Source organism: uncultured Allofournierella sp., from assembly GCA_944382705.1.
Taxonomy (GTDB): domain Bacteria; phylum Bacillota; class Clostridia; order Oscillospirales; family Ruminococcaceae; genus Allofournierella.
Map to the genome: position 1 here is coordinate 1 of CALWNE010000048.1, position 57,671 is coordinate 57,671.

At 57.2% G+C, this 57,671-nt stretch carries 43 protein-coding genes and 3 tRNA genes (1 of these 46 running past the window's edge); 21 read left to right on the forward strand and 25 right to left on the reverse strand.

Annotation, left to right across the window (positions count from 1 at the left end; translation table 11 throughout):
- Nucleotides 1-50 precede the first annotated feature (50 nt).
- The 4 genes from ACH2EM_RS07210 to ACH2EM_RS07225 form a co-directional block, all read right to left on the reverse strand.
- A tRNA-Val gene (locus ACH2EM_RS07210) sits at nucleotides 51-126 on the reverse strand.
- A 10-nt stretch (nucleotides 127-136) separates the two neighbouring features.
- Nucleotides 137-212 (reverse strand) — tRNA-Gly (locus tag ACH2EM_RS07215).
- A gap of 9 nt (nucleotides 213-221) precedes the next feature.
- Nucleotides 222-297 (reverse strand) — tRNA-Pro (locus ACH2EM_RS07220).
- Nucleotides 298-462: 165 nt separating this feature from the next.
- Nucleotides 463-795 carry a DUF1622 domain-containing protein gene (locus ACH2EM_RS07225; protein ID WP_395151462.1) on the reverse strand — a complete coding sequence of 111 codons (333 nt, stop codon included), beginning with the start codon at nucleotides 793-795 and terminating at the stop codon, nucleotides 463-465.
- 211 nt (nucleotides 796-1,006) lie between these two features.
- On the opposite strand from ACH2EM_RS07225, the gene ACH2EM_RS07230 reads away from it, so the two are divergent.
- Together ACH2EM_RS07230 and trxB are read left to right on the forward strand one after the other, a co-directional pair.
- Nucleotides 1,007-1,327, forward strand: coding sequence for a thioredoxin family protein (locus ACH2EM_RS07230; RefSeq protein WP_395151463.1), 321 nt, complete (start codon nucleotides 1,007-1,009; stop codon nucleotides 1,325-1,327).
- Between the two features lie 2 nt (nucleotides 1,328-1,329).
- Nucleotides 1,330-2,259: a thioredoxin-disulfide reductase gene (gene trxB, locus ACH2EM_RS07235; RefSeq protein WP_395151464.1), complete on the forward strand. Its 930-nt coding sequence runs from the start codon at nucleotides 1,330-1,332 to the stop codon at nucleotides 2,257-2,259.
- 101 nt (nucleotides 2,260-2,360) lie between these two features.
- Here the strand turns inward: trxB and ACH2EM_RS07240 are convergent, their stop codons facing one another.
- Nucleotides 2,361-2,822: a spore coat protein gene (locus ACH2EM_RS07240; RefSeq protein WP_395151465.1), complete on the reverse strand. Its 462-nt coding sequence runs from the start codon at nucleotides 2,820-2,822 to the stop codon at nucleotides 2,361-2,363.
- A gap of 216 nt (nucleotides 2,823-3,038) precedes the next feature.
- On the opposite strand from ACH2EM_RS07240, the gene ACH2EM_RS07245 reads away from it, so the two are divergent.
- Entirely contained in the window at nucleotides 3,039-3,695 is a 657-nt protein-coding gene (locus ACH2EM_RS07245) for an HD domain-containing protein (RefSeq protein ID WP_395151466.1), read from the forward strand.
- Between the two features lie 103 nt (nucleotides 3,696-3,798).
- Here ACH2EM_RS07245 and ACH2EM_RS07250 read toward each other — a convergent pair whose 3' ends face one another.
- Nucleotides 3,799-7,500 (reverse strand): FtsX-like permease family protein, encoded by a 3,702-nt coding sequence (locus ACH2EM_RS07250; protein WP_395151467.1) that lies wholly within the window; start codon nucleotides 7,498-7,500, stop codon nucleotides 3,799-3,801.
- A gap of 3 nt (nucleotides 7,501-7,503) precedes the next feature.
- Entirely contained in the window at nucleotides 7,504-8,211 is a 708-nt protein-coding gene (locus tag ACH2EM_RS07255; RefSeq protein WP_395151468.1) for an ABC transporter ATP-binding protein, read from the reverse strand.
- A gap of 196 nt (nucleotides 8,212-8,407) precedes the next feature.
- On the opposite strand from ACH2EM_RS07255, the gene ACH2EM_RS07260 reads away from it, so the two are divergent.
- A complete protein-coding gene (locus tag ACH2EM_RS07260) occupies nucleotides 8,408-8,989 on the forward strand; it encodes a TetR/AcrR family transcriptional regulator (protein WP_395151469.1) in 582 nt (193 codons plus the stop codon).
- 148 nt (nucleotides 8,990-9,137) lie between these two features.
- On the opposite strand, the gene purB is transcribed toward ACH2EM_RS07260, so the two are convergent.
- From purB to ybaK, 10 genes are all read right to left on the reverse strand, one after another.
- Nucleotides 9,138-10,571, reverse strand: a complete 1,434-nt coding sequence (purB, locus tag ACH2EM_RS07265) for an adenylosuccinate lyase (protein WP_395151470.1) — start codon at nucleotides 10,569-10,571, stop codon at nucleotides 9,138-9,140.
- A gap of 71 nt (nucleotides 10,572-10,642) precedes the next feature.
- Nucleotides 10,643-14,332 carry a phosphoribosylformylglycinamidine synthase gene (locus ACH2EM_RS07270; protein ID WP_395151471.1) on the reverse strand — a complete coding sequence of 1,230 codons (3,690 nt, stop codon included), beginning with the start codon at nucleotides 14,330-14,332 and terminating at the stop codon, nucleotides 10,643-10,645.
- A gap of 2 nt (nucleotides 14,333-14,334) precedes the next feature.
- A complete protein-coding gene (gene purD / locus ACH2EM_RS07275) occupies nucleotides 14,335-15,624 on the reverse strand; it encodes a phosphoribosylamine--glycine ligase (RefSeq protein WP_395151472.1) in 1,290 nt (429 codons plus the stop codon).
- 187 nt (nucleotides 15,625-15,811) lie between these two features.
- A complete protein-coding gene (locus ACH2EM_RS07280) occupies nucleotides 15,812-16,984 on the reverse strand; it encodes a phosphoribosylaminoimidazolecarboxamide formyltransferase (RefSeq protein ID WP_395151473.1) in 1,173 nt (390 codons plus the stop codon).
- A 17-nt stretch (nucleotides 16,985-17,001) separates the two neighbouring features.
- Nucleotides 17,002-17,730, reverse strand: a complete 729-nt coding sequence (locus ACH2EM_RS07285; protein WP_395151474.1) for an IMP cyclohydrolase — start codon at nucleotides 17,728-17,730, stop codon at nucleotides 17,002-17,004.
- 18 nt (nucleotides 17,731-17,748) lie between these two features.
- Nucleotides 17,749-18,348, reverse strand: coding sequence for a phosphoribosylglycinamide formyltransferase (gene purN / locus ACH2EM_RS07290; RefSeq protein WP_395151475.1), 600 nt, complete (start codon nucleotides 18,346-18,348; stop codon nucleotides 17,749-17,751).
- Nucleotides 18,342-19,382, reverse strand: coding sequence for a phosphoribosylformylglycinamidine cyclo-ligase (purM, locus tag ACH2EM_RS07295; RefSeq protein WP_395151476.1), 1,041 nt, complete (start codon nucleotides 19,380-19,382; stop codon nucleotides 18,342-18,344). Before purM ends, purN begins: the two co-directional genes overlap by 7 nt.
- A gap of 49 nt (nucleotides 19,383-19,431) precedes the next feature.
- A complete protein-coding gene (gene purC, locus ACH2EM_RS07300) occupies nucleotides 19,432-20,142 on the reverse strand; it encodes a phosphoribosylaminoimidazolesuccinocarboxamide synthase (protein WP_395151477.1) in 711 nt (236 codons plus the stop codon).
- Nucleotides 20,143-20,206: 64 nt separating this feature from the next.
- Nucleotides 20,207-20,710 (reverse strand): 5-(carboxyamino)imidazole ribonucleotide mutase, encoded by a 504-nt coding sequence (purE, locus tag ACH2EM_RS07305; protein WP_395151478.1) that lies wholly within the window; start codon nucleotides 20,708-20,710, stop codon nucleotides 20,207-20,209.
- Nucleotides 20,711-21,102: 392 nt separating this feature from the next.
- Nucleotides 21,103-21,591: a Cys-tRNA(Pro) deacylase gene (ybaK, locus tag ACH2EM_RS07310; protein ID WP_395151479.1), complete on the reverse strand. Its 489-nt coding sequence runs from the start codon at nucleotides 21,589-21,591 to the stop codon at nucleotides 21,103-21,105.
- Nucleotides 21,592-21,949: 358 nt separating this feature from the next.
- Between ybaK and aroF the strand changes: the two genes are divergently transcribed.
- From aroF to ACH2EM_RS07335, 5 genes are all read left to right on the forward strand, one after another.
- Nucleotides 21,950-22,963, forward strand: a complete 1,014-nt coding sequence (gene aroF, locus ACH2EM_RS07315) for a 3-deoxy-7-phosphoheptulonate synthase (protein WP_395151480.1) — start codon at nucleotides 21,950-21,952, stop codon at nucleotides 22,961-22,963.
- A 284-nt stretch (nucleotides 22,964-23,247) separates the two neighbouring features.
- Nucleotides 23,248-23,691 (forward strand): DUF3783 domain-containing protein, encoded by a 444-nt coding sequence (locus tag ACH2EM_RS07320; protein ID WP_395151481.1) that lies wholly within the window; start codon nucleotides 23,248-23,250, stop codon nucleotides 23,689-23,691.
- 271 nt (nucleotides 23,692-23,962) lie between these two features.
- Nucleotides 23,963-25,018 (forward strand): hypothetical protein, encoded by a 1,056-nt coding sequence (locus tag ACH2EM_RS07325; protein WP_395151482.1) that lies wholly within the window; start codon nucleotides 23,963-23,965, stop codon nucleotides 25,016-25,018.
- Between the two features lie 119 nt (nucleotides 25,019-25,137).
- Nucleotides 25,138-26,577: a hypothetical protein gene (locus ACH2EM_RS07330; RefSeq protein WP_395151483.1), complete on the forward strand. Its 1,440-nt coding sequence runs from the start codon at nucleotides 25,138-25,140 to the stop codon at nucleotides 26,575-26,577.
- Between the two features lie 26 nt (nucleotides 26,578-26,603).
- On the forward strand, nucleotides 26,604-27,716 hold the full coding sequence (locus ACH2EM_RS07335) for an FAD:protein FMN transferase (RefSeq protein WP_395151484.1): 1,113 nt from the start codon (nucleotides 26,604-26,606) through the stop codon (nucleotides 27,714-27,716).
- A 68-nt stretch (nucleotides 27,717-27,784) separates the two neighbouring features.
- Here the strand turns inward: ACH2EM_RS07335 and ACH2EM_RS07340 are convergent, their stop codons facing one another.
- From ACH2EM_RS07340 to ACH2EM_RS07350, 3 genes are read right to left on the reverse strand one after another with little or no spacing between them, the layout of a single operon-like run.
- Entirely contained in the window at nucleotides 27,785-28,576 is a 792-nt protein-coding gene (locus ACH2EM_RS07340; protein ID WP_395151485.1) for an ABC transporter ATP-binding protein, read from the reverse strand.
- On the reverse strand, nucleotides 28,570-29,478 hold the full coding sequence (locus ACH2EM_RS07345; protein ID WP_395151486.1) for an ABC transporter permease: 909 nt from the start codon (nucleotides 29,476-29,478) through the stop codon (nucleotides 28,570-28,572). Before ACH2EM_RS07345 ends, ACH2EM_RS07340 begins: the two co-directional genes overlap by 7 nt.
- 23 nt (nucleotides 29,479-29,501) lie before the next feature.
- Nucleotides 29,502-30,506, reverse strand: coding sequence for an ABC transporter substrate-binding protein (locus ACH2EM_RS07350; protein ID WP_395151487.1), 1,005 nt, complete (start codon nucleotides 30,504-30,506; stop codon nucleotides 29,502-29,504).
- Between the two features lie 674 nt (nucleotides 30,507-31,180).
- Here ACH2EM_RS07350 and ACH2EM_RS07355 point away from each other — a divergent pair.
- Together ACH2EM_RS07355 and glmS are read left to right on the forward strand one after the other, a co-directional pair.
- Nucleotides 31,181-32,338 carry an FKBP-type peptidyl-prolyl cis-trans isomerase gene (locus tag ACH2EM_RS07355; RefSeq protein ID WP_395151488.1) on the forward strand — a complete coding sequence of 386 codons (1,158 nt, stop codon included), beginning with the start codon at nucleotides 31,181-31,183 and terminating at the stop codon, nucleotides 32,336-32,338.
- Between the two features lie 244 nt (nucleotides 32,339-32,582).
- Nucleotides 32,583-34,403, forward strand: coding sequence for a glutamine--fructose-6-phosphate transaminase (isomerizing) (glmS, locus tag ACH2EM_RS07360; RefSeq protein ID WP_395151489.1), 1,821 nt, complete (start codon nucleotides 32,583-32,585; stop codon nucleotides 34,401-34,403).
- Nucleotides 34,404-34,640: 237 nt separating this feature from the next.
- Here the strand turns inward: glmS and metA are convergent, their stop codons facing one another.
- The 4 genes from metA to ACH2EM_RS07380 all read right to left on the reverse strand — a co-directional run bounded on the left by metA (nucleotide 34,641) and on the right by ACH2EM_RS07380 (nucleotide 40,442).
- Nucleotides 34,641-35,564: a homoserine O-succinyltransferase gene (gene metA / locus ACH2EM_RS07365; RefSeq protein WP_395151490.1), complete on the reverse strand. Its 924-nt coding sequence runs from the start codon at nucleotides 35,562-35,564 to the stop codon at nucleotides 34,641-34,643.
- Between the two features lie 34 nt (nucleotides 35,565-35,598).
- Complete coding sequence (locus tag ACH2EM_RS07370; RefSeq protein ID WP_395151491.1) at nucleotides 35,599-36,879, reverse strand: O-acetylhomoserine aminocarboxypropyltransferase/cysteine synthase family protein; 1,281 nt, start codon at nucleotides 36,877-36,879, stop codon at nucleotides 35,599-35,601.
- A 141-nt stretch (nucleotides 36,880-37,020) separates the two neighbouring features.
- Complete coding sequence (locus ACH2EM_RS07375) at nucleotides 37,021-38,979, reverse strand: FUSC family protein (RefSeq protein WP_395151492.1); 1,959 nt, start codon at nucleotides 38,977-38,979, stop codon at nucleotides 37,021-37,023.
- 65 nt (nucleotides 38,980-39,044) lie between these two features.
- Nucleotides 39,045-40,442, reverse strand: coding sequence for an aldehyde dehydrogenase (locus ACH2EM_RS07380; protein WP_395151493.1), 1,398 nt, complete (start codon nucleotides 40,440-40,442; stop codon nucleotides 39,045-39,047).
- A gap of 288 nt (nucleotides 40,443-40,730) precedes the next feature.
- On the opposite strand from ACH2EM_RS07380, the gene clpB reads away from it, so the two are divergent.
- Together clpB and ACH2EM_RS07390 are read left to right on the forward strand one after the other, a co-directional pair.
- Complete coding sequence (gene clpB, locus ACH2EM_RS07385) at nucleotides 40,731-43,331, forward strand: ATP-dependent chaperone ClpB (RefSeq protein WP_395151494.1); 2,601 nt, start codon at nucleotides 40,731-40,733, stop codon at nucleotides 43,329-43,331.
- A 302-nt stretch (nucleotides 43,332-43,633) separates the two neighbouring features.
- The gene (locus ACH2EM_RS07390; protein ID WP_395151495.1) at nucleotides 43,634-44,983 is read left to right on the forward strand and encodes an MATE family efflux transporter; all 1,350 of its coding nucleotides are present in this window, start codon (nucleotides 43,634-43,636) and stop codon (nucleotides 44,981-44,983) included.
- 81 nt (nucleotides 44,984-45,064) lie between these two features.
- On the opposite strand, the gene ACH2EM_RS07395 is transcribed toward ACH2EM_RS07390, so the two are convergent.
- The gene (locus tag ACH2EM_RS07395; RefSeq protein WP_395151496.1) at nucleotides 45,065-45,391 is read right to left on the reverse strand and encodes a hypothetical protein; all 327 of its coding nucleotides are present in this window, start codon (nucleotides 45,389-45,391) and stop codon (nucleotides 45,065-45,067) included.
- Nucleotides 45,392-45,756: 365 nt separating this feature from the next.
- Between ACH2EM_RS07395 and ACH2EM_RS07400 the strand changes: the two genes are divergently transcribed.
- The 8 genes from ACH2EM_RS07400 to xdh form a co-directional block, all read left to right on the forward strand.
- Nucleotides 45,757-46,146 carry a winged helix-turn-helix domain-containing protein gene (locus tag ACH2EM_RS07400; RefSeq protein WP_395151497.1) on the forward strand — a complete coding sequence of 130 codons (390 nt, stop codon included), beginning with the start codon at nucleotides 45,757-45,759 and terminating at the stop codon, nucleotides 46,144-46,146.
- Entirely contained in the window at nucleotides 46,143-46,760 is a 618-nt protein-coding gene (locus ACH2EM_RS07405) for an NTP transferase domain-containing protein (protein WP_395151498.1), read from the forward strand. The genes ACH2EM_RS07400 and ACH2EM_RS07405 overlap by 4 nt, the downstream gene beginning before the upstream one ends.
- Before the next feature lie 34 nt (nucleotides 46,761-46,794).
- Nucleotides 46,795-47,511, forward strand: a complete 717-nt coding sequence (locus ACH2EM_RS07410; protein WP_395151499.1) for a LytR/AlgR family response regulator transcription factor — start codon at nucleotides 46,795-46,797, stop codon at nucleotides 47,509-47,511.
- A complete protein-coding gene (locus ACH2EM_RS07415; protein ID WP_395151500.1) occupies nucleotides 47,508-48,815 on the forward strand; it encodes a sensor histidine kinase in 1,308 nt (435 codons plus the stop codon). The genes ACH2EM_RS07410 and ACH2EM_RS07415 overlap by 4 nt, the downstream gene beginning before the upstream one ends.
- An 891-nt stretch (nucleotides 48,816-49,706) precedes the next feature.
- A complete protein-coding gene (ssnA, locus tag ACH2EM_RS07420) occupies nucleotides 49,707-51,044 on the forward strand; it encodes a putative aminohydrolase SsnA (RefSeq protein ID WP_395151501.1) in 1,338 nt (445 codons plus the stop codon).
- A gap of 148 nt (nucleotides 51,045-51,192) precedes the next feature.
- On the forward strand, nucleotides 51,193-54,168 hold the full coding sequence (ygfK, locus tag ACH2EM_RS07425; protein WP_395151502.1) for a putative selenate reductase subunit YgfK: 2,976 nt from the start codon (nucleotides 51,193-51,195) through the stop codon (nucleotides 54,166-54,168).
- Between the two features lie 33 nt (nucleotides 54,169-54,201).
- Entirely contained in the window at nucleotides 54,202-55,560 is a 1,359-nt protein-coding gene (gene hydA / locus ACH2EM_RS07430; RefSeq protein WP_395151503.1) for a dihydropyrimidinase, read from the forward strand.
- A gap of 15 nt (nucleotides 55,561-55,575) precedes the next feature.
- A protein-coding gene (xdh, locus tag ACH2EM_RS07435; RefSeq protein WP_395151504.1) for a selenium-dependent xanthine dehydrogenase crosses the window boundary here: on the forward strand, nucleotides 55,576-57,671 show its 5' portion. Its footprint extends 478 nt past the window's final position; 2,096 of the gene's 2,574 nt are visible here — the first part of the coding sequence; it begins with the start codon at nucleotides 55,576-55,578; its stop codon lies off the right edge, out of view.

Below are 57,671 nucleotides of genomic sequence, written 5' to 3' on the forward strand. Positions count from 1 at the left end.
CGGGGATTTTCAGTCCCCTGCTCTACCAACTGAGCTACAGAGGCGTTTTTTGGTGGAAGTTACAGGGCTCGAACCTGTGACCCTCTGCTTGTAAGGCAGATGCTCTCCCAGCTGAGCTAAACTTCCAAGCAAAAAATGGAGCGGCTTACGAGGATCGAACTCGCTACCTCCACCTTGGCAAGGTGGCGCTCTACCAGATGAGCTAAAGCCGCGTATTAAATTGGTCGGAGTGGCGGGATTCGAACCCACGGCATCCTGCTCCCAAAGCAGGCGCGCTACCAGCTGCGCTACACCCCGTCGTTAGGGCCCCTGTCGTTGGTGCTTGTTTAGTATACTTGATTTTTGGCCAACTGTCAACAGGTTTTTTAAAAAAATTTCAAAAAAAGTTTTTGAACCCCTGATTTTTGGCTTTGCAAAGCCATTTTTTAGAGGTGCAAATTTTAAAATTCATCAGTGTTTGGGCTATTCCTGGCTGATTTCTGCCCCTGCTTCCTCATTTTTGATTTCCCAATGAATCAAAAATGTAAGGGCTGCCCGCAACGCAATGATGGCCGCCACAATCAGAATTTCGCTCAGCTCCCGCACCACCACGGTACGCAGAATTTCGCTGCCCAGCTTAAATTCCAGGCCCATCGCCATGCCCTTTGCCAGCCGCAGCCGTGTAAGGGCGTCTCGCCGCAGATAATTGTAGATACCCCGTACACCGGCAGCAATGATTACCGCCACCCCCATAAACTCAAACAGCAGGATAGCCGCTTCCACAATGGTTTCCAGCATCGTATGCAGCAACTCCAAGCCAGACCGCCTCCTTTTTATATAAAGTATTTATATTGTAACACAAAAGTTTTCCCTGGCAACAGCAGTTTTGCCTGGCTGGCCACTTCCATGACTTTGTTACAGACATACCCACCCCTTTTGGTATATTGTAACCATAGCAAGCAAATACTGTTTCAAATTCCCCCGGCGTTATATTCCTTTGCCGGGCAGCAACGAGGAGGAACCCATTATGGCAATGTTTACGCTCACCACCGCTTCCTTTGAGGAGCAGGTTATTCAAGCCGCCAATCCTGTTCTGGTGGAGTTCACCGCTCCCTGGTGCGGCTACTGCCGCCGCCTGGCCCCGGTGCTGGACCGGATGAAGGACGAGGCCGGTATGCCTGACATCGGCACCATTGATATTGACCAGGAGCCCGCTTTGGCCGAACGCTACCACATCGACACCATTCCCACCCTGCTTTTGTTCCGCAACGGCGTACCCGGCCCGGCTCTGGTAGCCCCCGGCACCGCTGCCCAGATTAAAAGCTGGCTGGCCAACCAGGAGGTGTAACCATGGAACAGAAACTCTGGGACACGGTCATCATTGGCGGCGGCCCGGCAGGCTACTCTGCCGCACTGTACTGCGTGCGGGCCGGTTTTTCCACCCTGGTGGTGGAGATGCTCAGCGCAGGCGGCCAGATGGCCACCACCACTGCCATCGAAAACTACCCCGGCTTTGTGGAAAGTGTGGACGGCTTTGAGCTGGCCATGACCATGCAGCAGCAGGCAGAAAAGCACGGCAGCCAGACCCTGTACGCCCAGGTAACTGCCGTGCAGCTGGAAGGCCCCGAAAAGCTGCTGGAAACTACCGAGGGCCCCGTGCGGGCCAAAACCGTGATTCTGGCCACCGGTGCGGACCCCCGTATGCTGGGGCTGGAGCAGGAAGCCCAGCTTCGCGGCCGGGGCGTGGCCTACTGCGCCACCTGCGACGGCGGCTTTTACCGGGGCAAAACGGTAGCGGTGGCAGGTGGCGGCAACTCTGCTGCCGAGGACGCCCTCACCCTGTCCAAACTGTGCAGCAAGGTGTACCTTGTGCACCGGCGGGACCAGCTTAGTGCCACCCGCAGCTATCTGGAGCCCTTGCAGCGGGCCAACAACATTGAGTTTGTGTTCAACAAGCAGATTACCGCACTGGAGCAGGACCAAAAGCTCACCGGCCTGCGCCTGAAGGACACCCAGACCGGTGAGGAAAGCCTGCTGGAGGTGGACGGTCTGTTTGTGGCCATTGGCCGGGTACCCAACACCTGGCTGGTGAAAGACCAGCTGGAACTGGATGCCCAGGGCTACATCCTTGCGGACGAAACCACCCGCACCAGCCTGCCGGGCGTGTTCGCCATTGGTGATGTGCGCACCAAACCCCTGCGTCAGGTGGTTACCGCCGTGGCAGACGGCGCTGTGGCCAGCAAGTTTGTGGAAGAATACCTGGCACTGGAAAGCCACTAATCCTATTAAAAACGGTTTTAAAACAAGGAACACCCGGATGAACCAAGGGTTCATCCGGGTGTTCCTTTGCGTAAAGCTGCCCTGTAAAGGTTTGCAGGGGATTAGCAGTACAGGCCGTTTGCCTGCATATACTCGGAAATGCGCTTGCCGTGCTGCTGTTCCTGCTGCTGGATGGCGGCCAGGGTCTGGCGGGCCTGGGGATCAGAAAATTCAAACACGGCAGTGTTGTACACGCCGGATACGAATTTTTCGGTGGAAAGCAGGTCGCTGAGCAGATAGCCGTCACTCTTTTTCTCGGCACGGCTGGCCTGGGACTTCAAATCCTCCGGCTGCTGGGGCTTTGCCTTTTTTTCGGACTGGGGTTTCATGGCAGGGACGGTGCCGCTGAGCATCTGGGTTACAGTATCGTAGTGATTGCGTTCTGCCTGTTCCAGCTCGGTAAAAATCTGGCGGAGCTTGGGGTCACAGGCGGCCTCCGCTGCCTTCTGATATTTCTCGGCGCAGAGTTTTTCCTCGTTTTGCAGGTCCTTGAGCAGACTCTGCTCTTTTTTGGTCAGGGTCATAGCGGTATCCTCCTTCGGGCATGGATTTGCCGTAGGCCGTGAATCGATGGCCTGGCAGAGATAGTATCCCCCCGGCATTCTTTTAATATACCCTTTGCCATTCAGCCAACTTCTTACAAAGGCTTAACAGTTTTATGCTTTTTCCGGCGGGGATGTTACGGTATAATAAATTTCGTAAAGAACAAGAGCCAGTAACCAGCATGGAAGGAGAACGCCATGATTACCCCCCATACCATTAAAGACAATAAGCAGATTTTGACCTATATCCGCCGGGCAGACGAAACCCTGGGCGCCATGGGCTTTACCGAACACAGCACCGCCCATGTGTGCCGTGTGGCCCATTTTGCGGAAAAAATCCTCACCACCCTCCATTACCCCCAGCGCACCTGCCAGCTGGCCTGGATTGCAGGGTATATGCACGACATTGGCAATGTAATCAACCGCATCGATCACGCCCAGTCCGGTGCTATTATGGCCTTCCGTATTCTGGACAATCTGGGTATGGAGGCGGACGAAATCGCCACCATTTGCTCCGCCATCGGCAACCACGATGAGCACACTGCCTACCCGGTAAACCCGGTGGCCGCCGCCCTGATTCTGGCCGACAAAACCGATGTGCGCCGCAGCCGTGTGCGCACCAAGGACCCCAGCCAGTTCGACATCCACGACCGGGTAAACTATGCGGTGGAAAAAGCCTGCACCACCCTCACCGAGGACGGTGCCCTGCTGCTGGATTTGACCATTGACACCAGCATTTCCCCGGTGCTGGATTACTTTGAAATTTTTATGGAACGAATGGTGCTCTGCCGCAAGGCCGCCGCCAAACTGAACCTGACCTTCCGCCTGGTCATCAACGGCCAGTCGGTGCTGTAACTTCCCTTTTCCTCACATACAAAGGCATCCCCCTGCCCGGCAGCTGCTGCCAGGCAGGGGGATGCTGTTTTTTATGGGTTGAGGAGCAGGTGGCAGCCGCCGGTTATTCCGGTGCCTTCATGCTTTCCACCATATCGATGTTCTTCAGCTTGTGGTGCATCACCAGGTTCACCAAAAAGCTGAACAGCAGGGTGAGCAGTGCACTGTACACATAGCTCATGGCCTTAACCGCCCGGCCAAACATGACCTCATCCACCTCCACCGAGTGGATGATAAACTGATGCAGCACAATGCCCAGCAGCAAGCCTGCCAGGGTGCCAATCACCGACAGCACCAGGGATTCACGGTAGACATAGGCGGAAACCTCGTTGTCAAAAAAGCCCAGCACCTTAATGGTGGCAATTTCCTTGGTGCGCTCGCTGATGTTGATGTTGGTGAGGTTGTACAGCACCACAAAGGCCAGCAAACCTGCACACACAATGAGCACCACCACAATCACATCAATTTTTTCCAGCATGGACACAAAGCTTACCTTCACATCCTCCACAAAGCTCACGCCGGACACGCCGTCCAGTTCCAGCAGGCGGCTGGCTAAATCCTCCCGGATTTCCTGCTGGCTGCGCTCCTCACCCTGGGGCAGATGCACCAAAAGGGTGGTAAACTCAGGGGCGTGACCAAACTGGCTTTCGTAGGTATCGGCACTGAGGTAAACATAGTTTTCCAGGTAGTTTTCCGCAATGCCATCCACCCGGAAACTGCCTTCGTTGCCGTCCCGGTCTTGGATGGTGAGGGTATCACCCACCGAAAGCCCCGCCCGTTCGCTGAACTTTTCGGTAATGACCACCCCATCCAGCGAGAAATCCACCTTGTTGCCGGTGGTGCGCTCCCGCAGGGTTACAAAGCGGCTCATCTGGCCCTCATTCTCCGGCACAAACAGATAGGCGGAAAGTTCCTTTCCGTCACCCAAATCCACCGTGCCTTTTTGCTGGCTCACTGCCATCCAGTCCTGCACCAGGCTGCCGTCAGTAAGAACCTGCTGTACCGCTGCATCCTCCACATCCTCTGGGTCGGATACACCGATGATGCCATCGTAGCTGAAAATACTGCCGTACTGGGTGTACACAATGTCGCTGATGGAGTCGTGCAGGCCAAAGCCAGACACCAGCAGACCGGTACAGCCTGCAATGCCGATTACCGTCATAAAGAACCGCTTTTTGTAGCGGAACAGGTTGCGGGCTGTTACCTTGTGGGTAAACTTCATCCGTTTCCATACCGGAGTAATCCGCTCCAGCAGAATGCGCTTGCCTGCCTTGGGGGCTTTGGGCAGCATGAGGGCTGCCGGCACCTCCATCAAGCTGCCCCAGCAGGCACTGAGGGTGGCAAACAGGGTGCACGCAATGGCTGCGCCTGCCGCAATGGCCGACACAACAGGATTAAACAAACAGTACATCTTTGGCAGATAGTACATACTGGAATAAGCATTCCAGATAACGCTGGGGAACAAATTCAGGCCCACCAGCAAACCTACCACACAGCCAGCCAGGGTTGCGCTCATGGCATAAGCCACATACTTGGCCGCAATGGCCGGGCGGCTGTAACCCAATGCTGCCATGGTGCCAATTTGCAGGCGTTCCTCCTCCACCATGCGGGTCATGGTGGTTAAAGCCACCAGCGCCGCCACTGCAAAAAAGAAGGTGGGGAACACGCCGGCCACCGCCTCCACCTTTTCCACATTGGCTTTCAGGGAGGCAACGCTCACATTCTGGTCCCGGGTGAGTACATACCATTCCGGTTCCTTCATTTCATCAATCTGCTTTTGGGCGTCCTCCAGCTGCTGGCGGGCGTCCTCCAACTGGGCCAGAGCATCCTCCTTTTGGGTGGCATACTCCTGCTCGCCCTTTTGCAGTTCCTGTTCTGCATCCGCCAGCTCCTGCTGGCCCTGGGTCAGCTGCTGCTGGCCATCCTCCAGTTTTTGCTGGGCCAAATCCAGCTGGAGTTTTGCCAGCTCCGGCGCCAGGGAAAGCTGGGTTTTACCTTCGGCAAGCTGTTTTTCGCCTTCTACAATCTGCTTGCGGGCTTCCTCCAGCTGCGCCTTGGCCTGGTCCAGCTGTTTTTGGCCTTCTTCCAGCTTGGGCTCGTTTTCTGCAATCTGGGCCTTGGCCTGGTCCAGCTGCTGGCGGGTTTGTTCAATTTGCAGCTTGGTCTGCTGAACCTGCTCCTGGGCAGCGTCCGCCTGCTGCCGGGCCTGATTGGCTGACCGGCGGCTGGTCTCGGCGGCAGACTGGGCAGCTACTGCCTGGGCATCCAGCTGGTTAAGGCGGCTTTCCTCCGCTTGCACCGCTGCCTTGGCAGCGTCACGGGCTGCAATCAGCGCAGGGGCCGCCGGGTCGGACTGGGCCCATTCCTCCTCGGTCTTTTCGCCCCGGGCGGCATCGATGGCGGCCTGCGCCTGGTTGTACTGCTCCTGCAACTGGGGCAGCTGGGAGTTCTGCCGCTCCTGCTGGGCCGTTTGCTGGGCCTGCTGGGCCAGCTCCTCCATAGACTGGGCCGTCTCCTCTGCTGCCAGGGCCGTTTCTTCCTGGGTCTGGGCAGTCTGCTCCAGGCGGGGCAGCGTCTGTTCGGCTGCTTGCAGTACAGGCTCCAGCACCTGCACCAGCTGCTTGGCCTGCTCCAGCTGCTGACGGCCTTCGTCCAGGGCCTCCTGCTGGGCCTCCACCTCTTTTACCCCTGCCTCATACTGGGAGCGGGCCTCAATCAGCTGTGCTTCGCCCTGGCTTACCTTATTTTGGGCATCGGTAAGGGTTTGGGGCAGCTGCTCTTTCTGGCGGTCCAGTTCTTTCTGGCCGCTTTCCAGCTTGCTTTCCGCCTGCTCCAGCTCTTTTTTGCCATCCTCCAGCTGCTGGCGGCCATCCTCCAGCTGCTGCTGGGCATCCTCCAGCTTTTCGTCCGCTTCCTTCTTTGCGTCCTCGTACTCCTTGCGGGCATCGGCCAGCTGGGTCTGCGCCTCTTCCTTTACCTGCGCAAAACGGATGGGCGCCCGTTCATCTCCAATGTCCTCCACCTGCTGGGCAATATCCTCCACCAGGTCCTGGTAGGCTTGCTCCATGCTGTTGTAGCTTTGGGCATCCTTAATGCGCACAAACAAATCCGTCCACACCGGCAGGTCAAAGTTTTCCTCCCCGGTGTAGAGCACCAAATCCAGGGTTCCATCCCCCACGGTGGCACTATCCCGCTCCATGGCAAAGTAGGCACTGCTCTGCACAATGCCCACCACCTTCATTTCGGTGGAGTGGAAGCTGCTGCCTCCCTGGTCCGGGTCGGGGAAGATGATGGTGTCCCCCACCTCCACCGGGTTGCTGTAAAGGCTGCTGCCCCGGTCCAGCACGCATTCATCGGCTTTTACCGGCAGGCGGCCTTCCAGCACCGTCAGCCGGTTGATGTATTGTTCCGGCTCCTTTTCCTCCATGCGCTGGGTGGGAATGCTTTGAATGCGGGCTACCAGCACATCGCCGCCGTGTGTTTGAACCAGGGCTTCGGCGGTGTAGGCCGGCATAACTTCCTCCACCTGGTCCAGGGCCTGCACCGCCTGAATGTCCTCATCGGTCAGGCCCATGGTTCCCACAATGCGCAGGTCAAACAGATGGGTTTCGTCAAAAAAACGGTCCGCAGAATAGCGCATATCCGGAGTGGCGGAAAGCAAGCCCGCCAAAAAGCCAACGCCCAATGCCACAATGGCAAAGATGGCCATAAACCGGCTTGCGCTTTGGCGCACGGTGCGCCAGATACTTTTGCGATAGCTTTTCATGCCTTACCACTCAATCCTTTCCACCGGTACCGGATTCTCGTTTACTTCCATGGCGGCTACCTGACCGTTGCGGATGTGAATTACCCGGTCGGCCATGGCCGTAAGGGCAGAGTTGTGGGTAATTACAATCACCGTGCGGCCGGTTTTGCGGCAGGTATCCTGCAATAGCTTGAGCACCTGCTTGCCGGTGTTGTAGTCCAGTGCGCCGGTGGGTTCGTCGCACAGCAGGATTTTGGGGTTTTTGGCCAGGGCACGGGCAATGGAAACACGCTGCTGCTCGCCGCCGGACATCTGGGCCGGAAAGTTGTTGATACGGTGGCCCAGGCCCACCAGCTCCAGGGTTTTATCCGCAGGCAGGGGGTCCTTACTGATTTCGTTGGCAAGCTCCACATTTTCCAGCGCGGTGAGGTTTTGCACCAGGTTGTAAAACTGGAACACAAAGCCCACATCATACCGCCGGTATTGGGTAAGCTGGCGGGCGTTGTAGGCACTGATTTCCTGCCCATCCAAAAAGATTTTGCCTTCGTCGCAGCTGTCCATGCCGCCCAGCATATTCAGCACTGTGGTTTTGCCTGCGCCGGAGGGGCCCACGATGATGCAGAACTCCCCTTTTTCGATGGCAAAATTAATATGATTGGCAGCCGCAATGCGGTTTTCACCCATCTGGTAATACTTGCACACATCCCGAAACTCCACAAAATGTTCGCTCATAGGTTTGCTCCTTTATATATGCCGGGCCAAAGAAGTCCGGCGGTGTGTTACATTTGTTACTGTTACACTTGTAACATCTTTTCTAATGTGATATTATAACAACAACTTTTAAGGAACACAACCCTGCCTTAAAAAGTTAGACAAACACCTGTTTTTTGTTGCATAGCCGTAAATTTTTAATGGAGGTGTGTGCGTTATGCCCCAATCCCAGGTTAAAACATCTCTTCGCTCCAAAAGGTTGTTGGCCCAGGGGCTTTTGCAGCTGATGGAGCAGCAGCCCTACGAACAAATCACCATTACCCAAATCTGCCAGCAGGCCCAGCTGGTACGCCAGACCTTTTACCGTAATTTTGCCAGCAAAGAGGAAGTTTTGCTGTTTTACTGCCAGGATTTATTTGAGGGCTTTTGTTCTCTGTTTCCCAAAGGGGTGGCCGTACCCAGCCCGGATATGTACCAGTTTGTATACAGCAGTCTGGAGTACATCACAGCCCGCCGTCAGGTGCTGGTGCTGCTGGAGCGCAATGGGCTGCTGGGCTTGCTGCAATCCTTTTTGGGGCAGGCACTGGACCAGCTGATTCCTTTGGATGAACTCTGCCGCCAGTTTCAGCTAGAGGTACCGGTGCGCTATCTGCGCAGCTACATTCCTTCGGTGTTCTGCTGCCTGCTTCAGGAGTGGGTGCGGGGCGGCTTTGCCGAGGACCTGCATACCCTCACCCGGCTCATCTGCCGCTGCTTTGCAGGCTTCCAAATTCCGGAATGCACTCCGGAAGGCCAGTAGCCTGCCTGCGGCAATTAAACGGATAAAGCCGCCCGGCTTCTGGGGATTTTCCCAGGGCCGGGCGGCTTTTTCGTTTCTTTTTAAAAGAGGCTGGGTTTTCCACAAACAGAGGGTGTTCCTGTGGAAAACCTCGCTTCATGGCTGTGGATTACACGCTCAGTTCTGCGTGCTGGCCGGCGTACTCCGGGTGGGCTTTCAGTACGGGGATGATAACCTCCTCCAGGAACTCATCCACCTGCTGGGCACTGCGGCCGGTAAACAGCTCCGGCACCAGCACCTGTTCCAGTTCCTCCAGGCTCAGGCCAAAGCTCTCGTCGGCGGCCACACGCTGGAGCAGGTCGTTGGGGTTGCCTTCCTCCTTTACCTGGGCAGCAGCGGCCAGGGCGTGCAGGCGCAGCTTTTCGTGCAGCTCCTGACGGTCGCCGCCCTTCTTAACGGCGCTCATCATGATGTTTTCCGAAGCCATGAAAGGCAGTTCTGCCATTACACGGCTGCGAATTACCTTGGGGTATACCACCAGACCGTCGCAGACATTCAGCAGGATGTTCAGGATGGCATCCGCCGCCAAAAAGGCTTCGGCCACTGCAATGCGCTTGTTTGCGGAATCGTCCAGAGTGCGCTCAAACCACTGGGTGCCAGCGGTGAAGGCGGGGTTCAGCACATCCACCATCAGGTAGCGGGCCAGGGCGCATACACGCTCGCTGCGCATGGGGTTGCGCTTGTAGGGCATGGCAGAGGAACCAATCTGCTGCTTTTCAAAGGGTTCCTCCATCTCCTTGAAGTTTGCCAGAATCCGCAAATCGGTGCACATCTTCATGGCACTCTGGGCCAGGCCGCTGAGAGCACTCAGCACCTGGAAATCCACCTTGCGGCTGTAAGTCTGGCCGGAAACAGGCACCACCTTGCTAAAGCCCATCTCCGCTGCAATGGAAGCCTCCACCGCCTTAATGCGGGCACTGTCCCCCTCAAACAGCTCCACAAAGCTGGCCTGGGTACCGGTGGTTCCCTTGCTGCCCAGCAGAGCCAGACCCTCCATCCGGGCGGTAATTTCCTGGTAGTCCATGTACAGCTCGTTCATCCACAGGGTGGCACGCTTGCCCACGGTGGTAAGCTGGGCGGGCTGCAGGTGGGTGTAGGCCAGGCAGGGCATCTCCTTGTACTGCTGGGCAAACTGGGCCAGCAGACCCAGCACACCCACCAGCTTTTTCTGTACCAGGGCAAGGCCCTCCTTCATTACCAGCACATCGGTGTTGTCGCCCACATAGCAGCTGGTTGCACCCAGGTGGATGATGCCCTTTGCATCGGGGCATTGCAGACCGTAGGCGTACACATGACTCATGACATCGTGACGACACTCCTTCTCCCGGCGGATGGCATCCTCGTAGTTGATGTCATCTTTATGGGCCTCCAACTGAGCAATCTGTGCATCGGTAATGGCCAGACCTGCCGCCTGCTCGGCCTTGGCCAGGGCAATCCACAAACGCCGCCAGGTGCGGAACTTGTTATCCTCCGAAAAGATATACTGCATTTCCTTGGAGGCATAGCGGGTTTCAAAGGGAGAGATGTATTTATCGTGAGACATGGAAAGAATCCACCTTTCTAGAGGTTTGAGTTGCCGGCGGCAGCGCTTGGCTGCCCTGCCGCCGGGTTGCATTACAGTTTAAAGTAATCCACGCCGCCTTCAAACAGGGGCTGGTATTTGTTGCCGGGTACATTCTTGTAAAGGTTCTGGCCGCTGCGCTCGGTGTGGCCCATCTTGCCCAGCACACGGCCATCCGGGCTGGTGATGCCCTCAATGGCCAGCAGGCTGCCGTTGGGGTTGCAGCAAAGGTCCATGGTGGGGTTGCCCTCGTGGTCCACATACTGGGTAGCCACCTGACCGGCTGCAATCAGCTGGGCTGCCAGCTGGGGACTGGCCACAAAACGGCCTTCGCCATGGCTGATGGCAATGGTGTGCACCTCGTCCACCTGGCAGCGGGACAGCCAGGGGCTCAGGTTGGAGGCAATGCGCGTGTCCACCAACATACTCTGGTGGCGGCCCACCGTATTGAAGGTAAGGGTGGGACAGTCCGGGGTGATGGGACGAATCTCGCCGTAGGGCACAAGACCCAGCTTAATGAGCGCCTGGAAGCCGTTGCAGATGCCCAGCATCAGGCCATCCCGCTGGTGCAGCAAGCGATGCACGGCGTCGGTTACGGCGGGGTTGCGCAGGAATGCCGCAATGAACTTTGCGCTGCCGTCCGGCTCGTCGCCGCCGGAGAAGCCACCGGGCAGCATCACAATCTGGCTCTCCTCAATGGCCTGCTCCAGCGCCTTGCAGCTTTCTGCAATGGAGGCAGGGGTCAGGTTGTTGATAACCAGAATCCGGGGGTCGGCACCGGCACGGGCAAAGGCCCTTGCCGTATCGTACTCGCAGTTGGTGCCGGGGAACACCGGAATAATCACCCGGGGCTTGGCAATGCCCACCGCAGGGGCCTTGCGCTGGGTGCATTCAAAACGGATAGGCTCCACGGTGGGGCCTTGCTTGCGGTAGGGGAACACCGGCTCCAGCTTGCCCTCCCAGGCCTGCTGTAAATCGGCCAGTTCCAGCCGCTCGCCGCCCATTTCCAGCGTATACTCCTGGGATACATAGCCCAGCAGCTCCCCTTCCTGCACGGTTTCATCCACCTCCAGCAAAAAGCTGCCGTAGGCAGGCCGGAACAGGCTTTCGGGGTTCACCTGGCTGTCCAGACGCAGGCCCAGCCGGTTGCCCAGGGTCATCTTGAACAAACCCTCCGCAGCACAGCCATAGCCGGGGGTCCAGGCGGCCCGTACCAGCCCCTGGTCCATCAGCTCCTGCACCTTGCGGAACACCTGTTTCAGGCTGGCGGCGGTGGGCCGCAGGTCGGTGTAGTCCGGCTTGAGCCAGATTACCTTGCTGCCTGCCTGCTTGAATTCCGGGCTCACCACTCGCTTGGCACTGCCGATGGCAGTGGCAAAGCTCACCAGCGTGGGGGGCACATCCAGCTGTTCAAAACTGCCGGACATACTGTCCTTACCGCCAATGGCCCCAATGCCCAGGTCGGTCTGTGCCATGAGAGCACCCAGCAGGGCCGCAAAGGGCTTGCCCCAGCGCTGGGGGTCGGTGCCCAGCCGCTCAAAATATTCCTGGAAGGTCAGGTAGGCGTCCTCAAAGCAAAAGCCGCTGGCCACCAGTTTGGCCACACTTTCCACCACTGCCAAGTAAGCACCGCTGTACTGCTTTTTTTCCATAAGATAGGGGTTAAAGCCCCAGGCCATGCCGCTGCAGGTATCGGTTTCGCCCTCCACCGGCAGCTTGGCTGCCATGGCCTGTGCAGGGGTCAGCTGACAGCGGCCGCCAAAGGGCATGAGCACGGTGGCCGCACCAATGGTGGAGTCAAACCGCTCGGCCAGGCCCTTTTTGCCGCACACATTCAGGTCGGTGACCAGTGCCTGCATCCGCTGGGCCCAGGTGTCGCCTGCCCAGCTTACATTGTAGTCCTGGCAGTCGTACACCAGCACCTTGGTGTGCTTTTCGGCACCGTTGGAATTCAAAAATTCCCGGCTCACATCCACAATGGTATCCCCCCGCCAGGTCATGGTAAGGCGAGGCTCCTGGGTTACATGGGCCACCACGGCTGCTTCCAGATTTTCTTCCCAGGCCAGCTGGAAGAACTGCTCCACATCCTGGGGAGCCAGCACCACCGCCATCCGCTCCTGGCTTTCGCTGATGGCCAGCTCGGTGCCGTCCAGACCCTCATATTTTTTAGGCACCCGGTCCAGGTCGATGGCCAGTCCATCGGCCAGCTCGCCAATGGCAACGGATACGCCGCCCGCCCCAAAGTCATTGCATCGTTTAATGAGCCGGGCGGCTTCGGGGCGGCGGAACAACCGCTGGAGCTTGCGCTCCACCGGTGCGTTGCCCTTTTGCACCTCTGCGCCGCAGGTTTCCAGGCTTTCCACCTTGTGGGCCTTGGAGGAACCGGTGGCGCCGCCGCAGCCGTCACGGCCGGTGGCACCGCCCAGCAGCACCACCACATCGCCGGGCAGGGGTGTTTCCCTCCGCACATTGGCGGCAGGGGCAGCACCCACCACAGCGCCGATTTCCATCCGCTTGGCCACATAGCCAGGGTGATACAGCTCGTCCACCTGGCCGGTGGCCAGGCCAATCTGGTTGCCATAGCTGGAGTAGCCTGCCGCCGCCGTGGTTACCAGCTTGCGCTGGGGCAGCTTGCCGGGCAGGGTCTGGCTCACAGGGGTCAAGGGGTCGGCAGCGCCGGTTACACGCATGGCTTGGTACACATAGCTTCGGCCGCTCAGGGGGTCCCGGATGGCACCGCCAATGCAGGTGGCCGCACCGCCAAAGGGCTCAATCTCGGTGGGGTGGTTGTGGGTTTCGTTTTTGAACAGGTAAAGCCAGTCCTGCTGTTGGCCGTCCACATCACATTTGATTTTTACGGTGCAGGCGTTGATTTCCTCGGATTCATCCAGATTTTTCAGCTTGCCGATGCTTTTAAGGTACTTGGCGCCGATGGTGGCCAGGTCCATAAGACACATCTTCTTTTTATCCCGGTCTGCATACACCACCTTGCGCATGGCCAGATAGTGATCAAAGGCTTTCTGCACCTGCACATCCTGAATCTGCACCTCGTCCAGAATGGTGCCAAAGGTGGTGTGGCGGCAATGGTCCGACCAATAGGTGTCAATCATCCGCAGTTCGGTGATGGTGGGGTCCCGCTCCTCGGTGCAAAAATACTGCTGGCAGAACCGAATGTCTGCCAGATCCATGGCCAGGCCCTTGCAGGCAATCAGCTGGGCAAGGCTCTCCTCATCCAGTTCCCGAAAGCCCTCCAGCACCTCCACCGGCTGGGGTTCGGGGTAGTCCATGTGGAGGGTCTCCTTCCGGTCCAGCTGGGCCAGCCGGGCTTCCACCGGGTTGATAACATAGCTTTGGATGCGGGCCACCTGCTCCTGGGTCAGCTGGCCTTCCAGCAGGTAGACCCGGGCGCTGCGCACGGTGGGCCGCTCTCCCTGGCTGATGAGCTGGATGCACTCCTGGGCACTGGCAGCCCGCTGGTCAAACTGGCCGGGCAGGTATTCCACTGCAAAGCGCACCGCACCCTGGGGGCAGTGGTCATAGGTATCGTCCACCGGGGGTTCGCTGAATACGGTGGTGCGGCAGGCATCAAACAGCTGCTGGGACACCCCTTCCACATCGTAGCGGTTCAGCAGCCGCAGGCCGGTGAGCTGCTCCATGCCCAGCAGGGTGCGCAGCTCGGCCAGCAGGGCGGTTGCCTCTTGCTGAAACCCAGGCTTTTTTTCCACATAAATACGGTATACCATGGTCATTCTCCTTTGCAGGCCGCCAGGGCACGGCGGCCAATGTCGGTGCGTTTGTGCATCCCTTCAAATGCAATGGCCTCGCTGGCCTGGTAGGCCGCCTTTACAGCCTGTTCCAGGGTGTTGCCGGTGGCAGTTACCCCCAGCACACGGCCGCCGCTGGTTACCAGCTGGCCCTCCTGCTGGGCGGTGCCTGCATGGTAGACGGATGCACCGGTGCCGGGCAGCTGGCCCTGCTGGAGCCCGGTAATCACCTTGCCCTTACCATAGCTTTGGGGATAGCCGCCGCTGGCCAGGATGACACAGGCGGCGTGCTGGGGGCGAAAGTGCACCGGCACCTGGTCCAAAGTGCCATTGGTGCAGGCCAGCATAATTTCCAAAAGATCCCCTTCCAGCAGGGGCAGCACCACCTGGGTTTCGGGGTCGCCAAAACGGCAGTTGTATTCAATGACCTTGGGGCCGCTGGGCGTGAGCATCAGCCCAAAGTACAGGCAGCCCCGGAAGGGGCAGCCCTCTACTTCCATAGCCCGCAGGGTGGGCATAAAGATAGTTTCCATGCACTGGTCGGCAATTTCCTGGGTGTAGTAGGGGTTGGGCGCAATGGTGCCCATGCCGCCGGTGTTCAGGCCCTGATCTCCGTCCAGAGCACGCTTGTGGTCCATGCTGGAGACCATGGGTTTCAGGGTTTTGCCGTCGGCGAAGGCAAGCACGCTCACCTCCGGGCCGGTGAGGAATTCCTCCACCACCACCTGGCTGCCAGAGGCACCAAACACCTTGTCCTCCAGCATCTGGTGCAATGCCTGCCGGGCTTCCTCCTCGCTGTTGCAGATGAGTACGCCCTTGCCCAGAGCCAGCCCGTCCGCCTTAATCACCACTGGGTAGCGGCCCTGGCTGCGGATGTACTCCAGTGCAGGAGCACTTTCGGTGAACACCTGATACCGGGCGGTGGGGATGCCGTACTTGTGCATCAGGTCCTTGCTGAACGCCTTGCTGGCCTCGATGCGGGCGGCCGCTGCGTTTGGCCCAAAGGCAGGGATGCCTGCCTGGGCCAGACGGTCCACCAGTCCCATGGCCAGGGGGTCGTCCGGAGCCACCACCACATAGTCAAAGCCCTCCTTGCAGGCAAACTCCACCTGACCTTCCAGGTCGGTGGCCGCAATGGGGGCACAGGGTGCATCCAGAGCAATACCGCCATTGCCAGGAGCTGCCCACAGCTCGGTGCAAAGGGGGCTTTCTTTCAATTTGCGCACAATGGCGTGCTCACGGCCGCCACCGCCTACCACTAATACTTTCATTGTTGTTACTCCCTTGTTCTGGTACATTCCCTCAGAACGGCCGAAAAAAGGAGGCTGCCGCAATGCAAGAACCGGCCCATTGCCCTGCCGGTTCGGGGCAGCCTGCCTGTTTGAGGGGATTGTTTGGCTGCGCTTTTATCATTATACCAAACTTTTGCAGGGCCAAAAACCCCGCCGCTGGTTTTTATCAGTGATGGAACAGCCGGATGCCGCAGAAGGCCATGGCAATGCCGTACCGGTTGCAGGTATCAATCACTTGCTGGTCACGGATGGAGCCGCCGGGCTGCACAATGGCACACACGCCGCTGCGGTGGGCCCGCTGGATGTTGTCGCCAAAGGGGAAGAAGGCATCGCTGCCCAGCACTACCCCCTGCACACCGGCCAGCCACTCCCGCTTTTCCTGGGCGGTAAGGGGCTGGGGCTGCTGGGTGAAGGTCTCGGCCCACACATCATCGCCAATCACATCCTCGTATTCCTCGCTGATGTACACATCAATGGCGTTGTCCCGGTTGGGGCGGGCCACATCGGGGCGGAAGGGCAGGTTCAGCACCTTGGGATGGTGGCGCAGCTGCCAGATGTCCGCCTTGTTGCCGGCCAGGCGGGTGCAGTGAATCCGGCTCTGCTGGCCGGCACCCACGCCGATAATCTGGCCATCCTGGGCATAGCACACGCTGTTGGACTGGGTGTATTTGAGGGTAATCAGGCAGAGCAGCAAATCCCGCTTCTGCTCGGGAGTGAGGGTTTTATTCTCGGTTACCAGATGTTCCAGCATGGACTCGTTGATGTTCAGCTGGTTGCGGCCCTGCTCAAACACAATGCCGAACACCTGCTTGCGCTCCACCGGTTCCGGCTGGTAGTCCGGGTCAATCTGCACAATGTTGTAGCCTCCCTTGCGCTTTGCCTTGAGAATCTCCAGTGCTTCGGGGGTGTAGCCGGGGGCGATGATGCCGTCGCTCACCTCCGGCTGAATGATGCGGGCGGTGCTCTCGTCGCACACATCCGAAAGGGCAATCCAGTCGCCAAAGCTGCTCATCCGATCCGCACCACGGGCACGGGCGTAGGCGCAGGCCAGCGGGCTCAGCTCCATCCCTTCGCAAAAATACATCTTTTTGAGGGTGTCGTCCAAAGGCAGACCCAGGGCGGCACCTGCCGGGGATACATGCTTAAAAGAAGCCGCCGCAGGCAGGCCGGTGGCGGCCTTCAGTTCACGCACCAGCTGCCAGGCGTTGAGGGCATCCAAAAAGTTGATGTAGCCGGGGCGGCCGTTGAGCACTGTCACCGGCAGCTGCCCCTCCTTCACAAAGATGCGGGCGGGGGTCTGGTTGGGGTTGCAGCCGTATTTCAGTTCCAGTTCCTTCATGGTTGGGCCTCCTTACCTTACATAGAGTGGTATTGGTTGATGAGTATATCCTGGGTTTCGCCGGTGGCCAGGCAGATGCTGCGCACAAACAGGCTCACCTTATTGTCCGGGTTCAGGCTGTTCCAAAGCTTTTCTGCCAGTTCCTGAGGCTCCTGGGGCATCTGCACCCGCCAGGGCTCCCCTTCAAAGCTGGGAATGGGCGCACCGTCGCACCGGTAGGTGTGAATAAAATGCCCCTCCCCTGCCACGGGCTGGTACTCGTAGAAGTACCGGCGGCAGCCTTGGGGGTTGCCATCGGCACTTTTTAGGATGGACAGCTTATAGCTGCACCGGGCCTGGCTGTCATCCAGTTGCAGCAGGCCGCTGATGCGGGGGGTAAAGTTAGGGGCATCCGGCTCGAAGGTGCGGGTGCGCAGTGCCTGTTCAAAGGTGCCGCCCTGCATCATGGTTTGGTAGATGGTGTCGGTCTGGTCGCCGTTGGTCACAATCTGGGTGGTGCCGATGGTGCGCACCGGGTGATAGATAATCAGGCTGGGGTCCTCTAGCTTGGCCGGGTCCGCTGCTTTGGTGCGGATGCCGCCGGTTTGGGGCTGGGCTTCAAACACCCGGTTGCGGCTGTTGCCGCTGCGGCCCATGATAAAGTAGGCCAGCATTGCTTTGTCTGCCTTGGGGGTCAGCCCCAGCACAATGCCCCGGCCCGGATAGGTGTTGGTACCCACCAGAGTATAAAGATCCAGAAGTTCCATGTTGCCCTCCCTGTTGGCTCATTGATGATCGTACCGCTGGCAGACCTGGGCAATGGCACGGGGCAGAATCTCCCATTCTGCCTGTTCCATCACCCGGCGCTGCAAGGTTTCGGGGGTATCGCCGGGGAGCACCTCCACTGCCTTCTGGCACAAAATCTCCCCGCCGTCACAAATCTCGTTTACAAAGTGCACCGTGGCGCCTGTTACCTTAACGCCCTTTTGCAAAGCCGCCTGGTGCACCCGCAGGCCATAGTAGCCTTCTCCGCAAAAGCTGGGAATCAGGCTGGGGTGCACATTCAAAATGCGCTGGGGATAAGCGTCAATCACCGCCGGGCCCAGAATGCACAAAAACCCTGCCAGCACCACCAAATCAATGTTGTGCCGGTGGAGCAATTCCACCAGTGCCTGGTCATAGGCGGCACCGTCCCGGTAGGCTTTGCGCTCCAGTACCACCCCCTGCACCCCTGCGGCACGGGCACGCTCCAGGGCATACACCCCCGGCTTGGAAGCCACCACCAGCGTCACCCTGCCATGGGGATTGCCCCCGGCGGCCTGGTGGTCCAGAATGGCTTGCAGATTGGTGCCGGAACCGGACACCAGCACCGCAATGTTCAGCATAACTCCACGCCCTCGCCTTCTGCAATATGGCCCAGCACATAGGCTTGCTGGCCGTTTTGTGCCAGCACCTCCAGGGCCTTGTCCACCTCATGAGCAGCCACGGTGATTGCCATGCCCACGCCCATGTTGAAGGTGTTGTACATATCCCGCTCGGGTATGTTGCCCGCCTTCTGAATCACCCGGAACAGGGGCAGCACCCGAACATCCTCCCTGCGGATCACCGCCTTGCAGCCCGCTTTCAGGCTGCGGGGAATATTTTCGTAAAATCCGCCGCCGGTAATGTGGGAAATGCCCTTTACCTTTACCGCTTCCAGCAGGGCCAGCACCGGCTTTACATAAATGCAGGTGGGTTTTAGCAGAGCTTCGCCCAGGGTGCAGCCCAGCTGGGGGTAATGGGTATTCAGCACCTGGGGGTTGTGTTCCAAATCAAAGATCCGCCGCACCAGCGAAAACCCGTTGGAGTGTACGCCGGAGGAAGGCAGAGCCAGAATTACATCCCCCGGCTCCATTCCATCGTTGGACAGAATCCTGCTTTTGTCCACTGCGCCCACCGTAAAGCCTGCCAGGTCATATTCATCCTCCGGATAAAAACCGGGCATCTCGGCAGTTTCGCCCCCCACCAGAGCACAGCCAGCCTGTACACAGCCCTCTGCCACGCCAGCCACCAGCTGGGCAATCCGCTCTGGTACATTTTTGCCGCAGGCAATGTAATCCAAAAAAATCAGGGGCTTGGCACCGGCACAAACCACATCGTTTACGCACATGGCCACGCAGTCAATGCCCACGGTATCGTGCTTGTTCAGCAAAAAGGCCAGCTTTAACTTGGTGCCCACTCCGTCGGTGCCGGACACCAGCACAGGATGGGGCATATTGGTGCAGTCCAGCTCAAACAGGCCGCCAAAGCCGCCCAGGCCGCCCATTACACCGGGGATGGTGGTGCGGGCCACATGCTGCTTCATCAGCTCCACTGCTTTGTAGCCAGCGGTAATATCCACGCCTGCATCGGCGTAACTTTGGGAAAAACTCTTTTCCATGGTAAGGTCCTCCTTATGGTTGGGCCGCTGGGGGCGGCAGGGGCCTGGGTCAGCAGCCCAGCAGTCGGTTCATTACTTCCTGGTAGGCTTCCTCCTTGCCGCCCAGGTCCCGGCGGAACAGGTCCTTGTCCAGATGGGCGCCGGTGGTGGCATCCCAAAAGCGGCAGGTATCGGGGCTGATTTCATCCGCCAGCACGATGGTGCCATCGGCCAGACGGCCAAACTCCAGCTTGAAGTCAATCAGCCGAATGTTAAAGCCCAGCAGGTACTCGCTGAGAATGCGGTTTACCTCAAAGGCATAGTTGCTGATGGTGTCGATTTCCTCCTGAGTGGCAAGGCCCATGGCCAGGGCATGGTAGTGGTTAATCAGGGGGTCGTGGAGTTCGTCGTTTTTATAGCTGAACTCCAGGGTGGGGCATTTGAGCACGGTGCCCTCGGTCACGCCCAGCCGCTTGGAAAAGCTGCCTGCTGCCACATTGCGCACAATCACTTCCAGCGGCACAATCTCCACCTTTTTTACCAGGGTTTCCCGGTCGCTGAGTTCCTGCACAAAATGGGTGGGCACGCCCTTCTCCTCCAGCATCTTCATGAGATTGTTGGACAGGCGATTGTTCACCACGCCCTTGCCCCGGATAGTGCCCTTTTTGGCACCATCCCCGGCGGTGGCATCGTCCTTGTAATCCACAATTACTAGGTTGGGGTCCTGGGTGGCGAACACCTTTTTTGCCTTACCTTCGTACATCTGTTCCAGTTTGTTCATGATGACGCTCCTTTTTTATGCTGTGTAATGATTGGTTTGAATGCCGTATCTGCCGCCGGGGCTGTTACAGCTGGGCCAGTTCCTGTTGCAGGGCCTGCTCCTTTTTGGCAATCTGCTCTGCCATGTTCTGCCGGTCCTGCTCCAGCTTGCGGGCCAGGGCCTCGTCCGTAATGGCCAGCATCTGGGCGGCCAGAATTGCCGCATTCTTTGCACCATTCAGGGCAACGGCAGCCACCGGAATGCCGCTGGGCATCTGCACGGTGGCCAGCAAGGCATCCAGCCCGTCCATTGCGCCCCCCTTCATGGGAATACCAATCACCGGCAGGGTGGTGTTAGCGGCAATGGCACCGGCCAGATGGGCCGCCATGCCTGCTGCACACACAAGCACTCCAAAGCCCTGGCTGCGGGCCTGCTGGGCAAAGGCAGCGGCTTGGGCAGGGGTGCGGTGGGCACTTAAAATATGGGCCTCGCAGGGGATGCCCAGCCGCTTCAGCTCTGCGGCGGCGGCCTTTACCACCGGCCAATCACTGTCGCTCCCCATCAGGATGGCTACTTTTTTGGTTTGCATATCCAGTTGCTCCTTTCCTTGGGCGGTGCCCAAACCAACAAAAAAGGCCGCAGTGCTAGAATGCACTACGGCCTTTTGGATGCAGCGGTATTGCTGCTGGCAGAATGCTGCCCCTTAGCTGCTGCGCAGGGTACACTGCGGCCCTGACCGCTGTGTCCGAACGCTGCACTGTACATGGGGCAAACACCTCCGTAAATCCATGGTATTGCTTTAAGCTCCGGCCCTGGGGACCGGGGCTTTGTTTCAGTTCCACTTTCAGTTTAGAGCCTTAAGCCGCAAAATGCAACTGTTTTGCAGCCTGGGCAGCGGTTTTTCAGAAGTTTGGCTGGGTTGTGGAATATTCCACCTGTTTTTTTGGCGGTTCTACCAGTTGCGCTTTTTTATAGTCATACTCATTGCCCCGCCTGATGCACAATATCCTCAAACCGTGCCCCACACAGCTCCGCCAGCCGCTGAGGTTCCAGCTCAATCTGCGCGCCAATGCGCCCGCCGCTTACCACTATGGTGTGCTGTTCCACAGCGGATTGATGAATCACTGTGCCCAGCTGCTTTTTCATGCCCAGGGGGCTGCATCCACCCCGCACATAGCCGGTGACTTTAAGCAGGTCTGCCACCGGCAGCATGGCCACGCTTTTTTCGCCCACGGTGCGGGCCGCCTTCTTTAAATCCAGCTCCCCTTCCACCGGAATTACAAACACATAATGCTGGCCGCTGGCTGCCTTGGTTATCAGTGTTTTAAAGACTTGCTGGGGGTTCTGCCCCAGCTTATGGGCCACCGAAACCCCGTCTATGGCACCATCCTGGGTGCTGTATTCATGCACGGTGTAGGCTGCCTTGGCTTTATCCAGCAGCCGCATGGCATTGGTTTTGCTTTGCGCCATGGTTGGCTCTCTCCTTTTTGAATGGATTTCACCCCCGATTATATTCCTTTGCCAGAGATTCCACAAGTTTTTTCACCGCTTTACTTGACAAAAGTTTATTTTAGTGCTATTCTTAGCACATTCCCAGCAAATCTATCTACGGAGGCACACGGTCATGCTGAACGGTCTGTTTGCAAACTACTATTTTAGCTTTTACTTTATGGGTAAAGGCTTTGTTTGCTGTGACAGTTCCCGGAATCAGCCGGATGGTTGTACCTTGTAACCAGTCGTTCGCCGGAGACTTGCAGCAGCAGGTCTTCGGCTTTTTTCTTTCAGGCCCAGGGCTTGCGCTGCCAAATTTTTAAAGGAGTTATCTGCTATGATTATTATTGTTAACCGTCACGCCACTCCCGAACAGGTTTTGGAGCTTTCTTCCGAACTGGAAAGCATGGGCCTTTCCATCCACGACTATGTGGGGGTGCACACCCGGGTATTGGGCCTAGTGGGCAACACCGACCAGGTGAGTGAAAGCTGGCTGCGGGCAAAACCCGCTGTGGAAGATGTTCGCCGCATCAGCGAACCCTACAAAAAAGCCAACCGGAAGTTCCATCCCGTGGATACCCAGGTAACGGTAGGCAACACACAGATTGGTGCAGGCAAGTTTACCGTAATTGCCGGCCCTTGCAGTGTGGAAAGCCAGGAGCAGATTTGCCAGGTGGCTCAGGCCGTGCAGGCCAGTGGGGCCAGCCTGCTGCGTGGCGGCGCCTTCAAACCCCGCACCTCTCCCTACGCCTTCCAGGGTATGCGTGCAGAAGGCCTGGAACTGCTGCGGCTGGCCCGTGCCCAAACCGGTATGCCCATTGTGACGGAAATCATGAGCACCGATCATCTGGAGATGTTCCAGGATGTGGATTTGGTGCAGGTGGGCGCCCGCAATATGCAAAACTTTGAACTGCTGCGGGCAGTAGGCCAGCTGGGCAAGCCGGTTCTGCTCAAGCGTGGACTTTCTGCCACTTTGGAAGAGTTTGTAATGAGCGCCGAATACATCATGGCCGAAGGCAACGACCAGGTCATTTTGTGCGAACGGGGCATCCGCACCTTTGAAACCAGTATGCGCAACACGCTGGACATCTCCGCTGTGCCCATGCTCAAGCGGATGACCCACCTGCCGGTAATCATTGACCCCAGCCATGCAGCTGGCATTAACTGGATGGTAGAGCCTCTGGCTCAGGCTGCCGTTGCCGTAGGTGCCGATGGTCTGATGATCGAGGTACACAACGACCCTGCCAACGCCAAGTGTGATGGTGCACAGAGCCTGACTCCCGCCCAGTTCGAGGCATTGATGCAAAAAATCAAGGCCCAGGTGCCCTTCTTTGGCAAGGAACTGAACTAAGCTCTATAATACCTATTTATATTGCACAGCAAAATACTGCAATTTTCAGCACCCAAAGCCGTGTGGATGGGTCCTTGCCCTCCACACGGCTTTCTTTTGTGCCGCCGCTGGGGTATAATGGGGGTAGCACCCCCTATTCCAGATTGGTACAGCACGCCGAAAACTTGTTTTTGGGGCTTAATGTGCCCCTCAGAGCCTTTGGGCGCGAATTGTGGGGTGCTGCCTAAGAATAATCGCAGCAACAACTGCAAATACTGATGAAACCAGTAGAAAGGGTTTTTGTAATGAAAGCAAGAGTACGCCCTTCCACCCCCTGCGCTTTGGTGTGGAACTACCCCGAAACCCAGCCCGGCTGGCTTAAACTGCAAGAAATCTGCCTGGCATACGGCCTGACACTTCGCCCGGTGGGCAGCGCCCAGGCAGGGCACACCATTGGTGCATTGTGCCAGCTGCCCGGTGCCAGCCAAGCCGCCACTCTGCAATTTTTGCCGGATGACGCCTTCCCCTCTGCCCTCATTCTGCACGGACTGGATCGCAAACAGCTGGATGGACTTTTAAAGGAGCTGCGGGCAGCCCAGGTGCAGATTGCACTCAAGGCCATGGTTACCCCCACCAACCAGGCCTGGACCCTGGCCAACCTGCTGGGCGAGCTGTGCCGGGAACGGGATGAGTTTGCCCGCCGGGCAGCAGCTGCCAAGGAGCGTTTGCAGCAGGATTCTGCACAGTAACTGCACAGATTTTTGACTGCGTAGCCATTCCCTTTTCCGTTGATTTTTAGCTTTTTAAGAGCATTTTTCTTGTTTTGAAATCAAATTGTCATCTTTTTCACGCTAAAAAAAGATTGACAATCTTCTCACATGAAAAATATAATAAAGTCATAAGCTTTCACAGTTTTGGCAGGCCCCCTGGCGCTGCCGGCAAATCGTTGCGGATGATATGCGGTTTGCCCTGCACCCCCAGCGGGTGCCTGAAAGTGATGTATGAGAGGAGATACTACCCATGAAAAAAGCACTTGCACTTGTAATGGCTGCCTGCCTGGCTTTCAGCCTGGTTGCCTGCGGCGGTAACACCACCAGCACCAGCACCAGCGCTTCTTCCGCTGCTTCTACCAGCACCGACAGCACCTCCACCGGCACTGCCACCGCCACCGGCGCTCTCAAGACCGGCCTGGCTGTTGTTTCTTCTGTTAGCGTAGCCGACGCCGACGCCGATACCGATGGCAAGGCTCAGGTAAGCAGCACCGTTGCCGCTGTTCTGGTGGACAGCGAAGGCAAAATCGTGGACTGCAAGCTGGATGTGGCCCAGAACAAGGTGCCCGTTAAGGCTGACGGCAGCTTTGAAATCGAGGGTGTTACCTTCCGTTCCAAGCAGGAGCTGAAGGAAGAGTACAACATGAAGGGCGCTTCCGCTATCGGCAAGGAGTGGTACGAGCAGGCCAACGCCTTTGCAGCTGCCATGGTTGGCAAGACTGCTGAGGAGGTTGCCGGCATCGAGATCGATTCCGAGAACCACGGCGGCCCTGTGGATGCCGACCTGGCTGCTTCCTGCACCATGGGTGTTGAGGCTTTCATTGAGGCTATTGTAGCTGCTGTAAACAATGCCCAGGAGCTGGGCGCTCAGGCTGGCGATACCCTGGGCCTGGGTGTTACCACCGAGATGAGCCATTCTGCTGCTGTTCCCGCCGACAACGAGGGCGAGGGTCTGATTCAGACCGATACCACCTACGCTGCTGTAACCTACACCGCTGACGGCACCATCACCAGCGCTGCTGTGGACTGCACCCAGGCTAAGTTCAACACCACCGAAGAGGGTGTTGTAACTGCCAAGACCGAGGAAATTGTTTCCAAGCAGGACCTCAAGGAGAATTACAACATGAAGGGTGCCTCTGCAATCGGCAAGGAGTGGTACGAGCAGGCTAATGCCTACGCTGCTAACCTGGTTGGCAAGACCGCTGCCGATGTGGCTGGCATTGCTGCTGGCGAGGCCGACCTGGCTGCCAGCTGCACCATGAGTGTAGACGCCTTCAACGAGGCTGTTACCCGCGCCATGGCCTAAGGCAACCGGCAATTTGCCGCTGCCATTTTTCCAGGATGTACCGGGCAGGCTGCCATTTGGCAGCCTGCCCTCTTTGTTTGCCATCACTGGCCCTATTCCCGCTGGGAGGTATTGCATCTATGCCTGCAACAACGCTTGACCGCACCCCACTTTCAACAAAATTCCGTCGCCTGCTGCAAGGCGGCCCTTCGAGGGCGGAATACCTGATTTTTGGCGGCCTTACTGCACTGTTCTGGCTGCTGTTTGCCCACCCCGACCTTGTGGAAACTGCCCGTCACGGCTACATCCTGATTCGCAGTACACTGGATGGTAATTTTTTAGGATTTTTTGAGGATACATTTCAGCGCACTTATGGGTATGTATACACCAATGCAGCCCATTATAATATTCTGATGTATGTTTTATATGCCGTCTGGCAGCTGCCCCTGTATCTTTTGGAACAGCTGTTTGGCTTTGCCTGCTCCGACCTGGTGCTTACGCTGTGGTGCAAAGCCATTGGCATTGGCTTTTACCTTGGCTGCGGCTTTGTGCTGCGCCGCCTGGCCCAGCTGGCAGGCTGTGAACCAGCCACCAGCCAGTGGGTACCCCTGCTGTTCTGGCTTAACCCCATCAGCTTTTTTACCACGGTCATCATGGGCCAGTACGATAGCATCTGTCTGTTCTTTTTGCTGCTTTCTCTGGTATTCTATCTGCAAAACAGGCTCACCGCCTTTTCCCTGATGATGGGCGTGGGCATGGTATTCAAGTTTTTCCCCCTGTTTGTGCTGGTTCCCCTGTTGCTTCTGGCCGAAAAGCGACCCCTTCGCCTTGTGTGGCACGGCATTTGCAGCCTGTGGCTCTACCTGCCCACCACCTTGCTGTTTTTGGGGCATACCGGGGATGCCGCTGTGTTCAACGATTTGATGATACAGCGGCTGTTTGCCCAGATTTTTGCCGGCGGCGTAATGGATGCTTCCCAGTTTGGGCTGTGGATGGTGGTGCTGTGCGCCGCCGCTTACCTGTACCAGCCAAAGGGTGCTCAGCAGCATACCCAGGCTGCCCTATACGGCGCACTGGCTGCCTTTTGCCTGTTGTTCCTGTTTGTGTACTGGCATCCGCAGTGGCTGATTCTGCTGGTGCCTTTTGCTCTGCTTACCACCCTTATGCTGCCCAACAAGGCCCCCTTTGTGTGGCTGCATCTGGTGTTCTGTGCAGGGTTCTTTCTGGTTATGGCCCAGCTGTTTCCCGCTGCACTGGAAGGCAATCTGCTGGATTTTGGGCTGTCCAAGCTGTTTACCGGCCTTTCCTATTCTGCTGTGCCTTCCCCCCGTTTCAACGGCTTTTATTTTGGGCTGATTCCTTACCTCACACAGCTGGCCCCGGTTCTGTTTTACGGGCCGCTGTTCTGTGAATTGATCTTTAAGCTGCCCCTGGGCTCCGCTGCCTTGGCCCAGCGGATGGGCGGTGCTCCCCTGCCGTTCAGTCACCGGCTGGCAGCCTGGGGCAGCTTTGCCGCCCTGGTGGGTATCTGGCTGGTTCCCACCCTGTTCAGCTATTGCAAGACCTTTGGCTTTTTATAATCCTATTATTTTAAAGGAGCTTTGTTATGGCAAAACGCATTTGCGCCGCCTTTTTGGCCCTCTGCCTTGGCCTTACCCTGGCAGGCTGCGGGTCTTTGGGGCCCTCTGGTTCCACCTCCACGGCAGAAGACCCTTCCATGGCAGGATGGCAAAAATTCACTGCCACCTGGTTTGATGTGTTTGATACCGTTACCAATGTGGTGGGCTACGCCCCCAGTCAGGAGGAGTGGGACAACCAGATGCAGGCCCTTCACCAGGACCTGCAAACCTACCATAATTACTACGATATCTATTACTCCCACGAAGGCATTACCAACCTGCGGGATGTAAACCAGCTGGCAGGCCAGAGCCCGGTAAAGGTGGATGCCCCCATCATGGACCTGCTGCTGGAAGCCAAGGAGCTGTACCAGATGACCCAGGGCAAGCTGAACATCACCTTGGGCACCGTGCTTACCATCTGGCACGATTACCGGGAAGCCGGCCTGGAAGACCCGGACAATGCCGCTCTGCCCCCCATGGAGGATTTGCAGCAGGCCGCCCAGCACTGCCATATTGAGGATTTGGTGCTGGACCAGGAGGCCGGTACAGTTTACTTTGCCGACCCGGAGATGCAGCTGGATGTGGGCAGCGTGGGCAAGGGTTATGCGGTGGAACAGGTGGCCCTTGCCGCCCAGGCCCGGGGCCTGCAAAGTGCCCTCATCAGTGTGGGGGGCAACCTGCGCTCCATTGGGCACAAGCCGGATGGCAGCCTGTGGACCGGCGGCGTGCAGGACCCCTGGGCCTCGGTGGGGCAGTCCATGAATACTGCCCCCTATCTGGCGGCGGTGCAGCTGGAAAATCAGTCCCTGGTTATCAGCGGCGATTACCAGCGGTTCTACACCGTGGACGGCAAACGGTACCATCATCTCATTGACCCGGACACCCTCATGCCCGCAGACCTGTTTTCGGCGGTGGCGGTGCTCTGTGCCGATTCCGGCCTGGCAGACTGCCTGACCACCGGCCTGTTCTGCCTTTCGCTGGAGGAAGGCCAGGCCATGGTGGAATCCATGGAAGGGGTAGAGGCCATGTGGATGCTGCCGGACGGTACGATTGTATATTCCTCCGGGTTTGAATCCCATGTAAAGCCCCAGCAAAGCTAACGCTCCTGTATATGAAAAAGCACCTCTGCCCGGCATAAGCCGTTGACAGAGGTGCTTTTTGTGTTGTTTCAGGCAAGAAGCATCCGGTCCTGGGTCAATTCTGTGCCGGATTTCTGGCGGAATTGCTGGGCCAGCTCCTGCACCGTCATGGCGGCCCGGCTTTGCCCTTGCAAATCCAGCACAATACGGCCCTGGTCCATCATCAGGGTACGGCTGCCCACCTTGAGGGCCGTGTGCATATCGTGGGTAATCATCAGGCAGGTAATGTTATGCTGCTCCACCAATCGGCAGGTTAGCTCCAGCACCTGCTGGGCTGCGGCAGGGTCCAGGGCGGCGGTGTGTTCGTCCAGCAGCAAAAGCCGGGGCGGCACCAAGGTAGCCATCAGCAGGGTGAGAGCCTGCCTCTGCCCGCCGCTGAGCAGCCCCACCGGCTGGTGCATCCGTTCCTCCAGGCCCATATCCAGCTGGGCCACCGCTTTGCGCAGCTCCTGGCTGATGACCTTGGGAGGCATGGACCACAGGCTGCCCCGGCTGCGATGAAGGGCTAGCCGGAGGTTTTCTTCCACTGTAAGGTGAGGAGCCGTGCCCTTGAGCGGGTCCTGAAACAACCGGCCAATTTGGCGGCTGCGCCGGTGCTCCGGCAGGAGCGTAATGTCCTTGCCATCCAGCAGAATGCGCCCTCCATCGGGATAAAATGCGCCGGAAATGGCCGCCATCAAGGTGCTTTTGCCCGCTCCGTTGGAGCCGACCACCACCGCAAACTCCCCCTCTTCCAGGTGAAGGCTCAAATCCTTGAGCACCTGCTTTTGGGTGGGCGTGCCGGGCTGAAAGGTATGGGTTAAGGCTTGTAGGGTCAGCATGGGGTATCTCCTTTCCGTGCCGCTGCTCGGCGGCGCTGCAAATTTACCTTGCGCACAAGGGCAGGCCAGCCAATGACCACCGCTACAATGATGGCGCTAATCAGTTTCAGGTTGGCCGGGCTGGCACTGGCCCGCAGGGCCAGTGCCATAAGCAGCCGGTAGGCCACTGCGCCCAGCAAGGCGGCAGCCACGCCCCGCACTACGCCGCCCCGGCCCACCAGCACCTCGCCCAGCATCAGGCTGGCAAGGCCGATGACCACCACGCCGGTGCCCAGGCTCAGGCTGCTGGACTGCTGATACTGGGCCAGCACAGCCCCCGCCAGGGCCGTGCAGCCGTTGGCCAGTGCTAAACCCAGTACCACAAGGCCTGCGGGGTTGAGGGCACAGGCCCGCACCATAGCCCGGTTATCTCCGGCTGCTCGCAGGGCAAGCCCCAGCCGGGTTTTTAAAAACAAGGCCAGCAAAACCGCCGCTCCTATGGTAAGCAGCGCAGCCATGGCCAGTGCGCCAGCTCCTTGGCCCAGCAGTACCTGGACCTTGGTGAACACGGTATCCACCCAGAGCAGGGGCAGGTCGGCCCGGCCGCCCATCACCCACAGGTTGATGGTGTACAGGCCGGTCATGGTGATAATGCCTGCCAGAATAGGCTGAACCTCCAGCTGGGTATGAAGGAGGGCCGTTACCAGACCGGCCAGCATTCCTGCCCCAAAGCCTGCCACAAGGCCCAGCAGCGGGTGCCCTGCCTGGGCACACACCGCCGAAACGCCGCACCCCAGCACAAAGCTGCCGTCGGTGGTCAAATCCGCCACATCCAGCACCCGGTAAGAAAGATAGAGTGCCAGCGCCACCAATCCGTAGATGAGGCCCTGTTCCAGCGCCCCCTGCAACATGAGAACACTCATTGTTTGCTGCTCCTTTCCCGGTGTTATTCTACCGTTACAAAACCATTTGCGTCCAAATCGAACACCTGAGGGTCAATGCCCAAGGCTTGGGCCGTGGTAACATTCACGGTGGTCACTCCACCCTCTGCCAACTGCACCGGCAGGCTGCCTGCATCGGCCCCTTCCAGCACCTGTTCCACCATCTGTGCTGTCAGCTCTCCCAGCTGGGTGTAGTTTACCCCGGTGGTGGCAAGGCCTCCATCCCGCACCATGCTGTCCGCTGCGGTGTACACCGGAACCCCTGCCTGAATGGCCTGCTGGGCAAGGGTACTCATGGCACTGGCCACCGTGTTGTCGATGGGTACAAACAGGGCTTCTGCCTTTTGGGCCAGCAAGTCCTGGGTTGCCATCTGCACCTCGCCAGGGTTTGTAACGGTGGAAAACACCAGATTGATTCCCTTCGGGTCCGCCAGCTGCTTAAGCTGTTCCACCATGGCCACACTGTTGGGCTCGCTCAGGTTGTACACAACGCCCAGGGTTTTTAACTGGGGAGCCTGTGCCGCAATCAATGCCAGAATGCGGTTCAAATCAATTTGATCGGATACGCCGGTCATGTTGTTGCCCGGCTGCTCCATGGACTGGGCCAGCTGAGAGCCCACAGGGTCTGCTACGGCACTGTACACCAGGGGAATGCCGCTGCCCTGAACTGTGGCTGCCGCAATCAGCGCAGCGGGGGTTGCAATGGGCACAATCATATCCACCTGTTGATCCAAAAACAGGGTGGTGCTGTCCCGCAGGGCAGCGGCATCCCCCTGGCCATTCTTTACAACAATCTTTACCGGGGTATTGGTTGCAAGGGCGTATTGCTCCAGCTCCTGCTGGATGGCCGTGCAGATTTCATCCAGGCTGGAATGGCTGGTGTACTGCAAAATGCCCACGGTGTACCCTTCTTTGGCCTCACTTGCCGCCATGCTTTGTGCCGGTGCGGCACAGCCGGTGACCAACAGGCCAACGGCCAAGGCGAGGGCGGTAAAAACAGATGCTTTCATGGTGGTTCCTCCTTTGTTGTGTTCAGGCTTGGTGTTCCCGGTGCTGGCCGGGATTGGATTTACTGCACAGCCCCGCAGACAATAAAAAAAGACCTGCGCCTGCCCATGGCTATGCCATGAGCAAGGACAGGTCTTGAATCATTCAAAACTTGCGGTGCCACCTTGCTTGCCTGTGCCGCTCTTTGCCGCCTAAAACAACAACGCTCCATCAGGCCACCTCAACGGGATGCCAACACACCCCTGCTCTGTAACGGGAGCTCCCGTTTTCGGCTACTGGGCCTTGGATATGCCGTTTGCCGAAACCCTCGGCGGTCCATTTACAGGCCTTTGCCCTTGTGCAAAAGCCCTCTGCTCCGCTTATCGCCGGGCTTTCAGCCTTGGCCCGGCTCTCTGTGGATGCGCTTGCAGCTTTATCTCCGCCTCATCGGTTTACCCTATTAAAGCACGGGCCAGCAGCTTTGTCAATGCCTTTTAGCAAATCTATCGCAAAATTAAAATAGTTCTGTGAATTTTTTAGGGAATCACTGGTTCTGTCACCTTATCTGGTGTATAATAAGCATTGTTTGTTCGGCTGTTCGGCCCCCTGCGGCTCCTTTTTGTGAGCCCCTGGGCAGAACGAGCTGTACCAAAGCAGGCTTTTGGCCTGCGTTTGAAGGAATAGGAGGAACATTCTTTTGAAGAAATTCATCATTCGCCTGGCTGCCTTCATGCTGGTAGCCGCCATGACCGCCAGCTTTGCTGCCTGCGGCAACAGCAACAGCGATTCCACTTCCGGTGCAGACAGCACCAGCACCTCTACCTCTGGCGAAACCGCCCAGATGGTGGATATCCCTTACAGCAAGGGCCTGTCTGAGGATGGCCTGTGGGAAGGCATTAACATGGCTGACTATGTTACCCTGCCCGAGTACAAAAATCTCACCGTGCCCGCTGCGGATGTAACCCCCACCGAGGAGGACATCGAGAGCGTGCGCCAGAACCTGCTGTCCGGCTTTGGTGAAGCCACCCAGATTACCGACCGGGCCGTAGAAGACGGCGATTTGGTAAACATCGACTATGTGGGCACCGTGGACGGTGTGGAGTTTACCGGCGGCAACACCCAGGGCAACGGCACCACCGTGACCGCTGGCTCCACTGCCTATGTGGACGACTTCCTGACCCAGATTATCGGCCATAAGCCCGGCGAGACCATGGATGTGGTGGTTACCTTCCCCGAAGATTACAACGACTCCACCGATGCCGACGGCAACACCGTTGTGCTGGCCGGTAAGGAAGCTGTATTCAAGACCACCATCAACTACATCGAGGGTGAGACCGTTTACCCCGATTTTGACGATGCTTTTGTAACCGAAAACCTGAAGGAAAGCTATGGCTGGACCACCGCCGAAGAGGCCAACCAGGGCATTGCTCAGCAGCTGCAGGATTACAACAAGTACCAGTACCTGGTGGACTACCTGCTGGAGAACTCCACTGTGACCGAAATCCCCGAAACCATGATGAGCATCATGCTGGAGCAGGAGGAAGCCAACCTGAACAATGTGGCTGCCTCCAATGGCATGACTGTGGACTATATCCTGATGTTCTACGGCTACGAAAGCCTGGACGCCTTCCGTGAGGATTTCAAGACCTCCAGCGCAGACCAGATTAAGCTCCAGATGATTTACCAGCTGATTGGCGAGAAGGAAAGCCTGATTCCTTCTGACGAGACCCTGAAAACCGAACTGGGCGACAGCTACGACAGCTCCATCGAAACCTACGGCAGCCCCTATATGCACCGCCAGCTTCTCATGAGCAATGTAACCAACTTCCTGATGGACAACAACGCCATCGGCTAAGCTTCCCGCTTGCAGCAGCCCTGCAAAGGCCTGTACTCTTGCCCAAGAGTACAGGCCTTTTTTTGTGAATTCTGCCTCTTGCTTTTAACCGTTTTGTCAATCTAATACTCTGTCAAGGACAAAAAAGCAAATTTTGTAGATAAAATTGAAAACCTTAACGCATCATGTTATAATAGGCAACAGATTTTTGTTTTGTATTACCATCCACAAAATTTATCCGTTTATTTACAGGAGGTTTCTGCCTATGTGTGGCATTGTAGGATATACCGGCAACAAGCCCTGCACCAATCTTTTGCTGGACGGCTTGAGCCGTTTGGAGTACCGTGGTTACGATTCGGCAGGTATTGCCCTGATTGACCAGAACGGCATTTACATTGCCAAGGAAAAAGGCCGGCTGGACCAGCTGCGTCAGCTGCTGGAGCAGGCTCCCCTGCCCAGCTGCACCTGCGGTATCGGCCACACCCGCTGGGCTACCCATGGCGTGCCCAGCCAGGTAAACAGCCATCCCCACAGCGCCCAGCGGGTAAGCCTGGTGCACAACGGCATCATTGAAAACTACGCCCAACTGAAGGAGTACCTCATTCATAAGGGCTACACCTTTGTGAGCGAGACCGACACCGAGGTGCTCACCAAACTCATCGACCTGCATTACAGCGGCAATGCACTGGAAGCCCTGCAAAAGGCACTGGCTCAGGTGCGGGGCAGCTATGCGCTGGGTGTTCTGTTTGAGGACCAGCCCGGCATTCTGTACGCAGCCCGCCGGGAAAGCCCCCTGATTGTGGGCTTTGGCGAAGGCGAGCAGTTCATCGCCAGCGACATTCCTGCCCTGCTGCCCTATACCCGCCAGTATGCTGTACTGGAGGAGGGCGATCTGGCCGTACTCACTGCCGACAGCGTGCAGTTCTACGACCAGCTGGGCGAGCCTGTTCAGCGCCAGACCCTTACCGCTCAGTGGGATGTGGACGCAGCGGAAAAGGGCGGCTTTGAGCACTTTATGCTGAAGGAAATCCACGAGCAGAGCCAGGTGGTACAGGCAACTCTGGGTGCCTACATCCAGAACGGCCTGCCCCATCTGGGCGACCTGGGCCCCACCGATGAGCAGCTGGCCGCTGTGCGCCGGGTGCACCTGGTGGGCTGCGGCACTGCCATGCACGCAGGCATGGTGGGCCAGCAGGCCATCCATCGCCTGGCCCGCATTCCGCTGGATGTTTCCATCGCCAGCGAGTTCCGTTACTCCGACCCCATCCTGGGGCCTGAGGATCTGGTGGTCGTGGTAAGCCAGAGCGGCGAAACCCTGGACACCCTGGCTGCCCTCAAGCTGGCCCGCCAGCAGGGCTGCCCCACCTTGGCCGTGGTCAATGTGCTGGGCTCATCCATGGCCCGCAACGCCCAGTGGGTCATGTACACCCACGCCGGCCCGGAAATTGCCGTGGCAAGCACCAAGGCTTACAGCGTGCAGCTGGCTGCTTTGTATCTGCTGGCCCTGCGTCTGGGCATGGTCAATGGCCGTCTGAACGACCAGCAGGCCGCCGAGCTCACCGCCCAACTTCAGCAGGTTCCTGCTTTGCAGCACCAGCTGCTGGAGCAGTGCCAGCAGGTGAAATACCTGGCCAGCCAGTTCCAGCACAGCTCCGATTTGTTCTTTATGGGCCGTGGTCTGGACTATGCCCTCTGCCTGGAAGGCAGCCTGAAGCTGAAGGAAATCAGCTATGTACACAGCGAAGCCTACGCCGCAGGCGAACTGAAGCACGGCACTATCTCGCTGGTGGTAGAAGGCACCCCCGTGGTGGCACTGGCCACTCAGAAGGCTCTGTTTGAAAAGACCCTCAGCAACATTAAAGAGGTGCGCAGCCGTGGTGCACGGGTGCTGTTCATCTGCCCTGAAGGCACCGAACTGCCCGCTGAAGCCGCCGACTTTGTGCTGCGTCTGCCGGTGGTGGAGGAGCTGTTTATGCCCCTGCTTTCCATCGTTCCCATGCAGCTGTTCGCTTACTATATGAGCGTGCTCCGTGGCTGCGATGTGGATAAACCCCGCAACCTGGCCAAGAGCGTAACCGTAGAATAATCGCTCACTCACTTTTCCACAAAAAAGCCCCCACCTGGTGGAAAACCTGCCCGGTGGGGGAACTTATACCGCAAACATAAAAAAGCCCCGTTCCGGACATCCAGCCGGAACGGGGCTTTTGTGTATGCTTTGAACATTTGACCGTCGCGCTTTGGTATGCCCGGCAGCGTGTTTACCTCACGGTGCTGGCTGGCACCTTTGGCAGGAGCAAGGCCTGGACCCTTCTGCCGTTCGGCCTTACACCTGGTCCAGCCGGTTCAAATCGTACGGCGTTGCCTGGTACACATAATGGTTGAGCCAGTTGGTATACAGCAGGAACGCATGGCTGCGCCAGCGGGCCACCGGAGCCTGGGAGGGATCGTTCCCCGGGTAGTAGTTGCAGGGGGGCGCAATTTCCAGCCCCCGCTCCAAATCCCGGCGATACTCCTGGTCCAGTGTGTCCTCATCGTATTCCGGATGGCCGGTCACAAAAATCTGCCGCCCGCCATGGCTGGTTAGCAGATACGGCCCTGCCTGGGGGCTTTGGGCCAGCACCTGCACCTGCTGGCATTGCTCCAGCTGGTGGGCACAAAGCCCGGTGTGCCGGGAGTGGGGGGCGTAGAACAACGGGTCAAACCCTCGCACCAGAGGGGTTTCCGGCCGCAGCACATGGTGCTCAAACACGCCGAACATCTTGCCGGGCAAAAGCTCCTTGCCAATGCCGTAGTGGTAATGCAGGGCGGCCTGGGCTCCCCAGCAGATGTGCAGGGTGGAATAGACATTGGTTTTGGAAAACTCCAAAATGCGGCACAGTTCCGGCCAGTAATCCACCTGCTCAAACTCCAGCTTTTCCACCGGGGCACCGGTGATAATCATGCCGTCAAACCGCTGGTGCTGCACCTGCTCAAAGGTTTTGTAAAAAGCCTCCAGATGCTCGCCGGACACATGGGCAGCCTGATGGCTGGCGGTGTGCAGCAGGGTAAGCTCCACCTGGATGGGGCTGTTGGCCAGCAGCCGGGCCAGCTGGGTTTCGGTGGCAATCTTGGTGGGCATAAGATTAAGAACCAGGATTCGCAGCGGCCGAATTTCCTGGCTTTCTGCCCGCTGCCGGTGCATTACAAAAACATTTTCCTGTTCCAGCGCCCGGTAGGCGGGCAGCTCTTTGGGGATAATGAGGGGCATGGTGCTTCTCCTTTTTGGGACTGTGAGGGGCTGCTTAAATCTGATCCAGTGCCTGGGCCAGGTCTGCAATCAAGTCCTGCGCATCCTCAATGCCGCAGGACATACGCACCAAATCGGCCCCCACGCCAGCAGCTTGCAACTGTTCGTCGGTCATCTGCCGGTGGGTGGTGCTGGCAGGGTGCAGAATGCAGGTGCGGGCATCCGCCACATGGGTTTCGATGGCGCATACCTTGAGGTGGGACATAAAGTCTGCCGCCGCCTTGCGGCCTGCCTTTACCCCAAAGCTAACCACACCGCAGCAGGCACCGCCCAGGTATTTCTGGGCCAGCTGATGATAGGGGTCCTGGGGCAGGGCGCAGCAGCGCACCCAGCTGATTTTGGGATGATTTTGCAGGAAGGAAGCCACCGCCAGGGCATTTTCTCCATGGCGTTTCATCCGCAGATGCAGGCTTTCCAGCCCCAGATTCAGCATAAACGCATTCTGGGGGCTCTGCACATTGCCCAAATCCCGCATAAGCTGGGTTGTGGCCTTGGTGATGTAGGCCCCTTCCAGACCAAACTTTTCGGTGTAAACTACCCCGTGGTAGCTTTCGTCCGGTGTGCAAAGACCGGGGAATTTTTCCGGGTAAGCGGTCCAGTCAAACCGGCCTGCTTCCACAATGCAGCCCCCCAGTCCGGCACCGTGGCCGTCCATGTACTTTGTGGTGGAGTGGACCACAATATCTGCCCCCCATGCAAAGGGCTTGCAGTTCACCGGGGTGGCAAAGGTGTTATCTACCACCAGGGGTACACCATGGGCGTGGGCCGCCTTTGCAAATTTTTCGATGTCCAGCACGGTGAGGGCCGGGTTTGCAATGGTTTCGCCAAACACCAGCTTGGTGTTGGGGCGGAAGGCCCGGTCCAGCTCCTCCGGGGTGCAGTCCGGGTCCACAAAGGTCACTTCCAGGCCCATGCGCTTCATGGTAACGGCAAACAAATTGTAGGTACCGCCATAGATGCTGGCACTGCTTACAATGTGGTCGCCGCAGCCTGCCAGGTTGAACACCGCATAAAAGTTGGCTGCCTGGCCGCTGCCGGTAAGCATGGCGGCTGTCCCACCTTCCAGAGCGCAGATTTTGGCTGCCACATGGTCGCAGGTGGGGTTTTGCAGGCGGCTGTAAAAGTAGCCGCTTGCCTCCAAATCAAACAGCTTGCCCATATCCTCCAGGGTATCGTATTTAAAGGTTGTGCTCTGCACGATGGGGATTTGCCGGGGTTCCCCATTGCCGGGGGTGTAGCCTGCTTGTACACACTGGGTATCAAACCGTAATTCCATTGCCGTTCCCTCTCTTTATTGGTTACTAAAGCTTTTGCTTTAGTACTATTTTACTCTGCAAAAGCAGCCCTTGCAAGCCCCGGCCGCCTCTCTGGCCTAAAAAGAATCAGACCGCCCTCAAAAAGGGCGGTCTGGCCAGGGTTAATGAGGTTGCCGGCGGGCAGCTGCCAGCTGCTCCATCTGGCGCATGGTTTGCAGGCAGCCCAGTGCCAGACTGTTGAAATACAGCTTGCCTTCCAGCTGACCCCAGGTGTTCTGGGTGTCATCGGTTTGCAGCGAGGCACCCAGCTGCTCCTGCATATAACTTTCCTTTACCCTGCGAATGGAGTCCTCCAGATTATCCAGCAGTTCCTCCAGCAGGTGGCTGTGCTGGGGCTCCATCTTGGGGCGGCTGCGCAGGTAGTCGTTCAGCTGTTCCATCTCGCACAGCAGCTGCCGGTTCATGGGCAGCATCTGGCTGTAAAAGGTTTGCTGGCTGCTGGTCATTTTGTCCTTCATGTAGGCGGTAATTTCCTGTTCCAGCAGGTGGGAGCGCACCATACCATCCCGCAGCTGGTTCAAGTCCTCCTGCCCCTCCTGGTACTGGCGGCGCAGCTGGGCCAGCATGGCCAGGTCGGTGTCAAACAGTTCTGCCACACTCTGGGTGAACTCCCGTTTTGCAGTGGTGGGCAGCAAAAACCGGTTGGCCAAAAAGGCGGTGGCTGCTGCCAGCCCCACATACAAAATGCGCAGTCCGCTGGCTGTGGTTACCTCCAGGCTCAGCTGGGCCATGGTCAGGCCGTAGCAGGTGGAGTACACGGTCATGGTCCAGGAGGTTACCGGCACATAGTACATAAAGCAGGTCATTGCAATCATAATGGCCAGGTATCCCGCCATGGTGTGCACCCATTGCATCAGCAGCATGGTCACTGCAACGCCTCCCAAAGTGCCCAGAATTCGGTTGCTGATGCGCACCACGCTTTCCTCTGCATAGGGCATAAGCATCAAAAAGGCGGTCATGGGGTACCAGTAGGCGTGTTCCAGGCCGCTGGCTACCGCAAAGGCAAAGGAAAGGCTGAGCACCACCGAAAGACGCAGGGCAAACCGAAGCTGAAACTGCTGTGGCACCGCCAGCCGCACCCGTTTGGGGGCGCGGCGGGGTATCTGCCAGCTGCGCTGGGGCCGGGAGGCAGAACACCTGGGCAGTTCCTTGGCAGCCAGCTCCAGCAGCCCCAGCATCTGATTCATGGCCTGGGCTGCGGCCTGGTTCTGCAACTGGTACTCTGCTTGAAACTGCTGTACCTGCCGGATGAGAGCGCTGTTGTCCTGAGAATTCAGCTGGCGGGAAGCCTCTGCCAGAATCCGGCTCAGCTGCCTAAAATACAGCTGGTCCGCCGGGTGGAGGGGCTGGGCTACAAAGTGATCGGTAAAATAATAAAACCGCTGGAATAAAATCATAAACCAGTAATTGATTTTGCCGTAGCCATCCGCCAGATAGGTAAACCCACGGGTGGCATAAATCACCTGGTTCATATGGGCCATCATGCCGGGCAGTGCGCCGTGCTCCGGTGCGATGTCCTCCCCTTTGGATAACTTATCCAGCTGAACCGAGAGGTTGTGCAGCCCCTTGCGCACCGTACCGTAATGACGGCGGCGGTGCATCAGCCGGTTCCAGCCCCACAGGGCAGCGGTGGTAACCCCCAGCCCATAGGCCAGCGCTGCCAGCTGGATGGGCAGCTGGCTGAGGGGAATGGGCAGCAGCTGCAAAAACACAAACTCCATGCAGTACACAAAGTAGGCTTTGGGGGTGAACTTGGAGCTAAGCAGGTAGACCAGAACAAAGGGCACCAGCAAATCCAGCACAAGGGTGGTAACAAGGTTTCGGCTGGCAGCAAAGGCCGCCAGGCAGGCCAGCAGCATCAGCACCCACACCCGCACCATCTCCCTGGGTACAAATTCCTGCTGGTAACGGGTGCGGAACAAAAGGGTTAAAAAGGAGGAAAGCATCACATACCGCAGCCCAAACAGCCCATACAGGCTCAGGAGCAAAAACAGCGAGACGATAATAATGGGAGCAGCGGCAATCCAGCGGGTACGCCAAACCAGCAGCCGCTGCTGCAATGAATTAGACAGAATAATCCCCTTCCTTAAACAATGATAGTACCGGGCCCGTTTTACGGCAGACTTTACCGCAGCAGCCGTTTTACCATATTCAGCTTGGAGCTGGTATAGGGCGGATAGGCAGCGGTAAGGGGCATTTTGTCGGTACGGCGCAGCACACTGCGCTGATGTGAGAAGGTATCAAAGCTGTGCTTGCCGTGGTAGGCACCCATGCCGGAAGGGCCTTTGCCCCCAAAGGGCAGGCTTGGAGCCAACAGGTGGTTTACGGTATCGTTGATGCACATACCGCCGCTGGAGGTGCTCTCCATTACCCGGCGCATGGTCTGCTTGCTGCCGCTGAACAGGTACAGGGCCAAGGGTGTGGGCCGCTGACCAATCCAGCCCAGGGCCTGTTCCAGATTCTTGTACACCAGTACCGGTAGAATGGGGCCAAACAGTTCCTGCTCCATGCAGGCGCTGTCCAGCTGGGCCGGATACAAAATCGTAGGAGCAACCAGCCGCTGGTCCAGTTCCACCTGTCCGCCGTACCAAATCAAAGCCTTGTCCCGTTTCAGAATGTCTGCCAGCCGGGCGGTGTGCTGCTGCGTTACAATGCGGCCATAATCTGCACTGGAGGCTGGCTGCTGCCCGTAAAACGCCTGGATGGTGCTGCGGAGCTTTTGCAGCAGGGGCTGGGCAATGCTTTCCTGCACCAGCAGATAGTCCGGCGCCACACAGGTCTGGCCTGCGTTGATGAATTTGCCCCACACGATGCGCTGGGCTGCCAAATCCAGGTTGGCGGTTGCATCCACAATCACCGGGCTTTTGCCGCCCAGCTCCAGGGTAATGGGGGTAAGTTTGTTGGCCGCAGCCTGCATCACAATGCGGCCCACCCGCTCGCTGCCGGTAAAAAAGATGTGATCCCAGGTTTGATCCAGCAGGCAGGTGTTGGGTTCCTTGCCCCCTTCCAAAAAGGCCACATACTCCGGCTCAAAGGCTTTGGCAATCACCTGTTTCAGCACTCTGGCGGTGTTGGGCACCAGCTCGGAGCAGCTCAGGGTGGCGCAGTTGCCCGCTGCAATGGCCCCCACCAAAGGTACCAGCAGCAGCTGCACCGGGTAGTTGAAGGGGCCCAGAATCAGTACCACCCCTTTAGGCTGGGGCACCACCCAGCCGCTGGCGGGCTGAAGCATCATGGGCACCGGCTGACGGCGGGGTTTTGCCCAGCGGTTCAGCTGCCGCACCGTTTGGCGAATCTCCGCCAAAACCATGCCGATTTCGGTGGCCCAGCTTTCCATGGGGCTTTTGCCCAAATCCTGAGCCAGGCTTTGTTCCAGCTGGGCAGAAAACTGCTCCAGCGTTTTGTATAGCCGCAGCAGCTGTTGTTTACGCCAGGCCACCGGCAGAGTTTTGCCGGTTTGGTAAAAAGCCCTCTGGCTGTTGTTCAGCTGCTGTACCTGCCGGTAAAGTGGTGTATCCTTCATTGTATACTCCTTTATTATGTGCTCCTTACTTAGGCTCTTGTTACACAATGCGCTGTGTGCATAAGCCAGTGCGTGCAGTGCCATGCTTGTATTGTACCACCCGGCCGGGTAAAAAAACAACAACGCTCTTTTACGGCTTGCCCAAAGCAGTGGCGCAACTGTTAACTTTTTGTGAAAACACTTGACATCCCGTTCCTGCAGGATTACAATTTTAGCAGTCTCAGTAATAGAGTGCTAAAAATAATTATCCCAGATTTTTTACTGGTTTTTTAAAAGGGGGATTGCCTGATGAACACCAACAAATGCACGCAAAAAACACTGGAAGCATTGCAGAATGCCCAAAGCTTGGCCATTCAGCACCAAAACCAAACGGTGGAGCCTGAGCACTTGCTCGCCTCCATTGCCAACCAGGAGCAGGGGCTGATTCCCCAGCTTTTGCAAAAAATGAGCATCCAGCCGGAGGCCTTTGCTTCCGCCGCCAGCCAGAAGGTAGCCCTGCTGCCCCATGTAACCGGCAGCGGACGCAAACCGGACCAAATCTATATCTCCCATGCCACCGACCAGGTGCTGAACGCTGCCGAGCAGACCGCCGCCACCATGAAGGATGAGTATGTGAGCGTGGAGCACCTGTTCCTGGCCTTGCTGGAGCATGGAAACAGCCCGGTGAAGGAGGTTTTCAAAACCTTTGGGCTGAACAAAAATGCCTTTTTGCAGGCCCTCTCCCAGGTGCGGGGCAACCAGCGGGTTACCAGCGACCACCCGGAAGACACCTACGATGTACTGAACAAGTACGGCCAGGAACTGGTGGCTCTGGCCCGTCAGCAAAAGCTGGATCCGGTCATTGGCCGAGACCAGGAAATCCGGAATGTAATCCGCATTCTGAGCCGTAAGCGCAAGAACAACCCCTGCCTGATTGGTGAGCCCGGCGTGGGCAAAACCGCCATTGCAGAGGGCCTGGCCCAGCGGATTGTGCGGGGCGATGTGCCGGAAAATCTGAAAGACCACAAGGTGTTCAGCCTGGATATGGGTGCACTGGTGGCTGGTGCCAAATACCGGGGCGAGTTTGAGGAACGGCTCAAGAGCGTACTCCAGGAAGTAAAAAAGAGCGAAGGGCAGATTATTCTGTTCATCGACGAGCTGCACACCATTGTGGGCGCCGGCAAAACCGACGGCGCCATGGATGCCGGCAACCTGCTGAAACCTCTGCTGGCCCGGGGCGAGCTGCACTGCATTGGTGCCACCACCCTGGATGAATACCGCCAGTACATCGAAAAGGACCCTGCTCTGGAGCGTCGGTTCCAGCCGGTGATGGTGGATGAACCCACGGTGGAGGATACCATCTCTATCCTGCGTGGTCTGAAGGAACGGTACGAGGTATTCCACGGCGTAAAAATTCAGGACAGCGCCCTGATTGCCGCCGCCACCCTCTCGGACCGGTACATCTCCGACCGCTTTTTACCGGATAAGGCCATCGACCTGGTGGACGAAGCCTGTGCCATGATTCGCACCGAGATGGACTCCATGCCTGCCGAGCTGGACGATCTGCGCCGCAAGATTATGCAGCACGAAATTGAGGAAGCAGCCCTGAAAAAGGAAACCGACACCCTCAGTGCCCAGCGGCTGGAAAGCCTGCAAAAGGAACTGGCCCAGATGCGGGAGCAGTTCACCACCATGAAGGCCCAGTGGGACAACGAAAAGAGCAGCATCGGCAAGGTGCAGAACATCCGTGAGCAGATTGAGCAAACCAACGCCGCCATCGAAAAGGCCGAGCGGGAATACGATTTGAACAAGGCTGCCGAACTGAAATACGGCCAGCTGCCCAGCCTGCAAAAACAGCTGGAGGAAGAAGAACAGAAGGCCGACCAGCACAGCCCCAGCCAAACCAACCTGCTGCGGGACCGGGTAACCGACGAGGAAATTGCCCGCATTGTAGCCCGCTGGACCGGCATCCCGGTGGAAAAACTGGTGGAGGGCGAGCGGGAAAAACTGCTTCAGCTGGAGGACATTCTGCACCAGCGTGTGATTGGCCAGAGCGAAGCTGTAACCAAGGTAAGCGAGGCCATCCTGCGCAGCCGGGCCGGCATTGCCAACCCCGGCCGCCCCATTGGCAGCTTTTTGTTCCTGGGCCCCACCGGCGTGGGTAAAACCGAGCTGGCCAAGGCGTTGGCCCAGGCCCTGTTTGACGACGAACGGAACATGGTGCGCATCGACATGACGGAATACATGGAGAAATTCAGTGTAAGCCGTTTGATTGGTGCCCCTCCGGGATATGTGGGCTACGAGGAAGGCGGCCAGCTTACCGAAGCAGTCCGCCGTCACCCTTACAGCGTGGTGCTGTTTGACGAGGTGGAAAAAGCCCATCCCGATGTGTTCAACATCCTGCTTCAGGTGCTGGACGATGGCCACATTACCGACAGCCAGGGCCGTGTGGTAGACTTTAAGAACACCATCATCATCCTTACCAGCAACCTGGGCAGCCAGTATATCCTGGAGGGCATCCAGCCCGATGGCACCATCGGCCAGGAGGCTCGCCAGGCTGTGGACCAGCTGCTCAAGACCCAGTTCCGTCCGGAGTTCCTAAACCGTCTGGATGAAATCGTGTTCTACAAACCTCTCACCAAACAGGAAATTGGCAGCATTGTGGAGCTGCAGCTGCAAGACCTGCGCCACCGGATGGCTCAAAAGCAGCTGGATTTGGCTGTTACTCCTGCCGCCCGGGAGCTGATTGTGGAACAGGGCTACGACCCCATCTATGGTGCCCGGCCCCTCAAGCGGTTCATCCAAAGCCGTGTGGAAACCCTCATTGCCCGGGAAATCATCGGCGGCGCTCACAACGCTGGCGACACCCTTACGGTGGATGTGCAGGACGGCGCCCTGGTTCTGCGCTAATTTTCCCACTGTCACACAAAAATTCTTGCCCGGCCAGAACGCTTTCCGGTGTTCTGGCCGGGCATTTTTTGCTAAAAGCTCCCCTTGCACCTCTTTGCAGCCTGGCGCACCCCTGCACCTCCAAAGAAGCCCCCTTGTGATTGTTACAAAAACTAGCAATTTTCACCTGCTAGAACCGTCATTTTTCCCTCTTGTTTCCATATCGTCCTTACGCTATAATTTGGTGCATATTCAGGGCCAGTCCGTTGCAGGCGGCTGCTGCGGTTTGGCACACTCCACACTGCAAGGGGGAACCAACACTTATGAAAAACACCATCCGGGTGGCGGGGCAGGAATTTTCGCTGCTAGCCATGACCTGGCCGGTATTCGTGGAACTTTTGCTCCAGATGCTGGTGGGCAACATTGACCAGATTATGCTGAGCCACTACAACCAAACTGCCGTGGCAGCAGTGGGCAATGCCAACCAGATTATGAATACCCTCATCCTCACCTTCAATGTCATCAGCCTGGCAGCCACCATTATGCTGAGCCAGTACCTGGGCGCACGGGAGCTGAAAAAGGTGGAACAAATCTACACCCTGGCCCTCTGCCTGAACCTCGCCATCAGCGTGGTGATTGCCCTGGGCCTGTTTGTGGGGGCCGACGGGCTGTTTGGGCTGATGCAGGTGCCGGCGGAAGCCCGTCCCGAAGCCCGCAGCTACCTGCTGATTACCGCTTCCACCCTGCCCTTTCAGGCTTTGATGCTTACCTTCAGCGCTTTTTTGCGGGCCCATGCCCGCATGAAGGTTATCATGCTCAGCACCGGTCTTATCAATCTCATTAACATTGTGGGCAACACCATGTTCATCCACGGTCTTGGCCCAGTGCCCCAGCTTGGCGCAGCGGGTGCAGCACTTTCCACCAGCTTGTGCCGGGTGGCAGGCATGACCATGGTGGCCATCGCCTTCTTTTGTTCGGTGCCGGGAGCACGCCTGAGTTTCAGCTGTCTGCGGCCCTTTCCCACCCAGCTGCTCAAGCGGTTTTTGGGCATTGGTCTGCCTGCCGGGGGCGAGGGGCTTTCCTACAATCTTTCCCAATCGGCCAGCCTTGTGTTTGTAAACATGATGGGCACCTACGCCGTTACCACCCGTATGTATACCTCCATGTTTGCCCAGGTGTGCTATATGCTCATTGCTGCGGTAAGTCAGGCTGCCGCCATCATTGTGGGGTACTGCATCGGTGCAAAGGAATACGATTTAGCCGACCAGGTCAACAAGCGTGTGCTGCGCACCTTTACCCCCATTACCCTGGGCCTGGCGGTGCTGCTGGCAGTGTTTGCAAAGCCGCTGTTTGGGCTGTTCAGCTCCGACCCTCAGGTTATCCAGCTGGGCCAGCAGGTCATGCTGGTGGATGTGGTGCTGGAATTGGGCCGCTGCTTCAACATTGTGCTGGTGCGCAACCTGCAAGCGGTGGGCGATGTAAAGTTTCCTGTTACCATCGGCATCCTCAGCCAGTGGCTGCTGGGCGTGGCCGCAGCCTATCTGCTGGCCATTCCCCTGGGCCTTGGCCTGGTGGGCATCTGGCTTGCCTTTTTGCTGGACGAAAACCTGCGGGCCATCATCTTTGTCATCCGCTGGCGCAAGGGTGGCTGGCGCAGCATTAAAACCGTTTGATATCCTTCGCCCCCTGCGCCCGTTTTTTGATCGGCTTACAAAAAAGCCAGCCCTTCGGTGCGCTGCCGGAGGGCTGGCTTTTTATGTCTCGGTTTCGGTGTCTTTGGGGGGCTGGTAGGGCTCGGTGGTAAAAAAGCCCTCCTTGCTTTCAATCTCCTGCCTGGAGTGGCTTTCAAACTCCTGGCGCAGCCATTCAATGGCCTGCTGCACCCCTTCGGGGCCAAAGTCGAACTGCCGCTGTTTTACATCCTTGGTTTTTTCCAGGCACCAAAACCCCATCCAGCACCAGGCTATCAGCTGGTCGTCCTGACGCTGTACCTTGTAATTAAACTGCCCTGCATTGCCGGATACTGGGTTCTTGTTTTTGTACCACTGCATGGGATAATCGGGATAGTTAAACTGAATCATACGCAGTTCCTCCTGCCGTTTGTATGGATTGCCCAGCCGAACTTTGCCCTGCCGGGTTTTTCGGCCTCATCGTTGCTTTTGTTGTAGTCATTATAGCACAAAGCTTTTTAAATGTACCCAAACCAGCCTTTTGTGTTGGTTTTTACCTGCTTACTGCTCAAAAAGCCGGTTCTTATTCTCTGCCGCTGATTGAGCGCAGCAATCCGTAAAAACACTGATTTGCTATAGGGGTGGCCTTGCATCCCTTTAGAGATTATATTACAATAATTATAAACTGTAAGTGTATTCGTTCGCTGTACTATTTTTAACCCTATAAAACGCAAAAACCCACCCCAAACAGCGAACTCCGCAGAAGGGAGCATAGCATGAAGCCCCATATATTTTTGCAGCTTTGCGACGACCAAAATCAGCGCTTTTTTGGCAGCGGACCCTACCGGCTGCTGCTGGGTGTAGAGGAACTGGGAAGCCTGCGTGCCTCTGCTCAGCGGATGGGTATGGCATACAGCAAGGCCCTTGCCCTGATACGCACCGCCGAACAGGAGCTGGGCTTTCCGCTTACCTGCCGCACCATTGGCGGCAAGGGGGGCGGCGGCTCTACCCTTACCGAGGGGGCACGAGAGTTGATGATGCGCTACGAAGCCTATGTAGCCGCTTGCAGCCAGGCCTGTGACAATTTGTTTCAGATTCATTTCGGCAGCTTTGATGCCAGCCGTTATTCCAGCCAGACCTGCCCGCCGCAGCAGGCCCAGCCATGAGCAGGCCAGCCCTGGCCTGCATCTGGATGGCCAGCGGGCAGGGCAAACGGTTTGGGAGCAACAAGCTTTTGGCGCAGCTGCCTGCTGGTACCCTACTGGATTACAGCCTCTCTGCGGTGCCTGCCCATTGCTTTGCCCAGCGCCTGGTGGTTACCCGGTGGCCTCAGGTTGCCGCTCTGTGCCGCAGCCGCCTTCAGCCGGTGCTGCTCCACAATCTGGTGGACCGCAACGATGTGGTACGGCTGGCGGTTCAGGCTATTGACGGGGCCGATGGCTGTATGTTCCTGCCAGTGGATCAACCCCTGGTGCAGCCCCAAAGCCTGGAGCGGCTTGCCGCTGCCTTTGCTGCCCAGCCCCTGTGCATCCACCGGCTTAGCTGGCAGGGGCAGGGGCAGAGCCCTGTTATCTTTCCTGCTCATCTGTTTTGCGAACTTGTTCGCCTGCCTTCCAAAAAAGGGGGCGGCGCAGTAATTGCGGCCCATCCGGAGCTGGTGCGCCTTACCGCTGCCAACCAGGCATGGGAACTTTGGGATGTGGACACTCCAGAGGATTTGGAACGCATATCCCTGCTGCCTGCCGCAGCCCGGCTGCCCGGTGCTTTGCCCCAAATTTGAATCTGACAAAATTCTAATTTAGGAGGATTCCCCTGTGCGATTTGCGGTTTGTGATGACCAACCGTTGTATCTTAAAGAAATTAGCGCACGAATTGCCCAGTTTTTGCAGCAACAGGATGTGCGCTGTGAACTGGACCGCTTTGAGACAACCCAGTCTCTGCTGGATGCTTGCCAGGAGCATTGTTACGATGCAATTTTTCTGGATGTTGAGATGCCCCATCTTAGCGGACTTGCCGCCGCAGCCCAGCTGCGAGCCAGCTATCCCCACATCCATATCATTTTTGTATCCGCCCATCTGGACTATGCCCCCCAAGGGTACACCGTTTCGGCCTTTCGGTACCTACTGAAAGAACAGCTGGATTATACCTTCCTGCCCTGCATGGAAGCCCTATGGCAGACAATGCACCCCACAGAAAACACCCTTATCCTACGCAGCAATGGCCAGCAGGTTGTGCTCAATCTGGACCAGGTGGCCTATTTTGAGGCCTCCCGCCACAGTGTTTGCGCCCACTTCCAAAGCCCCTGCCAGGAGCCTTTGCGATATACCATAAGTTTGGGAGATTTGCGCACCAAACTGGAACACAGCACCTTCCACATGGTTCAGCGCAGCTTTATTGTGAATTTCACTCATGTAAAACGGTTTTACAACTATACCGTCGTCCTTAAAAACGGCCAGACCATTCCTGTGAGTAAACCCTCCTTTGCTGCTTTGCGGCAGGAGTTTCTAATTTGGAAGGGGGTTACTCCGTGAGCCCTCTTATGGCTGGCCATGGCGGACTTTTGCTGGTGATTCTGGATGAAATCTCCTTTATCTGGCTGCTGGATACCTTTTCTCCGCGGCGAACCCCCTGTAACATGGCACCGGCACTGCTTTTAATTACCACTTACAATATGGTAGTCGGCAGCATGACTACCACCTTTTGGGGCCCGCAGCTGATTTTTTTACTGGTCGGCATGATGGCTTTTTCCATGGCAACCCATCATTGCCCTTGGTATGTATCCACCTTTGTGGTGTTTTTAAATCTGGTTCTGGGCTACTGCTTGGATATTATTCTGCTGTTGCTGCTGGAATTTGGGCCTTACATTCCAAAGGACAGCGCCCTGGTACAGATGCGCACCGCCGTGCTCTCCAAGTTAATCTGCATGGGCATCGCCTTTTGGCTGCGCCAGGCGGACCAGGACCATGCTCTGCGGCAAAACCGCTCACCCTATGCCTGGCTTCTTACAGCCTGTTTGCCTGCCCTGACCTTCTTTTTTACAGCCTATTTCTTTAAACTCAGCCGTCACCACAGCTTTTTGGACGAGCCCGTCTGCCTGCTGAGCATCGGGCTGCTGGTGCTGAGTTTTATACAAATCAGCGTGGTAAGCCGACTGAACCGCTGGAGCCAGATGGAACAGGACAACCAGCTGCTGATTCAGCAGCTGAACCTGAGCCTGCGCCACACACAGGATTTGGAGCAGTCCAACACCTGCCAGCGGCAGCTGTCTCACGACTTTAAAAATCACCTGCGCATTCTGTATGCGCTGGCTGTTCAGGAACAGAACAACAGTGTTTCCAGCTACATTCAAAGCCTGGACAGCTGTGTGACCTCCAGCATGTTGGTGGCGCACACCGGCAACAGCATGGTGGATGCGGTGCTCAATCAAAAGTACACCACCGCCTACCAGCAGGGCATCGTAATGGACCTTTCCCTCTCCAACCTGGAGCACATTCAGGTGGAGCAAACCAACCTGTCGGTGGTGCTTTGCAACCTGCTGGACAATGCCATCGAGGCCTGCCAGCAGCTGGAGCTTGCCCACCCTCGCATTCAGGTGCGCATTGAGTACCAGTGCGGGGAACTGCTGATTTGTGTGCGCAACCCTGCCCCAGACCCTCCCGCCTCCTTCCAGAATCATCGTCTGCCCTCCACTGCCAAACCCAATTCCGCTGCCCATGGCTATGGTCTGCGCAATGTACAAATGATTCTGAATCGGTGCCATGCAGACCACGCCCTGCACTGGGGCAATGGCGAATTCATTTTTACCGCAGTGTTTTACGACTCTGCTTCCAGTTGATGCAATCTGTTCCTTTTAATCCCCACCTCCCAAGGAATTCACCTGTTTTTGGTGCTGTTTTACCGTCTTTCCATGCTTATTTTTGCAATTGTTATACTCGATTGTGCTAAAATCCAATCATGTCATACACTATGCTATTCTTCGCTCTTTACTTGCTGCACTGATTTCTGCACAATCGTTGCAGCGGAGCTTTTGCTTCCCTTTGCTGCCTTCTCTCATCTGCAGCCTATGGGGTAAGCCGTTTCAGGTTCTTGCGGCCCTGAGACGGCTTTTTTATATGTTAAAAACGCTCCAGATTACAGCCCTTGTGGTTGTTAACCTGGAGCGTTTTTGTCGCTTTATATATCCCCCATTTTCAAAAAAGCAATTTTTATTAACTTATTGATTTTTTCGATGTGTTTTTGTTTATACAACGATTTTTTTCAAGTTTTCAACACGAGTTTTTGCTGATTTTTACGCAATTCTTCTCTTATCGCACAATAAAGTCATACTCATTTGTATATTCTACACAAACACCAGAATCCTAATTTATCTAAAAAATAGAATTCAATTTGATGCCCGGTATTTTCCTTGCTTTGCCCTTTTGCCTTTGTTATACTGAACTTGCGGCTATATCGAAAGCCGCTTACTCATTACCCTATTTTGTACATTTTTTAACACCGCCGCTGCTGCGGCATATTAGCCTATTTAAATTATGCAAAAACAGCTGTAACGAAGTGCTTTGCGCACGGGCTGCGATACACAGAGGTGCTGCAACTATGCCCTTTTTTGATTGCGCTTTTTGCTGTTCTGTGTATCCGCTCCTGGCATATGTTTGCCTTGAGCGGTTTTTTATTGCCGGCAAATGGCCGGTTTTTACCATAACACTTTAATTAAAAGGAGAGTTTCACCATGTATCTGCTTGGAAATGGCCGCCTGGTCACCCGTGACGATGCTATGCCTTATCTGGACAACGGCTGTGTTGCCATTGACGGCAACCTGATTGCCGCTGTGGGCACCACCCAGGAGCTGAAGGCCCAATACCCGGATGCTGAGTTCATTGATGCAAAGGGCGGCGTGATTATGCCCGGCTTCATCAACGCTCACAACCACATTTACTCCGCCTTTGCCCGTGGCCTGACCATCAAGGGCAACAACCCCTCCAACTTCCTGGAGGTTCTGGACCAGCAGTGGTGGACCATCGACCGCAACCTGCTGCTGCCGGACACCAAAGCAAGTGCCGATGCAACCTATCTGGACTGCATCATGAACGGTGTAACCACCATTTTTGACCACCATGCAAGCTTTGGCGGCATTGAGGGCAGCCTGTTTGCCATTGCCGAGAGCGCCAAGGAGTTCGGCGTTCGTTCCAACCTGTGCTACGAAATCAGCGACCGTGACGGCGAAGCCAAGATGAAGGCCGCTGTTAAGGAGAATGTGGATTTCATCAAGTACGCTCAGGCCGATGATTCCGACATGATTAAGGGCATGATGGGTATGCACGCCCCCTTCACCCTGAGCAACGCTACTTTGGAGTACTGCGCAGCCGAAAAGCCCGAAGGCGCTGGCTACCACATCCATGTGGCAGAGGGCATCGACGATTTGTACGACAGCCTTTCCAAGTACAACAAGCGCCTGGTGTTCCGCCTGCACGACATGAACATCCTGGGCGACAAGACCATATGCGGCCACTGCATCTACATCAACGAGGCTGAGATGGATCTGCTCAAGCACACCAACACCATGGTGGTACATAACCCCGAAAGCAACATGGGCAACGCAGTTGGCTGCCCCCCCATCCTGAAGATGATGGAAAAGGGCCTGACCGTGGGCCTGGGCACCGACGGATACACCAACGACATGACCGAAAGCTACAAGGTGGCCAATGTGCTGCACAAGCACAACGCCTGCAAGCCCAATGTGGCCTGGGGCGAAATTCCCACCATGCTGTTTGAAAACAACCGCGCCATGGCTGCCCGCTTCTTCCAGAAGCCCATCGGCATCCTGAAGGCCGGCGCTTACGCCGATGTGATTGTATCCGATTACAATCCCCTCACCCCCATGAACGCTTCCAACATCAACAGCCACATCCTGTTTGGCATGACCGGCCGCAGCGTGGTGACCACCATCATCAACGGTGTGGTAAAGATGAAGGACCGTGAGCTGATTGGCATTGATAAGGATGCTGTTCTGGCCCACTGCCGTGAGCAGAGCGCCGATTTGTGGAACCGCATCAACGCCGGCCGCTGATTTTTTGTTGCAGTTTCTGCCGGGTTTTGCCCGGTTCGCACCCAGCGCAAAGTCTGGGCGGGTGAACCCGGCAGGTTTATGGCCGATGCACGGGCCTAAAGTGTGCTGAAGCATTTACACTAAGAGAGTTTTAAAAAGGAGAACTATCATGAGCGATATCATGCGTCCTATTCCGTTTTCTGAACTGATGGATTGGGTGATTGCCGAGTACGCAAGCCGCAAGACCATCTTTGGTGTTGGTGACATCTACAAGCACACCAGCGGCAAGATGCTGCCCATCTTCACCGAACAGGTGGAAACTCCCTTTGGCCCCGCTGCTGGCCCCCACACCCAGCTGGCCCAGAACCTGATTGCCTCCTACGCTGGTGGCAGCCGCTTCTTTGAGGTAAAAACCGTTCAGATTATCGACGGTGAGGACCTGCCCGTTTCCAAGCCCTGCATCAAGGCTGAGGACGAGTGCTACAATGTGGAGTGGAGCACCGAGCTGCGTGTTCCCCAGGCTTTTGAGGAGTATGTAAAGGGCTGGTTCGCCCTGAAGCTCATCAGCCGTATGTACGGCCTGGGCAGCGAAAACGGCTTTGTGTTCAACATGAGCGTTGGTTACGACCTGGCCGGCATTAAGAGCGAGAAGGTAAACAACTACATTGAGGGCATGAAGGACGCTTCCACCAGCAAAATCTGGGCTGAGTGCGTGGAGTGGGCCAAGGCCAACCTGGACCGCCTGCCCGGCATTGATGCTGCCTACATCGACTCCATCAATCCCCATGTGTGCACCTCCATCACCCTGTCCACCCTGCACGGCTGCCCTCCCGATGAGATTGAGCGCATTGCAACCTACCTCATCACCGAGAAGAAGCTGAACACCTACATCAAGTGCAACCCCACTCTGCTGGGCTACGAGTTCGCTCGTAAAACTCTGGACGACATGGGTTACGACTACATCGTGTTCGACGATCACCACTTCAAGGGCGACCTGCAGTTCTGCGATGCTATCCCCATGTTCAACCGTCTGCTGGCCCTGTGTGCCGAAAACGGCGTAGAGTTCGGCATTAAGCTGACCAACACCTTCCCTGTTACCATCGCTGGCGGCGAGCTGCCCGGCGAGGAGATGTACATGAGCGGTAAGAGCCTGTACCCCCTGTCCATCAGCCTGGCTCAGAAGGTGGAGAAGGAATTTGACGGCAAGCTGCGTGTTTCCTACTCCGGCGGTGCAGACCAGTTCAACATTGACCGCATCTTTGAAACCGGCATCTGGCCCATCACCCTGGCTACCACCCTGCTGAAGCCCGGCGGATACAACCGTCTGCGCCCCATGGCCGAAAAGCTGGTTGCCATGGACTATGTACCCTTCAACGGCGTGGACATGGAGAAGCTGGACGCTCTGGTTGCTTCCGTTAAAACCGACGAGCACCATGTAAAGCCCATCAAGCCCCTGCCCAGCCGCAAGATGAAGCAGGAAGTTCCCCTGATTGACTGCTTCGTTGCTCCCTGCCAGGAGGCTGGCTGCCCCATCCATCAGGATATCCCCACCTACATCGAGCTGGTGGGCGAGGGCAAGCTGGCCGAGGCTCTGGAGGTAATCTGCGAAAAGAACCCCCTGCCCTTCATCACCGGCACCATTTGCAGCCATCGCTGCACCACCAAGTGCACCCGTAACTTCTACGAGGACAGCGTGCACATCCGTGACGCCAAGCTGGTTGCCGCTGAGGGCGGTTTTGATACCTTCATCGCTGGCCTGAAGGCCGGTGCTGCCCGCAGCGAGAATGTGGCCATCATCGGCGGCGGCCCCGCTGGTATGGCAGCTGCCTACTTCCTGGCCCGTGCCGGTGCAAAGGCTACCATCTTTGAAAAGCGGGACGCTCTGGGCGGTGTGGTAAAGCACATCATCCCCGGTTTCCGTATCTCTGACGAAGCCATTGCCAAGGACGCTGCTCTGCTGGAGAAGCTGGGTGTTACCGTAAAGCTGAACACCACTGTTACCACTCCCGCTGACCTGCTGGCTCAGGGTTACACCCATGTAATTTTGGCCAACGGCGCCTGGAACCATGGCAAGCTGCACCTGGAAGGTCAGGCTCCCATGAATGTTATGGACTTCCTGGAGACCCTGAAGAAGGACCCCGCCAGCGTACAGCTGGGCAACGATGTGGTCATCATCGGTGCAGGCAACACCGCCATGGACGCCGCCCGTGCCGCTAAGCGTGCCGGTGCCGAGAATGTTCGTCTGGTATACCGCCGCACCAAGCGTTATATGCCCGCCGACGAGGAAGAATTGGAGCTGGCCATTGCCGATGGCGTTGAGTTCTGCGAGCTGCTGGCTCCCGTTCGTTTTGAAAACGGCCAGCTGGTATGCGATGTGATGCGTCTGGGTGCTCCCGATGCTTCCGGCCGCCGCAGCCCCGAGGCTACCGGTGAGCAGACCGTTCTGCCCGCTTCCTGCGTGATTGCCTCCATCGGCGAGCAGGTGGACACCGCCTACTTCCTGAGCAGCGGCATTGCTGTGGACGAGAAGGGCAAGGCAAAGCTGGACGCTGCCTGCAAGGCTGAGAACGGCGTTTATGTTGTGGGTGACGCAAAGCGCGGCCCCGCTACCGTGGTAGAGGCTATTGCCGATGCTACCGCTGCCGCTATGGAAATTCTGAACAGCGCCGTGAAGGAACTGCCCTTCACCGCTGCTGCCGAAACCCTGAAGGCAAAGCGCAGTGCTCTGGCCGAGTATGTAAGCGGCAGCACCGAGAACGAGCGCTGCCTGGGCTGCAACGCTGTTTGTGAGAACTGTGTTGATGTTTGCCCCAACCGTGCAAACCTGGCCATCCAGGTGCCCGGCATGGCCAAGGAGCAGATTGTGCATGTGGATAAGATGTGCAACGAGTGCGGCAACTGTGCTGTGTTCTGCCCCTACGCCAGCGCTCCCTACAAGGATAAGTTCACCGTATTTGCTTCTGCCGAAGATATGGCAGACAGCGAGAACCCCGGCTTCTGTGTGCTGAACGCCGCTGAGGGCAAGGTAAAGGTTCGTCTGGGCAGTCAGGAGTACGAAACCGTTCTGGCTCAGGATACCACCACCTACGCACCCCTGAAGCAGCTCATGGAAACCATCATCCGGGATTACGCTTACTGCCTGTAAGCCGGCCCCGTTCTCGGAAAGAAGGGAATCGTTTTGATTATCATCCAAAACGGCCAACTGGTCAGCCCCACCGGGCTGACCAGGGCCGATTTGGCCATGGATGAGGGGCGGATCGTTTCGATCGCCCCTCACCTGGCCCCCGGCCCCCAGGATACTGTATACGACGCTCAGGGCTGCTATGTGTTCCCTGGTTTTATCGACGGCCATACCCACCTGGATATGGACAGCGGCGTAACCGTAACTGCGGACGACTTTGCCACCGGCAGCCGTGCGGCTGTGTGCGGCGGCACCACCACCCTGGTGGACTTTGCCACCCAGGACAAGGGCGGCACCCTGATGCAGGCACTGGATGCCTGGCACAAAAAAGCGGAAGGCCGTTGCAGCTGCAACTATGCATTCCACATGGCCATTACCGACTGGAACCCAGCTGTAAAGGAAGAAATTCCTCTGATGTTCCAGGAAGGTGTGTCCAGCTTTAAGGCCTATATGGCCTACGATGCACTCAAGGTCAACGATGCCCAGCTGCTGGAAATGCTGGAGACCATCGGGCCTATGGGCGGTATTTTGGGCGTTCACTGCGAGAACGGCCTGCTGGTAAATACCCTTCAGGCACAGCAGAAGGCCATGGGCCATTTTGGCCCGGATGGTCACCCCGCAAGCCGTCCCCCCGAAGTAGAAGCGGAAGCCGTAAATCGGCTTTGCTACCTGGGCAAGCTGGCAGATGCCCCGGTGCATGTGGTTCACCTGAGCTCCGCCCTTGGGCTGGAGGAGGTGCGGGCCGCCCGTAAGAACGGCGTAACGGTATATGCCGAAACCTGCCCCCAATATCTTGTACTGGACGAAAGCCGCTACAAGACCCCCGGCTTTGAAGGAGCCAAGTATGTAATGAGCCCTCCCTTGCGCAGCCCCGCCGATGTGCAGGCTCTGCGCCAGGCCGTAATCAATGGCGAAATTGATACCATTGCAACGGACCATTGCAGCTACAATTTTAAGGGCCAGAAAGAACTGGGCCTTACCGATTTCACAAAAATTCCCAACGGCGGTCCCGGCATTGAACACCGGCCCATGGTGGTGTACTCCAGCATGGTGGATACCGGTGAGCTTGCTGTGACTGATTTTTGCCGTTTGCTGGCCGAAGGCCCGGCCCGGCTGTTTGGAATGTACCCCCAAAAGGGTGTACTGGCTGTGGGATCGGACGCAGACATTACCATTTGGGACCCCACGGCAAAGACTACTATCCGTGCTGCACGGCAGCATCAAAATGTGGATTATACCCCCTATGAAGGGTTTTCGATTACCGGTATGCCCCGCTATGTATTTGTAGGCGGAACGCTGGCGGCCCAGGATGGCCAGCCGACGGAAGCATTGGCCGGGCGTTATGTCAAGCGCTGAAAGGAGACACTCCCTATGTACACCCTGTATGTAAATGGTGTGGAGCACCGTACAGACAAAAACATCAAACTGATGGACTTTTTGCGGGAAGACCTGCGGCTCACCAGTGTAAAAAACGGCTGTGGCGAAGGCGCCTGCGGCACCTGTACCATTTTGGTGGACGGCAAAAAGGTTAGATCCTGCGTTTTTACCACCGAAAAAATGGACGGTAAGCACATTACCACCGTAGAAGGCCTGACCCCCCGTGAGCGTGAGGTTTATGTATACGCTTTTGGTCAGACTGGCGCCGTTCAGTGTGGTTTCTGCATTCCTGGCATGGTGATTAGTGCCAAGAGCCTGCTGGATGAAAACCTGAACCCCACCCGTGAAGATGTAAAGAAAGCCATCCGCGGCAACATCTGCCGCTGCACCGGCTACATCCGCATTGAGGATGCAATTCTGCTGGCTGCCAAGATGTTCCGTGAAAACCTGCCTGTTCCCAAGGAGGACGACAGCGAGGCCCGCATTGGCTGCCACCTGCCCCGTGTGGATGTTGCGGAAAAGGTACTGGGCACCGGCCTGTTTGTTGACGATATTCAGGTTCCTGGCATGATTTATGCCAAGGCCCTGCGCTCCAAATACCCCCGTGCACGGGTGGAAAAAATCGATTTGACCAGAGCCCTGGCTCACCCGGATGTGGTCAAGATTCTGCGTGCCGAAGATGTGCCCTTCAACAAAACCGGCCACATCATTCAGGACTGGGATGTTCTCATTGCAGAGGGTGACTGCACCCGCTACATTGGCGATGCCATCGTACTGGTTGCCACCAACCACAAGGAAACGCTGGATGAAGTGCTGAGCCTGGTGGATGTTACTTACACCGAGCTGGAAGCTATCACCGACCCCCTGAAAGCAATGGAGCCGGATGCTCCCAAGCTGCACGAAAACGGCAACATCCTTACCAAGGAAGTGCTCAAGCGCGGCAATGCCGAAGAAATCATTGCCAACGCACCCCATGTGGTAACCCGTCACTACTCTACCCCCATGACCGACCATGCCTTCATGGAGCCTGAGTGTGCCATTGCCATGCCGGACGGCGACGGTGGCCTGCTGCTTTACACCGGTGCGCAATCGGTGTATGATGAACAGAAGGAAATCTCCCGTATGCTGCAACTGCCTCCGGAGAAGGTTCGCTGCCAGAGCAAGCTGGTGGGCGGCGGCTTCGGCGGCAAGGAGGACATGAGCGTTCAGCACCATGCTGCTCTTATGGCCTGGGCCACCGGCAAGCCGGTTAAGGTAAAGTTCAGCCGTCAGGAGAGTCTGAACATCCACACCAAGCGCCACGCTATGGAGATGGACATCACCACCGCCTGTGACGAAAACGGCAAGCTGCTGGCAATGAAGGCCACCCTCATTTCTGACTGCGGCGCCTACGCCAGCCTGGGCGGCCCTGTTTTGCAGCGTGCCTGCACCCACTGCGGCGGCCCCTACAACTTCCAGAATATCGACATCACCGGCCTTTGCGTTTACACCAACAATGTGCCTGGCGGCGCCTTCCGTGGCTTTGGCGTAACCCAGAGCTGCTTCGGCGCCGAGATGAACCTGGATTTGCTGGCCGAAGAAGTTGGCATCAGCCCCTGGCAAATCCGTTACATTAACGCCATTCGCCCCGGCGATGTGCTGCCCAACGGCCAGATTGCAAGCCCCGACACAGGCTATGCCGAGTGCCTGGAGGCTGTGAAGGAAGCCTATGAGAGCAGCCCCTACGCTGGCATTGCCGGCTGCATGAAAAACAGCGGCGTGGGCGTTGGCCTGCCCGACATTGGCCGCTGTAAGCTGACCATTGTGGACGGCAAGGTACACATCCGCACCAGTGCCGCCTGCATGGGCCAGGGCATTGCCACCGTTTGCACCCAGATTGTGCATGAGGTAACCGGCGTCGCCGTAGACAAGATGTTCCACGAGCGTCCCGATACCAGCATTACCCCCAACTCCGGCACCTCCACTGCTTCCCGCCAGACCGTATTCTGCGGCGAGGCTACCCGCCGTGCTGCCGGTATGCTTCAGGATGCCCTGGCCTCCGGCCGCACCCTGGAAGATTTGGAAGGCGAAAGCTTCTACGGCGAATACAG

Excerpts from the sequence above, each read along its gene's own strand:
- ACH2EM_RS07230 (WP_395151463.1), top strand. The coding sequence starts at position 1,007 with ATGGCAATGTTTACGCTCACCACCGCTTCCTTTGAGGAGCAGGTTATT.
- trxB (WP_395151464.1), top strand. The coding sequence starts at position 1,330 with ATGGAACAGAAACTCTGGGACACGGTCATCATTGGCGGCGGCCCGGCA.
- ACH2EM_RS07240 (WP_395151465.1), bottom strand. The coding sequence starts at position 2,822 with ATGACCCTGACCAAAAAAGAGCAGAGTCTGCTCAAGGACCTGCAAAAC.
- ACH2EM_RS07245 (WP_395151466.1), top strand. The coding sequence starts at position 3,039 with ATGATTACCCCCCATACCATTAAAGACAATAAGCAGATTTTGACCTAT.
- ACH2EM_RS07250 (WP_395151467.1), bottom strand. The coding sequence starts at position 7,500 with ATGAAAAGCTATCGCAAAAGTATCTGGCGCACCGTGCGCCAAAGCGCA.
- ACH2EM_RS07255 (WP_395151468.1), bottom strand. The coding sequence starts at position 8,211 with ATGAGCGAACATTTTGTGGAGTTTCGGGATGTGTGCAAGTATTACCAG.
- ACH2EM_RS07260 (WP_395151469.1), top strand. The coding sequence starts at position 8,408 with ATGCCCCAATCCCAGGTTAAAACATCTCTTCGCTCCAAAAGGTTGTTG.
- purB (WP_395151470.1), bottom strand. The coding sequence starts at position 10,571 with ATGTCTCACGATAAATACATCTCTCCCTTTGAAACCCGCTATGCCTCC.
- ACH2EM_RS07270 (WP_395151471.1), bottom strand. The coding sequence starts at position 14,332 with ATGGTATACCGTATTTATGTGGAAAAAAAGCCTGGGTTTCAGCAAGAG.
- purD (WP_395151472.1), bottom strand. The coding sequence starts at position 15,624 with ATGAAAGTATTAGTGGTAGGCGGTGGCGGCCGTGAGCACGCCATTGTG.
- ACH2EM_RS07280 (WP_395151473.1), bottom strand. The coding sequence starts at position 16,984 with ATGAAGGAACTGGAACTGAAATACGGCTGCAACCCCAACCAGACCCCC.
- ACH2EM_RS07285 (WP_395151474.1), bottom strand. The coding sequence starts at position 17,730 with ATGGAACTTCTGGATCTTTATACTCTGGTGGGTACCAACACCTATCCG.
- purN (WP_395151475.1), bottom strand. The coding sequence starts at position 18,348 with ATGCTGAACATTGCGGTGCTGGTGTCCGGTTCCGGCACCAATCTGCAA.
- purM (WP_395151476.1), bottom strand. The coding sequence starts at position 19,382 with ATGGAAAAGAGTTTTTCCCAAAGTTACGCCGATGCAGGCGTGGATATT.
- purC (WP_395151477.1), bottom strand. The coding sequence starts at position 20,142 with ATGAACAAACTGGAACAGATGTACGAAGGTAAGGCAAAAAAGGTGTTC.
- purE (WP_395151478.1), bottom strand. The coding sequence starts at position 20,710 with ATGCAAACCAAAAAAGTAGCCATCCTGATGGGGAGCGACAGTGATTGG.
- ybaK (WP_395151479.1), bottom strand. The coding sequence starts at position 21,591 with ATGGCGCAAAGCAAAACCAATGCCATGCGGCTGCTGGATAAAGCCAAG.
- aroF (WP_395151480.1), top strand. The coding sequence starts at position 21,950 with ATGATTATTATTGTTAACCGTCACGCCACTCCCGAACAGGTTTTGGAG.
- ACH2EM_RS07320 (WP_395151481.1), top strand. The coding sequence starts at position 23,248 with ATGAAAGCAAGAGTACGCCCTTCCACCCCCTGCGCTTTGGTGTGGAAC.
- ACH2EM_RS07325 (WP_395151482.1), top strand. The coding sequence starts at position 23,963 with ATGAAAAAAGCACTTGCACTTGTAATGGCTGCCTGCCTGGCTTTCAGC.
- ACH2EM_RS07330 (WP_395151483.1), top strand. The coding sequence starts at position 25,138 with ATGCCTGCAACAACGCTTGACCGCACCCCACTTTCAACAAAATTCCGT.
- ACH2EM_RS07335 (WP_395151484.1), top strand. The coding sequence starts at position 26,604 with ATGGCAAAACGCATTTGCGCCGCCTTTTTGGCCCTCTGCCTTGGCCTT.
- ACH2EM_RS07340 (WP_395151485.1), bottom strand. The coding sequence starts at position 28,576 with ATGCTGACCCTACAAGCCTTAACCCATACCTTTCAGCCCGGCACGCCC.
- ACH2EM_RS07345 (WP_395151486.1), bottom strand. The coding sequence starts at position 29,478 with ATGAGTGTTCTCATGTTGCAGGGGGCGCTGGAACAGGGCCTCATCTAC.
- ACH2EM_RS07350 (WP_395151487.1), bottom strand. The coding sequence starts at position 30,506 with ATGAAAGCATCTGTTTTTACCGCCCTCGCCTTGGCCGTTGGCCTGTTG.
- glmS (WP_395151489.1), top strand. The coding sequence starts at position 32,583 with ATGTGTGGCATTGTAGGATATACCGGCAACAAGCCCTGCACCAATCTT.
- metA (WP_395151490.1), bottom strand. The coding sequence starts at position 35,564 with ATGCCCCTCATTATCCCCAAAGAGCTGCCCGCCTACCGGGCGCTGGAA.
- ACH2EM_RS07370 (WP_395151491.1), bottom strand. The coding sequence starts at position 36,879 with ATGGAATTACGGTTTGATACCCAGTGTGTACAAGCAGGCTACACCCCC.
- ACH2EM_RS07380 (WP_395151493.1), bottom strand. The coding sequence starts at position 40,442 with ATGAAGGATACACCACTTTACCGGCAGGTACAGCAGCTGAACAACAGC.
- clpB (WP_395151494.1), top strand. The coding sequence starts at position 40,731 with ATGAACACCAACAAATGCACGCAAAAAACACTGGAAGCATTGCAGAAT.
- ACH2EM_RS07390 (WP_395151495.1), top strand. The coding sequence starts at position 43,634 with ATGAAAAACACCATCCGGGTGGCGGGGCAGGAATTTTCGCTGCTAGCC.
- ACH2EM_RS07395 (WP_395151496.1), bottom strand. The coding sequence starts at position 45,391 with ATGATTCAGTTTAACTATCCCGATTATCCCATGCAGTGGTACAAAAAC.
- ACH2EM_RS07400 (WP_395151497.1), top strand. The coding sequence starts at position 45,757 with ATGAAGCCCCATATATTTTTGCAGCTTTGCGACGACCAAAATCAGCGC.
- ACH2EM_RS07405 (WP_395151498.1), top strand. The coding sequence starts at position 46,143 with ATGAGCAGGCCAGCCCTGGCCTGCATCTGGATGGCCAGCGGGCAGGGC.
- ssnA (WP_395151501.1), top strand. The coding sequence starts at position 49,707 with ATGTATCTGCTTGGAAATGGCCGCCTGGTCACCCGTGACGATGCTATG.
- ygfK (WP_395151502.1), top strand. The coding sequence starts at position 51,193 with ATGAGCGATATCATGCGTCCTATTCCGTTTTCTGAACTGATGGATTGG.